General features: G+C 68.5%; 55 protein-coding genes. 17 read left to right on the top strand and 38 right to left on the bottom strand.

Annotated features, from left to right (window positions below):
* Positions 1-132 precede the first annotated feature (132 nt).
* From CS062_RS14965 to CS062_RS14900, 14 genes are all read right to left on the bottom strand, one after another.
* The gene (locus CS062_RS14965) at positions 133-585 is read right to left on the bottom strand and encodes a hypothetical protein (RefSeq protein WP_099862410.1); all 453 of its coding nucleotides are present in this window, start codon (positions 583-585) and stop codon (positions 133-135) included.
* Positions 586-595: 10 nt separating this feature from the next.
* Positions 596-2,872 carry a type VI secretion system Vgr family protein gene (locus tag CS062_RS14960; protein ID WP_099862409.1) on the bottom strand — a complete coding sequence of 759 codons (2,277 nt, stop codon included), beginning with the start codon at positions 2,870-2,872 and terminating at the stop codon, positions 596-598.
* A 195-nt stretch (positions 2,873-3,067) separates the two neighbouring features.
* Positions 3,068-4,393, bottom strand: coding sequence for a glycoside hydrolase family 5 protein (locus tag CS062_RS14955; protein WP_158238801.1), 1,326 nt, complete (start codon positions 4,391-4,393; stop codon positions 3,068-3,070).
* Positions 4,394-4,458: 65 nt separating this feature from the next.
* Positions 4,459-4,986, bottom strand: a complete 528-nt coding sequence (locus tag CS062_RS14950; protein WP_099862407.1) for a hypothetical protein — start codon at positions 4,984-4,986, stop codon at positions 4,459-4,461.
* Between the two features lie 28 nt (positions 4,987-5,014).
* Positions 5,015-5,461 (bottom strand): hypothetical protein, encoded by a 447-nt coding sequence (locus tag CS062_RS14945; RefSeq protein WP_099862406.1) that lies wholly within the window; start codon positions 5,459-5,461, stop codon positions 5,015-5,017.
* Positions 5,451-5,990, bottom strand: coding sequence for an SMI1/KNR4 family protein (locus tag CS062_RS14940; RefSeq protein WP_099862405.1), 540 nt, complete (start codon positions 5,988-5,990; stop codon positions 5,451-5,453). Before CS062_RS14940 ends, CS062_RS14945 begins: the two co-directional genes overlap by 11 nt.
* 82 nt (positions 5,991-6,072) lie before the next feature.
* Positions 6,073-6,840, bottom strand: a complete 768-nt coding sequence (locus CS062_RS14935; protein ID WP_099862404.1) for a cell division cycle protein 123 family protein — start codon at positions 6,838-6,840, stop codon at positions 6,073-6,075.
* A 152-nt stretch (positions 6,841-6,992) separates the two neighbouring features.
* On the bottom strand, positions 6,993-7,529 hold the full coding sequence (locus CS062_RS14930; RefSeq protein WP_099862403.1) for an SMI1/KNR4 family protein: 537 nt from the start codon (positions 7,527-7,529) through the stop codon (positions 6,993-6,995).
* A 19-nt stretch (positions 7,530-7,548) separates the two neighbouring features.
* The gene (locus tag CS062_RS14925; RefSeq protein WP_099862402.1) at positions 7,549-8,418 is read right to left on the bottom strand and encodes an HNH endonuclease; all 870 of its coding nucleotides are present in this window, start codon (positions 8,416-8,418) and stop codon (positions 7,549-7,551) included.
* Between the two features lie 25 nt (positions 8,419-8,443).
* The gene (locus CS062_RS14920) at positions 8,444-9,073 is read right to left on the bottom strand and encodes a hypothetical protein (protein ID WP_143742353.1); all 630 of its coding nucleotides are present in this window, start codon (positions 9,071-9,073) and stop codon (positions 8,444-8,446) included.
* Complete coding sequence (locus CS062_RS14915; protein WP_158238800.1) at positions 9,045-9,686, bottom strand: DUF4123 domain-containing protein; 642 nt, start codon at positions 9,684-9,686, stop codon at positions 9,045-9,047. The genes CS062_RS14920 and CS062_RS14915 overlap by 29 nt, the downstream gene beginning before the upstream one ends.
* A 7-nt stretch (positions 9,687-9,693) precedes the next feature.
* The gene (locus CS062_RS14910; protein ID WP_099862399.1) at positions 9,694-10,053 is read right to left on the bottom strand and encodes a PAAR domain-containing protein; all 360 of its coding nucleotides are present in this window, start codon (positions 10,051-10,053) and stop codon (positions 9,694-9,696) included.
* 11 nt (positions 10,054-10,064) lie between these two features.
* Positions 10,065-10,490, bottom strand: a complete 426-nt coding sequence (locus CS062_RS14905; protein WP_099862398.1) for a hypothetical protein — start codon at positions 10,488-10,490, stop codon at positions 10,065-10,067.
* A gap of 95 nt (positions 10,491-10,585) precedes the next feature.
* Positions 10,586-13,348 (bottom strand): type VI secretion system Vgr family protein, encoded by a 2,763-nt coding sequence (locus CS062_RS14900; RefSeq protein WP_099862397.1) that lies wholly within the window; start codon positions 13,346-13,348, stop codon positions 10,586-10,588.
* A gap of 174 nt (positions 13,349-13,522) precedes the next feature.
* On the opposite strand from CS062_RS14900, the gene CS062_RS14895 reads away from it, so the two are divergent.
* From CS062_RS14895 to CS062_RS14885, 3 genes are read left to right on the top strand one after another with little or no spacing between them, the layout of a single operon-like run.
* Complete coding sequence (locus tag CS062_RS14895) at positions 13,523-14,245, top strand: hypothetical protein (RefSeq protein WP_233218071.1); 723 nt, start codon at positions 13,523-13,525, stop codon at positions 14,243-14,245.
* Positions 14,245-14,997 carry a hypothetical protein gene (locus CS062_RS14890; RefSeq protein WP_099862396.1) on the top strand — a complete coding sequence of 251 codons (753 nt, stop codon included), beginning with the start codon at positions 14,245-14,247 and terminating at the stop codon, positions 14,995-14,997. The genes CS062_RS14895 and CS062_RS14890 overlap by 1 nt, the downstream gene beginning before the upstream one ends.
* A gap of 59 nt (positions 14,998-15,056) precedes the next feature.
* Positions 15,057-15,521, top strand: a complete 465-nt coding sequence (locus tag CS062_RS14885) for a hypothetical protein (RefSeq protein ID WP_099862395.1) — start codon at positions 15,057-15,059, stop codon at positions 15,519-15,521.
* A 6-nt stretch (positions 15,522-15,527) separates the two neighbouring features.
* Here CS062_RS14885 and CS062_RS14880 read toward each other — a convergent pair whose 3' ends face one another.
* The 14 genes from CS062_RS14880 to tssA all read right to left on the bottom strand — a co-directional run bounded on the left by CS062_RS14880 (position 15,528) and on the right by tssA (position 29,096).
* On the bottom strand, positions 15,528-15,863 hold the full coding sequence (locus CS062_RS14880; RefSeq protein WP_099862394.1) for a YnfA family protein: 336 nt from the start codon (positions 15,861-15,863) through the stop codon (positions 15,528-15,530).
* A 29-nt stretch (positions 15,864-15,892) separates the two neighbouring features.
* Positions 15,893-16,180: a hypothetical protein gene (locus CS062_RS14875; protein ID WP_233218070.1), complete on the bottom strand. Its 288-nt coding sequence runs from the start codon at positions 16,178-16,180 to the stop codon at positions 15,893-15,895.
* A gap of 41 nt (positions 16,181-16,221) precedes the next feature.
* Complete coding sequence (gene tssH / locus CS062_RS14870) at positions 16,222-18,873, bottom strand: type VI secretion system ATPase TssH (RefSeq protein WP_099862393.1); 2,652 nt, start codon at positions 18,871-18,873, stop codon at positions 16,222-16,224.
* Positions 18,870-20,099 carry a type VI secretion system baseplate subunit TssG gene (gene tssG / locus CS062_RS14865; protein WP_099862392.1) on the bottom strand — a complete coding sequence of 410 codons (1,230 nt, stop codon included), beginning with the start codon at positions 20,097-20,099 and terminating at the stop codon, positions 18,870-18,872. The genes tssH and tssG overlap by 4 nt, the downstream gene beginning before the upstream one ends.
* Positions 20,096-22,006, bottom strand: a complete 1,911-nt coding sequence (gene tssF, locus CS062_RS14860; RefSeq protein WP_099862391.1) for a type VI secretion system baseplate subunit TssF — start codon at positions 22,004-22,006, stop codon at positions 20,096-20,098. The genes tssG and tssF overlap by 4 nt, the downstream gene beginning before the upstream one ends.
* A 9-nt stretch (positions 22,007-22,015) precedes the next feature.
* Positions 22,016-22,510, bottom strand: coding sequence for a type VI secretion system baseplate subunit TssE (tssE, locus tag CS062_RS14855; protein ID WP_091724445.1), 495 nt, complete (start codon positions 22,508-22,510; stop codon positions 22,016-22,018).
* 22 nt (positions 22,511-22,532) lie between these two features.
* Positions 22,533-23,054: a hypothetical protein gene (locus CS062_RS14850; protein ID WP_099862390.1), complete on the bottom strand. Its 522-nt coding sequence runs from the start codon at positions 23,052-23,054 to the stop codon at positions 22,533-22,535.
* Complete coding sequence (locus CS062_RS14845; RefSeq protein WP_143742352.1) at positions 23,039-23,623, bottom strand: hypothetical protein; 585 nt, start codon at positions 23,621-23,623, stop codon at positions 23,039-23,041. The genes CS062_RS14850 and CS062_RS14845 overlap by 16 nt, the downstream gene beginning before the upstream one ends.
* A gap of 108 nt (positions 23,624-23,731) precedes the next feature.
* On the bottom strand, positions 23,732-24,532 hold the full coding sequence (locus CS062_RS14840; RefSeq protein WP_099862388.1) for a type VI secretion system accessory protein TagJ: 801 nt from the start codon (positions 24,530-24,532) through the stop codon (positions 23,732-23,734).
* Positions 24,533-24,593: 61 nt separating this feature from the next.
* Positions 24,594-25,094, bottom strand: a complete 501-nt coding sequence (locus CS062_RS14835) for an Hcp family type VI secretion system effector (RefSeq protein ID WP_158238799.1) — start codon at positions 25,092-25,094, stop codon at positions 24,594-24,596.
* Positions 25,095-25,243: 149 nt separating this feature from the next.
* Positions 25,244-25,723, bottom strand: coding sequence for an Hcp family type VI secretion system effector (locus tag CS062_RS14830; protein WP_091724440.1), 480 nt, complete (start codon positions 25,721-25,723; stop codon positions 25,244-25,246).
* Positions 25,724-25,938: 215 nt separating this feature from the next.
* A complete protein-coding gene (tssC, locus tag CS062_RS14825; RefSeq protein ID WP_099862386.1) occupies positions 25,939-27,438 on the bottom strand; it encodes a type VI secretion system contractile sheath large subunit in 1,500 nt (499 codons plus the stop codon).
* Between the two features lie 48 nt (positions 27,439-27,486).
* Positions 27,487-27,996, bottom strand: coding sequence for a type VI secretion system contractile sheath small subunit (gene tssB, locus CS062_RS14820; RefSeq protein WP_099862385.1), 510 nt, complete (start codon positions 27,994-27,996; stop codon positions 27,487-27,489).
* 68 nt (positions 27,997-28,064) lie between these two features.
* Complete coding sequence (tssA, locus tag CS062_RS14815) at positions 28,065-29,096, bottom strand: type VI secretion system protein TssA (RefSeq protein WP_158238798.1); 1,032 nt, start codon at positions 29,094-29,096, stop codon at positions 28,065-28,067.
* 415 nt (positions 29,097-29,511) lie between these two features.
* On the opposite strand from tssA, the gene CS062_RS14810 reads away from it, so the two are divergent.
* Both CS062_RS14810 and CS062_RS14805 read left to right on the top strand, forming a co-directional pair.
* Positions 29,512-30,507, top strand: a complete 996-nt coding sequence (locus CS062_RS14810) for a glycosyl hydrolase (RefSeq protein WP_233218069.1) — start codon at positions 29,512-29,514, stop codon at positions 30,505-30,507.
* Between the two features lie 89 nt (positions 30,508-30,596).
* Complete coding sequence (locus tag CS062_RS14805) at positions 30,597-31,187, top strand: DUF4142 domain-containing protein (RefSeq protein ID WP_099862383.1); 591 nt, start codon at positions 30,597-30,599, stop codon at positions 31,185-31,187.
* A gap of 10 nt (positions 31,188-31,197) precedes the next feature.
* On the opposite strand, the gene CS062_RS14800 is transcribed toward CS062_RS14805, so the two are convergent.
* Positions 31,198-31,641 (bottom strand): Rossmann-fold NAD(P)-binding domain-containing protein, encoded by a 444-nt coding sequence (locus CS062_RS14800; protein ID WP_158238797.1) that lies wholly within the window; start codon positions 31,639-31,641, stop codon positions 31,198-31,200.
* A 332-nt stretch (positions 31,642-31,973) separates the two neighbouring features.
* On the opposite strand from CS062_RS14800, the gene CS062_RS14790 reads away from it, so the two are divergent.
* A complete protein-coding gene (locus CS062_RS14790; protein WP_233218068.1) occupies positions 31,974-32,900 on the top strand; it encodes a Crp/Fnr family transcriptional regulator in 927 nt (308 codons plus the stop codon).
* 24 nt (positions 32,901-32,924) lie between these two features.
* Here the strand turns inward: CS062_RS14790 and CS062_RS14785 are convergent, their stop codons facing one another.
* The 4 genes from CS062_RS14785 to CS062_RS14770 are packed head-to-tail and all read right to left on the bottom strand — an operon-like array spanning position 32,925 to position 38,237.
* Entirely contained in the window at positions 32,925-35,021 is a 2,097-nt protein-coding gene (locus tag CS062_RS14785; protein WP_099862379.1) for a PAS domain S-box protein, read from the bottom strand.
* Positions 35,022-35,028: 7 nt separating this feature from the next.
* Complete coding sequence (locus CS062_RS14780) at positions 35,029-35,913, bottom strand: response regulator transcription factor (protein WP_099862378.1); 885 nt, start codon at positions 35,911-35,913, stop codon at positions 35,029-35,031.
* Positions 35,914-35,973: 60 nt separating this feature from the next.
* On the bottom strand, positions 35,974-37,587 hold the full coding sequence (locus CS062_RS14775; protein ID WP_099862377.1) for a hybrid sensor histidine kinase/response regulator: 1,614 nt from the start codon (positions 37,585-37,587) through the stop codon (positions 35,974-35,976).
* Positions 37,584-38,237 (bottom strand): MEDS domain-containing protein, encoded by a 654-nt coding sequence (locus CS062_RS14770; protein WP_099862376.1) that lies wholly within the window; start codon positions 38,235-38,237, stop codon positions 37,584-37,586. Before CS062_RS14770 ends, CS062_RS14775 begins: the two co-directional genes overlap by 4 nt.
* A 146-nt stretch (positions 38,238-38,383) precedes the next feature.
* On the opposite strand from CS062_RS14770, the gene CS062_RS14765 reads away from it, so the two are divergent.
* The gene (locus tag CS062_RS14765; protein WP_099862375.1) at positions 38,384-38,614 is read left to right on the top strand and encodes a DUF2789 domain-containing protein; all 231 of its coding nucleotides are present in this window, start codon (positions 38,384-38,386) and stop codon (positions 38,612-38,614) included.
* A 1-nt stretch (position 38,615) separates the two neighbouring features.
* The gene (locus CS062_RS14760; RefSeq protein WP_099862374.1) at positions 38,616-40,688 is read left to right on the top strand and encodes a sensor histidine kinase; all 2,073 of its coding nucleotides are present in this window, start codon (positions 38,616-38,618) and stop codon (positions 40,686-40,688) included.
* Positions 40,689-40,933: 245 nt separating this feature from the next.
* On the opposite strand, the gene CS062_RS14755 is transcribed toward CS062_RS14760, so the two are convergent.
* Positions 40,934-41,293 (bottom strand): four-helix bundle copper-binding protein, encoded by a 360-nt coding sequence (locus CS062_RS14755; RefSeq protein ID WP_233218067.1) that lies wholly within the window; start codon positions 41,291-41,293, stop codon positions 40,934-40,936.
* Positions 41,294-41,523: 230 nt separating this feature from the next.
* On the bottom strand, positions 41,524-41,709 hold the full coding sequence (locus tag CS062_RS14750; RefSeq protein WP_099862373.1) for a hypothetical protein: 186 nt from the start codon (positions 41,707-41,709) through the stop codon (positions 41,524-41,526).
* Positions 41,710-41,728: 19 nt separating this feature from the next.
* Between CS062_RS14750 and CS062_RS14745 the strand changes: the two genes are divergently transcribed.
* Genes CS062_RS14745 through CS062_RS14730 form a run of 4 tightly spaced genes read left to right on the top strand, consistent with a single transcriptional unit; the run spans position 41,729 to position 46,987 of the window.
* Positions 41,729-42,865, top strand: a complete 1,137-nt coding sequence (locus CS062_RS14745; RefSeq protein ID WP_099862372.1) for a TolC family protein — start codon at positions 41,729-41,731, stop codon at positions 42,863-42,865.
* 49 nt (positions 42,866-42,914) lie between these two features.
* Positions 42,915-45,089 (top strand): ATP-binding cassette domain-containing protein, encoded by a 2,175-nt coding sequence (locus CS062_RS14740; RefSeq protein ID WP_158238796.1) that lies wholly within the window; start codon positions 42,915-42,917, stop codon positions 45,087-45,089.
* 22 nt (positions 45,090-45,111) lie between these two features.
* Positions 45,112-46,266: an HlyD family type I secretion periplasmic adaptor subunit gene (locus CS062_RS14735; protein WP_158238795.1), complete on the top strand. Its 1,155-nt coding sequence runs from the start codon at positions 45,112-45,114 to the stop codon at positions 46,264-46,266.
* A 55-nt stretch (positions 46,267-46,321) separates the two neighbouring features.
* On the top strand, positions 46,322-46,987 hold the full coding sequence (locus tag CS062_RS14730; RefSeq protein ID WP_099862369.1) for a response regulator: 666 nt from the start codon (positions 46,322-46,324) through the stop codon (positions 46,985-46,987).
* An 85-nt stretch (positions 46,988-47,072) separates the two neighbouring features.
* Here the strand turns inward: CS062_RS14730 and CS062_RS14725 are convergent, their stop codons facing one another.
* Positions 47,073-48,245, bottom strand: coding sequence for an EAL and HDOD domain-containing protein (locus CS062_RS14725; protein ID WP_158238794.1), 1,173 nt, complete (start codon positions 48,243-48,245; stop codon positions 47,073-47,075).
* Between the two features lie 330 nt (positions 48,246-48,575).
* Between CS062_RS14725 and CS062_RS14720 the strand changes: the two genes are divergently transcribed.
* Complete coding sequence (locus CS062_RS14720) at positions 48,576-49,235, top strand: YiaD family glycine zipper/OmpA-like lipoprotein (protein ID WP_099862411.1); 660 nt, start codon at positions 48,576-48,578, stop codon at positions 49,233-49,235.
* 181 nt (positions 49,236-49,416) lie between these two features.
* On the opposite strand, the gene CS062_RS14715 is transcribed toward CS062_RS14720, so the two are convergent.
* The gene (locus tag CS062_RS14715) at positions 49,417-49,620 is read right to left on the bottom strand and encodes a hypothetical protein (RefSeq protein ID WP_099862367.1); all 204 of its coding nucleotides are present in this window, start codon (positions 49,618-49,620) and stop codon (positions 49,417-49,419) included.
* 21 nt (positions 49,621-49,641) lie between these two features.
* Positions 49,642-50,166: a hypothetical protein gene (locus CS062_RS14710; protein WP_099862366.1), complete on the bottom strand. Its 525-nt coding sequence runs from the start codon at positions 50,164-50,166 to the stop codon at positions 49,642-49,644.
* A 299-nt stretch (positions 50,167-50,465) separates the two neighbouring features.
* Here CS062_RS14710 and CS062_RS14705 point away from each other — a divergent pair, with 299 nt between their 5' ends.
* From CS062_RS14705 to CS062_RS14690, 4 genes are all read left to right on the top strand, one after another.
* Positions 50,466-50,642 (top strand): DUF1328 family protein, encoded by a 177-nt coding sequence (locus CS062_RS14705; protein ID WP_084452206.1) that lies wholly within the window; start codon positions 50,466-50,468, stop codon positions 50,640-50,642.
* A gap of 34 nt (positions 50,643-50,676) precedes the next feature.
* Positions 50,677-51,213, top strand: a complete 537-nt coding sequence (locus CS062_RS14700) for a ferritin-like domain-containing protein (protein ID WP_099862365.1) — start codon at positions 50,677-50,679, stop codon at positions 51,211-51,213.
* Between the two features lie 3 nt (positions 51,214-51,216).
* Positions 51,217-52,674, top strand: a complete 1,458-nt coding sequence (locus CS062_RS14695) for a phospholipase D-like domain-containing protein (RefSeq protein WP_099862364.1) — start codon at positions 51,217-51,219, stop codon at positions 52,672-52,674.
* The coding region (locus CS062_RS14690; protein ID WP_199174248.1) for an AsmA family protein at positions 52,665-53,375 on the top strand (711 nt) is incomplete at its 3' end. The genes CS062_RS14695 and CS062_RS14690, both read left to right, overlap by 10 nt.

The raw sequence follows: 53,375 nt of genomic DNA, 5'->3' as shown, positions 1-53,375 counted from the left end.
CGAGGTCCAGCAGCCCGGGCTGATCGAGCATCAGGCGTCGGGACGCCGCGCCGGTACCTGCGCGGGAGGCGCCGATCGGCGCGGCCGGTCCGGCCGCCGGCATCACGAGGGCGGAGTTCACGATCGACGCGCTCAGTTCATCTTGATCATCGGCGCCAGCAGCCGCAGCAGCCGGCGGCTGCGCGTGGCGAAGCTGGCACAGACGATCTCCACGTCGCCATCGGCGCCGAGACGCAGGCGGGATTGGCCGTTGCGCAGCACGATGTCGCCACGCGCCTCGAGGACGAGCGTCTCCGGTCGATCGGCGAAGGCCTTCGGGTCGGCCACCGGCTGCGCCTGGGCCAGTTGGCGCCCGATGCGGCCCAGCACGATGCCGCCGCCGGCGCCGTCCTGCCACACGAGCACCGCGTCGCCGCCGCTGCAGGCGGCGCCGGGTGCATCCGGCTGGAGCAGCTCGCAGCGCAGCAGGTCGCCACCGGGGAGCCGCACGCGCAGGCGGCCCTCGTCATCCACCTCGGTCACTTCGCCGCGGCACAGGGCCTGCGGTTGGCCGATGAGCGGCGCAAGATCGAAGGGGTTGGACATCGCGCCTCCTTCAGCTGTTCTGGTTGATGTTGGGCGAGCCCTTCAAGTCGAGGTTGCCCCCGGCCTTGATGCCGATCTTGCCGCTGCCCTGGATGGTGATGCTGGTGCCCTTGAGCGTGATGTCGCCGCTGCTCTTGAGGATCAGCTGGGCGGAGCCGCACTTGAGCACCAGCTCGGACGCCGCCTCGACGCCGGCCTTGGCCTTGCTGTTGACGCTGTAGTCGCCGCCCGACTGGAAGCTCATCGTCGAGCCCGACTGCGCCGCATAACTGGAGCCGGCCTTCTGGCTCATCTTGGCGCCGGCCTCGTGGTTCATGTTGGTGCCGGCGGACACGGCCTTGCTCAGGCCGACCTGCTCCGAGCTCAGGCCGCCGACGGCCACCACCTTCGCCGCGCCCACTTCCTGCATCAGCGCCGCGCCGATGGCCTGGTTCATCGCCGCGCCGACGGTGAGCGCATAGGCCGCGCCGATCGTCTCCGCCTTGAGCAGCGCGACGGTGACCGTCTGCGTGCTGCCGAAGCTCTGCGTGTCCGCCGCGCCCACCGTCAGCGTGCGGGTGGCGCCGATGCTCTCGACCTGGTTGGCGCCGACGGTCAGCGTCTCGTCCACGCCCACGGTCTTGCTGCGGTTGCTGCCCACCGTCATCGTCTGGTTGGACCCGATCGAGATCGTCTGGTCCACCCCGACCGTCTGAGTCTGGTTGTTGCCCACCGTCTCCGCGTCGTCGACATCGACGGTGTCGGTGCGGTTGTTGTGGATGGTCGAGGTCTGGTCGTGCTCGATCGTCGTGGCCATGTCGTACTGGCCGTGGATGGTGATCATCTCCTTGCCGGCGGTGTCGTCCATCGACAGCTCGTTGTAGCCGGCGCCCTTGTGGGTCTTGGACTTGATGCCGCTGATGACCGCGGCGGCCGGCAGGCCGTAGGGCGGCATCTGCTCGGCGTTGTAGACGCGGCCGGTGATGAGCGGCTGGTCCGGATCGCCCTCGACGAAATCGACCACCACCTCCTGCCCGATGCGCGGGATGGACACGCCGCCCCAGCCCTTGCCGGCCCAGGGCTGCGAGACGCGGATCCAGCAGGAGCTGGTCTCGTTGCGCTGGCCGCGGCGGTCCCAGTGGAATTGCACCTTCACCCGGCCGTACTTGTCGGTGAAGATCTCCTCGCCCGACGGGCCGGTGACGATCGCGGTCTGCGGGCCCGGCGCCATCGGCTTGGGCGTGCGGCGCTCGGGGCGGAACTGCTGGTCGGCGGGAATGGCGCTGAAGCGGCAGCGCAGGTCCGACTCGCCCGAGGCCGACTCGTTGGCGGCCTGCCGCAGCTGGATCGTCGTGCCGGTGACCAGGTACCTGGCGTTCTGGTCGTCGCGCGGATGCCGCTCCAGCGACAGCAGGTGGCCGGTGCGCACGCCCTGCGCATTGGTGTCGCCGTCGAAGCGAGCAAAGGCGGTCTGGATCTCGTCGAGGCGGTCCTCCGCATACTGCGCGCCGTCGCCGGCCTGCAGGTAGCCGCCGGGATAGTCGAACACCTCGCCGTCGGAGAGGTCGTAGTCGCGGGTGCGATCCTGGTGCGTCTCCAGCGAGCTGGACGGCCGCTCGAAGTCGAAGTCGGTGATGACGACCTTGCCGGGCTTCAGGCTCTCCTGCGTGACCCAGGTGTCGACGTATTCGAGTTCCGGCGGCACGTTGGCGGAGCTGCCGTAGAACGGCAGCGTCTCGCAGCCGGGCGCGCAGTCGTGCGCGGAGGCGGCGTCGGTCAGGACCAGCGTGTGGCCGGCCTCGTCATGGGTGAAGTACCAGTAGATGCCCTCGTTCTCGAGCAGGCGGGCGACGAAGTTGAAGTCGGTCTCGCGGTACTGGACGCAGTAGGTCCAGGGCCGGTAGGCCCGCATCAGCTTGAACTCGTGACGCGCCACCGGGTGGTCGTCGAAGACCGCCTTGACGATGTCCGGAACGGTCATCTCCTGGAAGATGCGGCAGTCCGCGGTGCGGGTGAGCAGCCACAGCCAGGGGCGCAGCGTCATCTGGTAGACGGTGTGCTTGCCCTCGAAGCCGGTCTGCGCGAAGCGGGTGACATAGCCGGCCAGCTGGCGCGGTGCGTCGTCGCGCAGCGCCATCGTCAAGGTGGCGGCCTTGCCCAGCAACTCGGACGCGCGGATGTCCTTGCGTTCGCTCAGCAGGGTCAGCGTGGTCTCGCCGAGGTCGCTCAGCGCCTCGCGCGACGCGCAAGCATGGACACGCAGGACATCGTCGCCGAGCGCGGTCTTGAGGCGGAATGGACTTGCCATGGGCGGACCGGAGGGGGACCCGGGGAGTGGTCCTTCACGGTAGGCCGGTGCGAGGAGCGCCGGAAGCGACCAAAGTCATTCGCGCGCCGCTCCCTTGTAAAGGGGTGAATCAGCCGGCGACCGCATGTCACCAGTGTGGGTGACGCCACAGAGACCACAGACGCCGCCGCGCCCTCCCCGCCCGGCGGCCCGGGTTCAGCGGCACACGCTGGCGTCGACGGCGGAGCCGTCCCACAGGCGCTTGAGGTTGTTGTACTTGTCGAGCGAGACGGACTGCCAGTCGTCCTGCAGGATGCCGCCGGTGTCACCGGAGTTCGGATTCCACGACCAGTAGAAGAAGTTGCGAACGCCCTTGCACTTCAACCAGTCGACGAACTTGACCTGCCACTGGCGGTCCTGGTCGGTGAAGCGTCCGCCGAACTCGCCCAGCACCACGGCGTTCCTGCCCATGAAGCGGCCGAGCTGGTTCTGCCAGATGGCCGGCATGTTGTCGGGGAAACCGGTGCCGTCGCGGAAATAGGGTTGGCCGCTCACCGACGGGCCGTAGAGGTGGGGCGACAGGACCAGGCGATGGCGCGAGATGCGGGTCTCGTCGATCGGATGACAGGCGGCGGGCTCGATGTTGCCGCCCCACCAATGGGCATCCGCGTGCTCGCAGCGCCCGTTGTTGTCGGACACGCCTTCGACGAACACCAGCAGGCGGGCATTGGTCGCGAGCACCGCGCTGCCGGCGCGCTCGGCGGCGAGTTTCCAGTCGCTGTCGATGTCGCCGGTGCCCCAGAAGGCGCCGCTGCCGCCGCTGCTGTGCGGCTCGTTCTTCAGGTCGATCGCGAAGACGTTGGGCACGTTGCGGTAGCGGTCGGCGACGAACTGCAGATCGGCCACCCACTGGTCCAGCGTGTAGCCGGGGATCTGCGGCGTCGTGGAGATCGCGTTGCAGTCCGGCCGGTGATGGTCGAGCAGGACATAGAAGCCGCGCGTCGCGAACTCCGCGACGATCCGGTCCAGCACCTGCAGCGGCGTCTTGTTGGCCAGGTCGGGATTGACGCTGGTGTTCAGCGCGCCGCTGGGCCGGCCGGTCGAATGCAGCGTCGCCGGGCAGAACGGCAGCCGAACCGCGTTGAAGCCCAGGTCCTTCATCTGGCCGATCATGTCCTTGTAGTTGCGCTGCCACAGGCCGTGGGCGACCAGGTCCGGCGTCTCGAAGCCAAACCAGTTGACGCCGCGGATCGACACCGCGGTGCCCTGGCTGTCGAGGATGCGGCCATCGGTGGCGACGCTGAATGGCGGTTTGAACTGGCCCGTCGCGGGCACGGACAGGTCTGTGGCGGACGCTGGCGCTGCCACAGGCGCTGCCTCGACCGGCGAATTCCAGCTGGTGCCAGCAACGGCGAAGGCCGCATTCGATTCGAGCTTGAACTGGCCGTTCCAGAAGCCGCTCGACCAGACATCCTGGGCCACATTCAAGCTGAGGGCCGCATACACGGGCGCGACGGTGCCGACGACCATGGCCACGGCCACGAGGCCGGCACGCTGAACGAAACGAGGGGAAACCGGGTGCATGGCGTTTGCCCGGCCCGCGCGCCTCAGAGCGACAGCGGGAGCGCGACGGTGAGCGTCAGCACAGCGCCGTCGTCGGCGTAGTCAGCGGTCAGCTCGCGGTCCTCGACCTGCCACTGCTCCCACTCGACGATGCCCTCGTCCTCTTCGCCATCGGACGGCTCGCCGTAGGCGGCGAGCGCCTGCTCGCGGGTCTCGACCGGTGTCGACGCGAAAGGCGCCTCGCCGGCGTAGGGCTCGACTTCCTCGCTGCCCTCGGGGTAGTAGAAGAGCGCGCTGAGCACATGGGTGCCAGGCCCCAACGGCTCGCCGAAGTCCACGGCATGGGTTTCACGCGGGGTGAACGACATCACGACGCCGAGTTCCTTGAGCAGGACGAATCCGGCGCGGATCTCCTTCTTGCGCTTCTGGGACAGCTCGGTCGGCGCCGGCGCGCCGGCAGGCGTGGTGTGCGCGAGGATCGAGGCGATCAGCGGCGCATCGACCTCGGTGAGGCCGAGGAGACGGTGGAGCTCGGGGAGCGACAGGGGGGCGGTGGCGTGGGTGTCGGTCATGGGGGCGAACGATAACGCGTCGCGGCGCTCACCAGGCGGGTCCGGCGATGAGGATGGTGCTCAGGCAGTCCTCGCGGCGCTCGGCGAAGCCGAAGGTCAGCTTGCCCCAGGGCGTGGGGCGGGACCAGACGGTTTCCTCGTTCAGGGAGCCGCCGCGGGGATGGCCGGTGATCGCGAGCCCCTCATGGCGACGGAGCACCTCCGCGCGCGGCACGCAGGAGCCACCGATCTTCAGCACGAGGCCCCAGGCGTTCGACGGATCGCGCCGGCTCATACGCAGAAAAGCTTCCTCGATCCGCACGCCCTCCGCGAGCGTCACCGGCCCGGCAAAGAAGCCGTCGGTCCAGGCGTTGTGAATGTCGCGCTGGACCACCGGGGATTGCAGCGCGGAGGCCAGTTTCGGCGCATCCAGGGGCGTCTGGCCAATCAGGAGCGAGAGCACGGCCCAGAGGTCCAGGGTGAGTTCAGTCGTCACGGTGCATCGGGCGCGCGGCCGCAAGGAAGGCGGTGAAGGAATCAGCGATGAAACCGATGTGGTCGTAAGACATGGGACACGGGATGTGGAAGGTTGACAGGAAGAAGACTCGCCCCGCCAACTCCCCCTCGACCCCTAACAGGAACAGCGATTTGCCAGCGTCCATGCCGATCGGCAGCAAGCCCGCCGGATGGAGATCCTTGTTCCAGACGATGTTGTCGTCCAGGTCGCATCCGCCCTTGTACGGCGATTCAATGTCCTTGCCTTCGAAGATGCTGAAAGTGCTCTCCAGACCGCATCGATCTCCATAGCTCTTGGCTGGCTTCCCTTCCCAATCCACATCGAACTCGACAGCCCGGAATCGTCCGTCCTCGTTCTGGAACATCGGCGAAGAGCCGCGGTGCGCCAGCAGATGCGCCGCATAGTCGGCGGACAGCTTCAGCTGATTGCGTCCCTCGAAAGCGAGGATGTCCTCGCGAGTGATGACGGGGTAGTCATGCACGAAGGGGAACACCAGTTTCCAGGTCATGTGAACTTGCTTCGCCGATTCAGAATCCGGGGGGCGGCAACTGCCCTTGACCACCGGCTGGGGAGTTCACCGTCCGAGGCTGTCAGTTGCACCGGAGCGACCCGTCGAAATCGTCGGGACGGCCCCAATCGAACCATCCCGCGTCAGTCATCGAATGCCAGGGATTGAGCTCGGAGAGAACGAGCCGCGGCGGCGCCATGTCGTCGAGCGCACGCCCATCCCACTCCGGCGCGACCACATCCGCCACCACGGCATCTCGTGGAAGGAGGCCGCTCCACGTCTGGACGTACTCGGAAATCAATCGGTGGAGAACGCCGGCCCGCGCGCGGACCGCTGGCGGCAGCGACGGTTGATTACGCAGATGAGAGATGCCAATCAAACGGCGACCGCGAATTAGGCAACGGAACTCCGCCCAAGGCTCGATGGGCACCCAGCGCCGCACGACGAGGATTGGAAGCACGCGGATGGCACCCAACATTGCCGCGTCTTCCTGGAAGCGCAGCGACTCTCGAAGGGAAGACATGGCCATCCATGGCGAAGCAAAGCGCCCTCGCATTCGCTGAAACAGCGACGAGTCCTTGCCACTGCGCCAATGAGTCCGAACGAACGCCTCACCGCCGAATGCCTCGAACGCAACCTCAAGCTTCTCGATCAACGCGCTGGCGGTCGGGTCGGCATAGCCCCACACCGGCCCGCGCCAAAGCGGGCCGCGACGCAGCAATTCAGACTGCGCTGCATCCAGGTGGACGAAGCGGGTATCAAAGGAGTGCGACAGCAGTTCTTCCGACCACTCCGTCAGTAGCGTCGGCTGGCAGTATTCGTAGAGCGAAGGCGGTATCGAGAACAACATCGCGTATGAATCGGGAGGCGTTCCAACGGAAGCGCCAGATTGTTACGAACCTCAAAGGCGCAATGTCATCCGCTTCGACCGAGGTGAATCCATTCATCCGCGGTACGTCACCGTCCCCTTAAGGCCGATCGGGTTATGCGCACTAGCCGATCTCAGTTCCTTTCGGCCGGGCGAGCCGATGCCATGAAGTCGGTGAACGTGGGAGCGATGAATCCGATGTGTTCGAAAGAGATGGGATCCGGCACATGGAAGGTGGAAAGAAAAAAGACTTTACCCGCATGCTCCTCATTCACCCCAAGCATGAACAGAGAGTTCCCCGCGTTCGATCCGACTGGGAGCAAGCCGGGGGGATAGAGGTGATCGTTCCAAAGAATGTTGTCGTCAAGGTCGTAACCGCTCTCGAATGCCGACTTTACGTTCTTGCCCTCGAAGAGGCTGAAGGTGGATTCCAAATGAACGATCGGACCACTCACCCGCGCCGGCTTGTCGCCCCATTCCACATTGAACTCAGCACGCGTGTACTCTCCGCGCTCGTTTTGGAACATGGGCAGCGATCCCCGATGGCGCACCAGGAAGTCCGCGTAGTCCTTGGGCAACGACAGCTGATTTCGCTCTTCGAATGCCCGCACGTCCTGCGCCGTTACTGTGGGATAGGCATCGAACTTCGGGAACACCATCTTCCAGGTCATTTGGACTTCCTTCTCAACATCAGAACTTAGGGTCGGTAACGATTGAGGCGCCACCGGTATGCGAGACGCCCGTGTGCGCTTCCTTCGGAATCAGTTGCATCGTCACACCGTCTTCCTTGTGGTGCCAGGTGTAGCCGTCGGGCACGGATTGCCCTGCCTGCGAATCGGTGGCGTTCTTCCCCGGCCAATGCTTATTCCCGGAGGATCTGCGCATCTCCTCCGCGGCAGCCTTGAAGTCGGCCCCATCCGGTCCTTGGCTCCCATTCATGTGGGGAATCTCGACATTGCTGGCAACCACCGGCTTTCCACCAAGTGTCGCTTTGTCGTAGTTCGGATAGCCATTCTCGTAAGGAACTTGCAGTTCGCCTTTCGGGGTCTGACGCACAAAGGTCCCGTCTCCGGGCGTACCGTTCCTCCATTCCTGCTTTGGAGGCTTGCTCTGTGGAAGACCGTGCACGCCGTACTTCTCATGCGGCCTGCAACCCGCGCACGCATCCTCGGCCTTCTTGCGCGCGTCCCTCACGCGCTTGGCCGCCAACTTCTTGTTGGCGAGTTTCACCGCGTCAAGCTTCTTGATGGTCGATGCGATGGCGTCCGTCAGTTCCTTGAGCTTCTTGATCGCCCGAGCCCCCTTGGCGGTCTTGGCCACCGCGTCACCCAGGTACGGAATCATCGACACCGCCGACAGTCCAGCACCGATCCAATCGCCCTTCGCTGCGCTCATCACGGCGCTGATGCCGTCACTGATCGGCGTCGGATCAACGATGCCCGCCGCGTCGACCGCGCCCTGCGCGATCTCCCATTCCTTGCTGCTGGTCAGCTTCTGGAGCTGTGACTCCAGCTTCGCGGCCTCGCCTGCGTTGTTGAGTTGTCCGAGTTCCTGTCCCACGCTCCCGCTCCTCTCAGTCGCGCGTTCAGGGACGCTTCTTCGGCAGGCTCTTGGCGACCTCCCGGGCTTTGGCGTCCCATTCCTCAGGCGTGGTCTCGCGACGCTTCTTGATGGCGTTCACCAGATCCTGCTTGGCCTGATCGAGTTCCTTCTGCGTCGCAGGCGGATACGGCCCCGGGCCCTGCGCCTGCTTCAGTCCGACGACCAGCTCCGCCCAATCGTCCGCAGTCGGCTGTTCGTCCGGCCCCAGGGGCTTCACCTTCGGCTGTGTCGGATCCTTCCAGTATTCGCCGTCGTAAAAGTCAGGCTCCGAGATCTCTCCCCAGAAGTCGTCGAAGTCCTCTTCGAAGATTCGCTCCCAGCGCACCTCGATCGGGAAACGGGCATCGCCGAGCACCCGCGCGATCATCGGGTGCTGATCGAAGTTCGGGGCCGACGCGAACATCACCAGCACGTACTCCATCAACTGCTCGTCGGTGGTCAACCCGTGCAGGAGCGCGCGCTTGAAGCCCGCGCGAATCGAGTCACGCAGCATGTCGTCGCTCTGTCGGTAACCGGGATGACTCTCGCGGACCACTGCCAGCGTCTTGTCGACGAAGGCTGGCATGTCCTGTTGCAGGAGCCGATCAAACTGCGATGCGGGAATCTGGGGCATGGGCCATCTCGTCTTGGGAGGCCGGGACTACCGGCAGCTGAATTGGGGTGAGCACAAGCCGATCCGAGACACCTTGCGCCTCGCGGCGCTCCGGTGTCGTGCGGACGAACACCCGGGCCCAGGCTCCCTCCTCGGCTTCGATCACGAACCATTCAAGGTGCTCGCGCAGCCAATCGTCGAGTTGCTCGTCGGAGCAGGTCGGCAGAAAGGCGCGCATCACGCGCGGGTCATAGAAGCGGAAGTACGCCCGACGCTCCTTGCCCGGCAAGTCCACGAACAGGAACTTGCGCAAATGGGTGAGCAGTTCGCCGGGCTCTGAGCGCGAGCCGATGAAGTAGCCGACGCTCTGCCCCCAGCCCTTCCTCAGGAGCGTGTCCAGCACGCGGCTGCCCTTGGCGACCTGGGCCAGATACGGCGCGTACGGCTTGTATATCTCCCCGGAGTGGCCGGCATACAGGCAGGTGTAGGGGCAGTCGCCCGTCTCGAGCAGCTTGACGACGCCCGGGTCGCGCGCCGCGTCCAGCAGCGCGAACACCGGAGTGCCGGACCTGAACAGCAGTTCGTGGAGGTATTCGGCCCGCGCCGCGCGGACCGATTGCGGCGTCTCGTCCACGTCCCGCTCAGTCGATGCTCTCGACGAACGGTGCGCCCGAGGCTGCAGCGTCGATCAGGCACTTCCCCTGCGCCTTCGCGCCGATCAAGACCGTCGGGAAGCCCGCGACGATCACGCCGCCATGCGCCGTTTTGTCGCCCAGCCGCGCCGCCGGCTTGCCACCGATCAGCACCGTCGACTCGCCTTGCACGATCGTGTCCGGAGGACCGACGCAGAAGGCCTTGTCGCCCTGGCGGGCCGCCGGCAGTCCGCCGATCAGCACCGTCACGCAACCGGGCGGCAAGATCGGCCCCCCTACGTGCGGCTTCGGGCCCGGGTCCACCATCGGGCAGGTGTGGGGATCGGTGACGCGTGCGGCAGGTTGCATAAATCGCCTCTTCAGTCAGTCTTGAAAACGACTGTGCGCAGGCAGTCTGGATTGCGCTCCGAGAAGCCAAAGCTGAGCTGCCCCCACGATTGCTTCACAGACCAACTGGTCTCTTCGTCGAGAGAACGACCACGGGGATGATCTGTCAACTCGAGCCCCTGGTTTCGACCGAAAACCTCCGCCTTCGTCACGCACTTGCCCGCGAACTTCAAGACCAGGAGACGCCGAGAGGCCCTTTCCCTGTTGACACGTAGATCGATAGACTCAATCTCGACATCATTCTTCAGCAGCACTGGACCACCTTCGAAAAAGGCCGTGAACTCGTTTGAGTCGGTCTCGCGAAGCACCGCACCCAGAATGGTTTGAATCGTGTCCCTTTCAAGAGGCATCCTGGTCGGCAAGTAGTCAACAAGTGTCCAGATGTCGAATGTCTTCATGGTTTTCTTCCGAGAGTCATCGCTTTCTCGCGCCGCCGCGCTGAGACCACCGATCAACAACGCCACAGTCGCGACACACAAGGTCCGGCGATAGATCAAGGCTTACCCCCATACGTCTTGTCATACCAACCACCATAGTAGTCGTTGTACGTCGGATGAGGTGGAATGGAAACCCGCTCTCCGTTGCCAAAGATGGACCCCATTGAGTCACGCGCCTTGGCGGCGTTTCCATCCTTGAGATACTGGTTGTACGCTGCCTCGTACTGCGGGTGATTCTTGGCATTGCCGGCAATACCAATGTCAGGACCACCATTGGCCAACACTTCGCGCCGCACTTGAATGTTCTTCATTGTCGCCGCGCCCTCGTCAGCCAAAGTGCCGCTCACATAAGCCTGCTTGCTCGATACATCCGCCTTGTAGGGATATTTCGCGTGGCCGACTTCGTGTGCCAAAACTTGGGCCGCTTGTTTGGGGTCGTTCTTCAGGGCGCCGTCGATCACAATTTCCTGACTCTGCCGATTCGCGTGCGACCCACCTCCGTTCGGACCGTACTTGACCTTCCAGTTGTCCTTCTTCAGTTCGGCCAGGTCCTTCTGCAACGTGGGCGACTTGCCGGCGATGTCATCAACGTCCTGCCCGAGATTCGTTTGGACCTGCCCCTTCGAATCCGGCGCAGCCACCGTCATCGCCGGACCGGCCGGGCAGTTGATCTTTACCAGCGGCGAGTTGATGTTGATCTCGCCAGCAGTCATCGTGATGGTGCTTGCGCCCACTGCGAGGACCAGCTTCGTGCTGCCTTCGATGAAGACTTCCTTGCCCTTCTCGGTGATCTTCTGCTCGCCGGTGATGGACAGGGTCTTGGACGCCGTGATCTTGATGTTGTCGCCGGCCGAAATGGATCGGCTCTTGGCGATCTGCTCGTTGTATGCCGCGCCGACCACCACGTTCATCAGGCCGCCAGTATTGAGGCTGTAGGCCGCCCCGACGTTGACCATGTAACCCAGGCCGACGTTGGTCATCTTGGCCAGGCCGACGTTCTGGATGTTGGTCATCCCGACCGTCTCGGTGAGGTGCTTGCCAACGTTGATCGACTGGTTCTTGCCGATGGTCGTCTTGTGGTTTTTGCCGATCGACTCCTGGTGGTTTTGGCCGATCGTATTGACGCGGTTCTGGTCGATCGTGATGGTCTCGCGACCGAAGACGTGCTCGGTCCGATCCTGCTTGATGTCGATCTGCTCATTGAGGTCGACGGTCTCGGTGCGATTGCCCTTGACCCGGACCGTCTCATGACGGTCGATCGTCTTCATCCGATCCTGGCCGACCCAATGCGTCTCGTCGTTCTCGACCTCGATGTCCTGGTTCTTCTCCGCATGAATCCAGAGCTGCTCGGCGCCCTGCTTGTCCTCGAAGCGGATCGCATTGGCATTGCCGTAGCTCCCGCCCTTGGTCGAGCGTGTCAGGAAGCCGCTCTGGGTGGCGTTGGCCGGCAGTTCCCATGGCGGCAGGTTCTCGCCGTTGTACGTCCGTCCGATGATGATGGGCGCGTCGGGGTCTCCTTCGATGAACCCGATGATCACTTCCTGCCCGATGCGCGGAATGTGAATACCGCCGAAGTTCGAGCCCGCCCAGGGATGCGCGACGCTTACCCAGCAAGAGCTGCGCTCGTCGCGCTTGCCGCGCCGGTCCCAATGGAACTGGACCTTCACCCGTCCGAATACGTCGGTATGGATCTCCTCACCGGCGGGGCCGGTGACGATCGCGGTCTGAGGACCGGCGACCAGCGGCTTGGGGGTACGCCGTGGCGGCCGGTACTGCTGGCTCGAAGGTATGCAGGAGAAGCTGCAACGCAATGATGTGTCGCCGGAGGCCGCTTCGTTTGCGGCCTGCTGCAACTGCAGCACCGTGGAGGTGACCAGGTACTCCGCGTTCTCGATGTCTCGGGGGTGCCTCGTCAACGTCAGCAGGTGGCCCGCATGCACACCTTGCGCATTGGTCGAGCCTTCATGACTCTGGTAGGCCGTCTGCAATTCATCGAGGCGATCCTCGGCGTACTGCGCGCCGTCGCCGCCGACGATGAAACCACCCGGGTAGTCAAAGATTTCGCCGTCCGACAGGTCGTAGTTCCGCGGCTGGCCACGGCTGGTCTCCAGGTCATTCGACGGGCGCTGGAAGTCGTAATCGGTGATGACGACCTTGCCGGGCTTGACGCACTCGGCGCTGTTCCAGCTCTGCACATACTCGAGCTGGGGCGCGGCCTGGGCGCCAGACCCATAGAACGGCAGCGACTCGCACCCCGGCTTCGCGTCGTGCCCGCTGGCCGAGTCGCACAGCACCACCTTGTGCCCGCTCTCGTCGTGCTCGACGTACCAGTAGATGCCCTCATGCTCCAGCAGCCGCGCCACGAAGTTGAAGTCGGTCTCGCGGTACTGCACGCAGTAGTTCCAGGTCCGGTACGGGCGCAGCAGCTTGAACTCGTAGCGCGCGACCGGATGGTCCTCGAACACCTGCTTGACGATGTCGGGCACCGACATCTCCTGGAAGATCCGGCAGTCCGAGGTGCGCGACAGCAGCCACAGCCAGGGCTTGAGCTGCATCTCGTAGACGCAGTGCTTGCCTTCGAAGCCCCGCTGCGCGAAGCGCGTCACATAGCCGCTCACGTGGCGCGGCGCATCCTCGCGCAGCGCGATCGTCAGCGTCGCCAGCTTGCCCAGCAGCTCGGAGGCCAGGATGTCCTTGCGCTCGCTCAGCAGCGTCAGCGTGGTGTCTCCAGCGTCGCTCAGGCCCTCGCGCGAGGTGCAGGAATGCACGCGCAGGACGTCGTCGGGCAAGGCGGTTTTGAGGCGGAACGGTGAGGCCATAGGTCTTCCAGGATCTCCCTGGCCGACACGGTAGGGGGCGCCTATCGCGCGCAAAAGAGGCGAAAGTCACTTTGGGCGCCGCCCTGCGCCCGCTACCGTCTGTCCTCACCGGTTCCGTACAAGGGGCAGGCCTTGCGCCGCCTGAAAACCCTGGGGCCGTTTCAGGAGATTCCCATGCCTGCCTGCCGCATTCCCGGGCCGCTCGGCGCCGGCGCCAATTGTTTCGAGATCGACGAGGGCACGATGGTGCGCGCGGCGTCGCCGCTGGCGGCTCCTGTCGGCACCGCGCCGCGCGACAAGCCGCCGGCCATCGATGACGACACCCGTGCGCTGGCCGCCGTCGCTTATGGCGAGGGCTCGACCGGCAACGTCTTCGAGGAGATGGCCGCCATCGCCAACGTGCTGGTCCGCCAGCAGAAGGCCCGCGGCTACAAGACGATCAGCGCCTTCATCAAGGCCGACAAGACCTTCGCTTTCGCGGCGCACGACGGCAACCAGCGGCACGGCAAGCTGATCAAGGCCAGCGCCGAGGAGATCGCCAAGGACCCCGGCATGAGCGACGCGGTGCGCGGCGCGCGCAATGCGCTCGACCCGAGCGGCACCGACTACTCCAACGGCGCCTACTTCTGGGACGGCGCGGACATCAAGTCGAACTACGACAAGCATCCCAAGGTCAAGGCCGGCATCCACATCACCGACCCGAAGCACAACATCTACGACATCAAGGACAAGGACGTCCCTGGCGAAGAGTGGTGGCGCAATGCGCAGGGGCAGAAGACCAAGCTGCGCGGCAAATGGGATTACAAATACGAGTCCACCGCCGCCTATGGCGGCACGATCTTCTGGAAGTACAACGCCGCCTTCGTGAAGGCGACCAACAACAAGGAATACGACTGATGCCCACCCTGCCGACCGCGCGCTCGATGGCTTCGTCGCCGAGGGCGGCCCTCGCCTCGTCGATGACCGCCTGGATGGGCGCGGCGCTGGCCGGCGCGCTGTTCACGGCCTGCGCCGCGCAGGCCGACACCGTGGCCCGCAATGCCACCGAACTGCGCGACGCGCTGCGCGGCAACGCGCCGGCGGCGGTGCTGGAGCCGCTCAAGACGGAAGGCTGGTGTGGTCCCCAGGGCTGCTTCGTCGATGCCGGCGAACTGCGCATCGACCGCGACAAGGGCGGCTTCGCGCGTGCCGAGGGCGGTCGGCGGCTGCAGGTCGTGGAGCACAAGGCGCAGGGCGGCGACGCCCTGCCCGACCTGGACTGGACCCCGACCGACGCGTACCGCGTGATGGCGGGCGGTCAGCGCTGGGGCACCTGCCTGGAGTTCTCGCACGCGGGCGTGGGCAAGAGCGGCACCTTCCAGCGCTGGACCAGCGTGGTGCTGGTGCCTTTCGATGGCGCGGCGCCGGGGAGGACGGCGCATCGCTTCGTCGGGTACTGGACGGGCTGCGATTCGCTGGTCTCGGGGCCGACAGCGGGAACCCTGTCGCTGCGCGTCGTCGAGCGCTCGGAGCCCAAGGCCCACCAGCCGCTGCGGCTGGTGGCCTATCAATGCAGCGCGCGCGGCTGCGAGGGCCAGGTCGATCGCCGCGCGGTCAGCGGCGAGCCGGGCAATGCGCAGGATGGGACATTGACGATCGTTGGGAAGTGAATGATGTCGAGCCGCCTCTCAGCGAGGGCGCGGTCTATCCACGATTCAGGGAGACCCAGATGTCGAAGCATCTTCTGACTTACCGACGTGTGAATGAACTCATCGGGGCCTGGGAGGGCGAAGTCCTCGGACTGCCCGAGAAGGACCGCTACACCGAGCTGCGCAAGCGGCTGTACAAGGTCCGCAACGCCGGCTTCAATGGCTATCCGAAGCTGGACAGCTATGCGCCGCGGCTGATCGACGACGACGACGCGACGATGGCCGCGGTAGAGCATTACTTTCTGTGCCGGGCCTGGGTGGGCACAGGCAAATACCCCGCGTGGCAGATGCGCGCCATGAACTACATCTACGACGCGGGCAAGTCGCTCGGGCTGACGCCGCAGCACAACCCGCACAAGGCGGTGTCGCCGCTGACGCCGGCGCAGCGTGCGGCCAAGGAGGCCGGAATCCTCGATGGCGAGGACGATCTTCGCCGTTTCGGCAACAAGGCCCCGCTGGTAGGCGCGCCGCCGAAGTACTGGTGACCGCGCTCAGGGCGCCGGCCGGCGCCCCAGGATGATGATCGCCATCCCCACCAGGCTGACGGCCACGCCGATCCAGTCGGTGAGCGTGGGCTTGACCTTGTCCACCAGCATCAACCACACCATCGCCACGCCGATGTAGACACCGCCATAGGCCGCATAGACGCGGCCGGCGGCGGTCGGATGCAGCGTAAGCAGCCACGCGAAGAGCGCCAGGCTCCCGGCCGCGGGCACGAGCAGCCACGTGGACTTGTCCTGCTTGAGCCAGAGGTACGGCAGGTAGCAGCCGACGATCTCGGCAAGCGCGGTGACGACGAACAGCAGGAAGGTCTTGGCGAAGTCCATGGCTCAGCGCTCGGCCCTGGCACCGGTTTTCAAACGAGCAAGATGCCCTTGCCAACCGTCCGAACCAGGCGCTCAATCAGCTCGCGCTCCTGAGGCTGCAGCTGTGATTGATCAACGTGTCGCCAATTGCGCTCGTAGATCTCCAGTGCTTCCTTCGGCGACACCGTCCCACCCGACCTGTACCAGGTGATCCAGCGCAGCTGTTCAAAGGCTTCAATGGGGATGCATTCGCACTCGGGAGAGTCGCAGTGCGGAGCATCCGGCGTGCCCGCCTCAATCCGTGATGGCAGCGCTGGTTCTGGACTGGGATTGGGCATGGCGCGCGTTGTAGCCCAAGGAGCTGGCGCGCGCCACGCATTCAATCAAACCCGTACTCGAAGTCCCCATCCTTCACATTCAGCGCGACCTTCGTGATCGTCTGCCCGTTGGTCAGGCGCGTGAGGTACTCGCGGCTGATGCGCGGCAGCACCGTGTTCGTGAGGATCGCGTCCACCACGCGGCCGCCGCTCTCGACCTCGTTGCAGCGGCTGATGATCAGCTTCACCACGTCGTCGCCGAAAGTCAGCGGCACGCCCAGGTTCTCGCCCACCCGCTTCTGGATCCGGCCCAGCTGCAGACGGACGATCTGGCCCAGCATCTCCTCGCTCAGCGGGTAGTACGGGATCGTCACCAGCCGGCCCAGCAGCGCCGCCGGGAACACCTTCAGCAGCGGCTCGCGCAGCGCCTTGGCGATGCCCTCGGGCTCCGGCATCAGCTCCGGATCGGCGCACAGCTTCATGATCAGGTCGCTGCCCGCGTTGCTGGTCAGCAGGATGATCGTGTTTTTGAAGTCGATGTAGCGGCCCTCGCCGTCCTCCATCCAGCCCTTGTCGAAGACCTGGAAGAACAGCTCATGCACATCCGGGTGGGCCTTCTCCACCTCGTCCAGCAGCACCACGCTGTAGGGACGACGACGCACCGCCTCGGTCAGCACCCCGCCCTCGCCGTAACCGACATACCCCGGCGGCGAGCCCTTGAGCGTGGAGACCGTGTGCGCCTCCTGGAACTCGCTCATGTTGATGGTGATGACGTTCTGCTCGCCCCCGTAGAGCGCCTCGGCCAGCGCCAGCGCCGTCTCGGTCTTGCCCACGCCCGAGGTCCCCGCCAGCAGGAACACGCCGATCGGCTTGCTCGGATTGTCCAGGCCGGCACGCGACACCTCGATGCGCTTGGCGATCATCTCCAGCGCATGCCGCTGGCCGACCACCCGCTGGTTCAGCGTGTCCGCCAGCTGCAGCACCGCCTGCAGCTCATTGCGCACCATGCGGCCGACCGGGATGCCGGTCCAGTCCTGCACCACCGCGGCCACCGCCTGCTCGTCCACCTGCGGCAGGATCAGCGGCGCATCGCCCTGCAAGGTGACCAGCTCGGCCCGCAGGCCGTGCAACTCGTTCAGCAGCGTGCCGCGATCCTCCTCCGACGGCGCGCCCTCGCCGTCCTTGCGCAGCAGCGCATGCAGCTCCAGCACGCGGTCGACCAGGCCCTTCTCCTTCAGATGGCGCTCCTCGAGCTGCGCCTTGCGCGTCTGCGATTCGTCCAGCGCCGCCAGCACCCGTTGCTTGCGCTCGGCCACGTCCATGCCGATCGCGCCTTCGCGGGCGATGATCTCCTGCTCGATCTCGAGCGCCTGGATGCGGCGCAGGCAGTCCTCGAGCTCGGCCGGCGTCGCATGCTGGCTCACAGCCACGCGCGCGCAGGCGGTGTCCAGCAGGCTCACCGCCTTGTCCGGCAGCTGCCGCGCCGGGATGTAGCGATGGCTCAGCCTCACCGCGGCCTCGATGCCCTCGTCCAGCAGCGCCACGCGGTGATGCTTTTCCAGGATCGAGGCCACGCCGCGCAGCATCAGCACCGCCTTGTGCTCGTCCGGCTCGGGCACCTGCACGACCTGGAAGCGCCGCGTCAGCGCCGGGTCCTTCTCGATGTGCTTCTTGTACTCGGCCCAGGTCGTCGCCGCGATCGTGCGCAGCTTGCCGCGCGCCAGCGCCGGCTTGAGCAGGTTGGCCGCATCGCCGGTCCCGGCCGCGCCGCCCGCGCCGATCAGCGTGTGCGCCTCGTCGATGAACAGGATGATCGGCTTGGGCGAGGCCTGGACCTCGTCGATGACCTGGCGCAGGCGGTTCTCGAACTCGCCCTTCATGCTCGCGCCCGCCTGCAGCAGGCCGATGTCCAGCATGTACAGCGAGACGTCCTTGAGCTGCGGCGGCACGTCGCCCTGCGCCAGGCGCAGCGCGAAGCCCTCCACCACCGCCGTCTTGCCCACGCCCGCCTCGCCGGTGAGGATGGGGTTGTTCTGGCGGCGCCGCATCAGGATGTCGACGATCTGGCGGATCTCTTCGTCACGACCGGCGATCGGATCGATCTCGCCATTGCGCGCGCGCTCGGTCAGGTCGACCGCGAAACGCTTGAGCGCCTCCTGCTTGCCCATCGCCGCCGGCGCGATCGCACCGCTGGCATCGCCCGGCGCCGCGCCCGGCTCGGCCGCGCGCATCGCCCGCTCGGGCGAGCCCTCCAGGATCTGGTTGAAGTGCTCGCTGAGGTCGTCGACCGGGATCTTCTCGAACTGCCTGGACACCGACAGCAGCACGTTGCGCATCGAGGCCGTCTTCAGCAGGCCCAGCACCAGGTGGCCGGTGCGCACCTGCTGGTCGCCGAACATCAGCGAGCCGTAGACCCAGCCGCGCTCGACCGCGTTCTCGACCCAGCTCGACAGGTCGGTGACCGAGGTCGCGCCGCGCGGCAGCCGGTCCAGCGAGGCCATCAGGTCGGCCGACAGCTGCGCGGCATCCAGCCCGTAATGCTTGACGATGCGATGCAGGTCGGAATCGGGCGTGTTGAGGATCTGGTAGATCCAGTGCTGCAGCTCGACGTACGGATTGCCCCGCAGCTTGCAGAACACGGTGGCGCCTTCGATCGCCTTGTAGGCCAGCGGATTGAGCTTGCCGAAGAGGCTGGTGCGGGCGATTTCAGTCATGACGATGCTCCCTGTGATGCCGGTGGCGTGGCCCGCCCCTTCACCCGCTGTCGCGGATGCAGGTGCAGGTCGCCCCGGTCGTGGCGATGCGGACGGCCGCCCGAGCGGCCCGTCCAGGAAGTGAAGCCCAGGCGCGCGCGGCCGCTCAGTGCCGCGGCGGGCACCTCGTCGCGGCGCAGCACCGGCTGCAGCTCCCATTGCAGGTTGTGGCCGACGTACTGCCGGATCCAGTCGTTGAGCGGCCGCCACGCGTCGCCGTCGGGCAGGAAGCCCTCGTACTGGCGCAGCGTCAGCGGGCCCAGCACGACGCGGAAGCGGTACTGCCGGTCCCAGGCCTTGTTGCCGCAGGCGGTGTTGAGGCCCAGCCGCGGCAGTTCGCGGCCGATGCGCTCGGGCCGCTGGCGCGCGAAGCCCAGCCGGGTGCGCTCGCCGTCCTCGACGGGCAGCCAGTGCGGCACATGCTGCTCGATGCGCACCGGCACCTTGAAGTGCAGCGACAGGATCTTGGCCAGGCCCTCGGCATGCTGCGCCCGCCCGCCATGCAGGCCCGCCTGGAACAGGCGCGCGGTCTGCGGCAGCGAGTCCGCCGGCCGCTGCGCGCCGTCCAGGCCGCTGGCGGCGCCGAGCCAGGCGGCATAGCGGTCCGTGGCCGGCCGGTCATGCTGGACCGCCGGCTGCGACTGCGCCCAGGCGCGGTAGAAGTGCAGCAGCAGGCGGTGGTGGAAGACGTCGAGGAAGCGGCTCAGCGTCGGGTCGCCGCGCTGGTGCAGCCGCTCGCGGGTGTACTCGGTGAGGTGCAGCGGCATCGGCCCCTGCGGTCCGAGCAGCCCGAAGAAGCGCACGCCCAGTCGCGGCGCCGGGTTCTGGCCGCGGGTGAGGCTGGCCAGCGCCGCCGGCGCGAAGTCCAGCTCGGGCTCCTGCCCCAGCCGGATCGCCTCCTGCGACGGCCGCAGGCCACGGCCCAGTCGCGGCACGTCGGGCGTCAGGCCTTCGATGCGGCGCAGCAGCGCGAAGAAGTCATGGGCCCAGGGCGTCGCCTCGACATCCTCGAAGAGCGCGCGCAGCGCCTCGTCGCGTTCGCCGCGCTCGCCGCGGTTGGGACGGCGCGCCAGCAGCGACTCGGGTGATTCGTTGGCTTCCGGCGTGACCGGCCGGCTCGCCTGCACGACGGCATCGCCGCCGGCACCGTCGTCGTCCGGGGCACTGCCGGGCTCGGGCACCGTCATGCGCGGTCTCCGCCGCCGGCGCGGTCGAGACGTCCCTCGGCATCACCGCCGATGCGCGGCGCCCAGCGCTTGACCTGGCCGCGCTGCGGCGTGCGCAGGCTCAGCTGGGTGAAGCTGTTGATCGCCGCATGGCGGGTGAAGTAGCGCTCCAGCACGCTGGCGAAGAGATAGGCGCTGTGGCCCTGGAAGGCCAGCTCATCGAGCTCCAGCGTGATCTCCGTGCCCGCACCGAAGCTCAGCGGGCCGGTGAAGGGCAGTCGCCGCACCACCGGCTGGGCCTCGACGCCACGCACGCCCTCCACCTGGCGCAGCCAGGCCGGGTCGCTGGGGGGACCGTACAGCGCCAGCAGCCGGCGCAGCGTCGCCGCGGCCTGCGCCGGCGGCTCGTCGGCCCAGGGCAGTTGCTGCTGCGTCAGCAGGCCGACCAGGCTCCAACCCGCCTCGCCCACCGGCTGGCGGTTGACCGGCCGCGTCGGGCCATGGACCGATTCGACCTTGAGCACCGGCCCCGCCGCGTCCAGCCGCCAGGCGCCGGCGCCGTTGTGCGGCAGCAGCATCGGCAGGTCGCGGTTGGTCACCAGCGCCGAGACCGACAGCTGGCGGATGTCCTCGCGGTAGGGCGCGTGGCGCGGATCGACCAGCGACAGGAAGACCTCGTCGCCGATGTAGCCGGTGCGCGGTCCCTGCTCCTTCTGACGCGTGGACAGCAGGCGCGGCTCGCGTCGCACCGTGTAGAAGCCGGGCGCATCGGGCGGCGCCTCGTGGTAGGTCGCGTACAGCGGCTCGAAACCCTGCTGGCCCAGCGCCCCGGCGCCGTAGCCGGTCACCGACTGCAGGCTGTGGATCTCGTAATCCATCGGCCGGGTGCGGTCCGGCACCACGTGGTACTCCCAGTTCCCGGTGCCGAGCTGGATGCGGTCCAGCCGCTTCGGGAACAGGTTGATCGCCGGCGTGCAGTGCAGCGAAACGCTGTCCACGTCGACCATCGCCTCCAGCGCACCATCGCCGCGACCGAAGAACAGCACGATCTCGAAGGAAGTGCCATCCACCCGGGCCAGGCGCTCGGCGAGCTGGTCGATCTCGATGAACAGGAAGCGCCGCGGCATCGCGGCCAGCTCCTGCATCAGCCGGCAGCCGGAGAAGTTGCGATGCGTCTCCGGCAGCAGCGCCTCGTCCGGCGCGAAGCCCAGCGGGCGGATGCTGGTCGCCGGCCGCCATTGCGCCGGCACGGCCGGCGCGTCGATGCCCTCGCCGGTGACGAAGCTGCCCAGCGGCGCCCCGAGCGCCAGTTCATGCAGGCGATAGGCGACCTCGTCGGGCGCGCTCAGGTAGAGCGCGAGCCGGTCCAGCCCCAGTTGGCGCACCGGAATGCCGCCGCCGGTCTTGAGCCGCAGTCGCAGCCCGCCCCGGCTGCCGGCGGCATCGGGCAGCCGCGACATCGGCAGGTCGGGCGCATGGCTGAAGTACTGGACGTCGTCCAGCGTCAGCGGCCACAGCGTCACGTCATGGGCGGTGCGGAACTCGCAACGCGTGTCCTGGCCGCGCGGCACGCCGGACTGCAGCACGCTGCCGCGGGGCACCGGATGGCCCTTGGAGAGGTTGGGATCGGTCGGATCGACGCCGAAGCGCGCGATCATCATCGACGGCACCGGCGCCAGGAAGTTGGGGTAGATCGACTCCAGCAGGTGGGCGATCAGGCGCGGATGCTCGGCGTCGAGCTTGAGCTGCACCCGCGCCGACAGGAAGGCGAAACCCTCGAGCAGCCGCTCGACATAGGGGTCGGCGACCTCCGCATCCTCCAGGCCCAGGCGCGCGGCGATCTTGGGGAAGTCGCGCGCGAACTCGGCGCCGACCTCGCGCAGGTGGGCGAGCTCGTCGTTGTACAGGCGCAGCAGCCGGGGATCCATCGCGCGTCCTCAGCCCTCGCGGACCTCGACCTGCCCCGCCTCGAGGTCCATCTGCGTGCGCAGCAGGATCTCCAGCGGCACCGGCTGCGACCAGAGGTGGCCGCGGATGTCGAACTCGATCACGTTGTGGGTGTCCATGACGCTCTGCGTCTCGATCGCGCGGACCTCCAGCGTGTCCGGCAGGATGCGCGGCTCGAAGCGCAGGATGGCCTGGCGGATCTGCTTCTCCAGCAGATGCACGTCGATGCGCGAGGCCAGTTGCCCCGACAGCGCCGGCAGGCCGAAGTTCAGCACGCTGTCGCCGACGCGCGCATACGGATCGCAGGCCTTGCCCAGCGGCTGGATGGCGTTGAACAGCCAGCCCAGGTCGCGCAGCACCGCCTGGCGCAGTTGCGACTTGGTCATGACGCGGCGCTCCTCCGCCTCGACGCGATGGAAGGGATCGTCGTCGGTGAGGCGGTCCAGCAGGGCCGGCTGCAGGCGATCGCGGGTGATCTGGGTCATGGCTCGCGCGGCGCGGGTGGGCTCACCTCGAGGCGCCGGTGTCCAGGCGCCAGAACACGACCTGAGCGAACTTGCCGTCGTTGGCCCAGGAGTCCCAGATCGTCTTGTCGCCCTTGCTCTTGGCGCCGGCCCAGCCGCCCAGCGAGGTCGACATCGCCAGCGGATACATGCCGCGGGCGCGCATCATCTGGGACTTGCCGCCCGAGGTGTACGCATAGCCGCCAGCCGGCTTGGCCGCGCCGGGATACACGACGATCACATGGCCGTTGGGCTGCGTGACCAGGCCGCCGACGATCAACTCGCCGCGGCTGGCCCGCTCGGCCAGTTCCGACACCGGCGTCTCCTTCCAGCGCTTGTCGGCCTTGAGGAAGGCGATGAGCGCATTGGCGGTGCGGTACTCCTGGTCGGGGAGGTAGCGCTTGATGACGTGCCAGACGGCGTGGCTGCACGAGCCGGGGTACTTCTCGTACGCCTCGTCGGCGACCTGCTTGAGTTGCGCGGCCGTGACCGGCTCGGTGGTGGTGGGATTCAGGATGTCGGGCATGGAGAGTCGGCGGACGCCTTGGCGCCCGCTGCGCGGTAACGGTGTTCGGCCGCGTCCCAACGCAGCGCCGGCAGCGCGTAATCGCCGCCGACCGCCGGATTGCTGACCTGGACGCGGATTTCCTGCGGCACGCCCTCACGCCACAGACCGTGGCGCAGCGTCAATGTCCGCGGTTGATCGAAGGGGAACAGCTCGGGCAGCCCGCCGACGCAACGGAAGTCGCGGTCGACCAGCAGGGGTTTGGGGAAGTCCTCCCACGGCGCATCGGCGGCGCGGGTCTCGTAATACGTTTCGGCGAAGACCGAGACCAGCGCCACGCGCGCAGTGCCGCCGGGGGCCGTCAGTTCGCAGCGCCGCGTCGCGTCGAGGTACTTGGCCCATGCGGCCGGCAACCGGGCGCGGTCGGCCTCGCCCAGCGGCGCGCAGGTCTCAGGCGACAGCGTGCGCCAGGCCGCCTTCGCGGTCGGCGCCGGCTTGGCCGCCGCGGTCTTCGCCGCCGGCGGCATTGAACCCGCGTCGGCGCGCGCCAGCGATGCGGCCATCGTCCCGGCCATGGCCAGGACCGCCATCAGGGCGAGCGAACGGATCGGAGGGAACGCCGGCGACGCGGCGCGCGGCGCGGCAGACAGGACGGATGGCGCCGGCATGGCGCTCGACAGGGACGGACGGCGGCGCATTCACTTCCTCAATTCGATGAGACGGACATCCAGCAATCCGGCCTCGCCTTGGTCGCTCATCAGCACCCGCTGGCCGACGCCGGCGTACTGGTCGTCCTGCGAGCCCGGCAGCGGCTGCCATTCGGTCCGGCGCGACAGCCAGACGCGTTCGTCGTCGAAGGCCACGCTGCGCGGATATCGCGTCGGGATCAGGGCGACCGAGGCACCGCCGTTGGGAAACTCCAGGTGCGCCGCGGCCCAGACCAGGTCGCGCAGGTCGGTCGGCGGCTCGATGTGGATCTCCTTGAGCGCGGAGAACGGCACCCAGCAGTAGCGGCCGTTGATCACCGCCTCGAGCACCGGGCCCAGGCGCGAGTCGCCGTCGCACAGCCACTCGAAGGCCTGGCCGTCGATCGTGCCGGCGGTGGCGGGCGCGGCCTCCAGCGCCTGCGCGCGCAGCTGCCGCGCGCCGGCCGCGTCACCGTCGTGGTCGAGCTTGAGCGCATGCACCAGGTTGGCGACCCACTCGGCGGGTTCGCCCATCACCATCGGCGTGGTGCGGCCCTCGAAGACGGCCTCGCGCACCAACTCGCACTTGAGCGCCTCGCGGTAGGTGTTGACCATCGCCAGCGTGCCGGCGTCGAGCTCGCCGCACACCTCCAGCTGCGCCGCCGCCCGCGCCCACTGGCCGGTCACCGCCAGCAGCTGGAACAGCATCGTGCGCAGCTTCGCGTCCTGCGGGCGCTGGCGGACCTCCGCCTGCGCCGCGGCCAGCGCCTCGGTCGGGCGGCCCGCCGCCAGCAGTTCCTGCACTGCGCTCATCGCATGCTCCGTGATCTCTCGTCGTTGTTCGTCGCGACCCGCTGCCGTCAGCGGCGCGGGTTCAGGTCAGGTCGTCGTCGAAGGTGTGGGTGCCGCCCATCGCGCCCTTGGCGTTCTGGGTGCGGTACTCGATGGACACCTTCTGGAAGCTCATCGCGATGCGCTCGACCGGCGCGCCGTCGGCATCGGCCTCGATGTCGTAGGACGCGATGCGCGCCTTCTCCAGCGTCAGGCAGAAGTAGTCTTCCTGCGCGCCGCCCGCCTTGCGCAGGTAGAGCTTGGCCGACTTGACCTCGTCGTTGGTCGCCACCGCGCTCATCAGCGCGGTGCTGGCGCTGTCGAGGTCCTTGGTGATCGTCAGCTGGCGATAGCTGCGGCGGCCGGTCTGCTGGCCCGCCACCGCATCGCCGGCCGCGCCCACGCCCCAGCTGAAGCCGCGCACGACGACGTCGCCGGCATGGCCGGCCGACATGGATTCACCCTTCACCTTGCCGGCCCGCTTCAGGGACAGGTCCAGGTACATGTCGGCGCTGGTCGCGCCGCCGCTGCTCAACGGATTCATCTTTCGCTCCGGCATGGACAACGGATGACGGCGCTCGCGCCCAGGGGCGCACCGTCATGCGTTGTCCGAGCGCGGCGCGGCCGGCCGGGGGCCGTCGCGCCGCGGGGTCCGCGAACGGAAGGCGCCGGCTCGCACCGGCGCCCCGCCGATCAACGGGTTTCGGTCGTGGCCACGTTCCAGCCGAACTTGACCGCGCCGCCCAGGCCGCCCTTGGCGTCTTGGGCCTTGTACTCGAACTCGATGTCCGCGTACGACAGGGCCACGCTCTCGCTGATCTCGCCACCGGCGGAGGCCGACGGGGCGACATTGGTCACCAGCACCTGCTTCAGCGTGACCTTCAGGAAGTCCTGCTGGCCTTCGCCGGCCTTGCGGCAGGTCAGGACGGCCTGGTCGAAGTGCTTGCCCGAGGCGCAGGCCTTGGCCAGCACCGGGGACGCCTTGTCGTAGTAGTGCGCGAACACGAACTGGCCGGGAATGCCCTTGCCCTTGCCGGAGCCGGTACCGGCGGCGGCGGTGCTTTCCTGACGCACATCCCACGACCAGGCGAGCAGATCAATCTCGCCCTTGTGGTCCTTGTGGGTGGATTCGCCTTCGACTCCGGCGAACTTCAGATTGGCGTCGATCGTCATGGTCGGTTTCTCCTAGATGGACTCTTTGAAAACAGTCTCCGCATCAACGCTCACCGCATGCGGAAACCGGGATTTCGGGCCCGGGGGCCCGGTTGGCTCATCGCCTCGAAAATTTCAGAACGGCGCCTTCGACAGCGCTCCCTTGGACGCGTCGCGCGTCGTTGCGCGCGATTTCTTTGTTTCCTTCGCACGGGCCGCCGCGGCGACCCGCCGCCTCACTTGCCCTTCTGCGACGGCAGCGTCGAGACCAGCCGCAGCGAGACCGTCAGGCCCTCGAGCTGGTAATGCGGACGCAGGAAGAATTTCGACGAGTAGTAGCCGGGATTGCCCGGGATCTCCTCGACCACCACCTCGGCCGAGGCCAGCGGCTTCTGCGACTTCGTCGTCTCCGAGGAGTTGGCGGGATCGCCGTCGACGTAGTTCATGATCCACTTGTTCAGCCACTTCTCCATGTCGGCACGTTCCTTGAACGAGCCCACCTTGTCGCGCACGATGCACTTCAGGTAATGGGCGAAGCGGTTGCAGGCGAACAGATACGGCAGGCGCGCGGCCAGGTTGGCATTGGCGGTGGCGTCCGGATCGTCGTACTCGGCCGGCTTCTGCAGCGACTGCGCACCGATGAAGGCGGCGAAGTCCGAGTTCTTGCGGTGCACCAGCGGCATGAAACCGTTCTTGGCCAGCTCCGCCTCGCGGCGGTCGCTGATGGCGATCTCGGTCGGGCACTTCATCGCCACGCCGCCCTCGTCGGTCGGGAAGGTGTGGGCCGGCAGGCCCTCGACCGCGCCACCCGCCTCGACGCCGCGGATGCGGGTGCACCAGCCGTAGGTCTTGAACGAACGGTTGATGTTGGTGGCCATCGCATAGGCGGAGTTGGCCCAGGTGTACTTGGCATGCTCGCCGCCGCCGGTCTCTTCCTCGAAGTTGAACTCCTCGACCGGATTCGTCTTGGCGCCGTAAGGCAGGCGCGCCAGGAAACGCGGCATGGCCAGGCCGATGTAGCGCGCGTCGTCGGACTCGCGCAGCGACTTCCAGGCGGCGTACTCCGGCGTGCTGAAGATCTTGGTCAGGTCGCGCGGGTTCGCGAGCTCCTGCCACGAGCCCATCTGCATCAGCGAGGGATTCGCCGCGGCGATGAAGGGCGAGTGGGCGGCGGCCGAGACCTTGGCGATCTCGCCCAGCAGCTCGACGTCCGGCGGGCTGTGGTCGAAGTAGTAGTCGCCGACGATGCAGCCGAAGGGCTCGCCGCCGAACTGGCCGAATTCCTCTTCATAGACACGCTTGAAGATCGGGCTCTGATCCCAGGCCGTGCCCTTGTAGCGCTTGAGCGTCTTGCCGAGGTCGTTCTTCGAGATGCTCATCACGCGGATCTTGAGCTGCTCGTCGGTCTCGGTGTTGTTGACCAGGTAGTGCAGGCCGCGCCAGGCCGATTCCAGCTGCTGGAACTCGGCATGGTGCAGGATCGCGTTGACCTGCTCGGACAGCTTCTTGTCGATCTCCGCGATCATCGACTCGATCGAGACGATGACGTCGCTGCCGATCAGCTGGGTCTGCGACAGCGCCTGCTGCGCCAGCGTCAGCACCGCCTGCTCGACGGCGGACTTGGCCTCGTCGGTCTTGGGCTTGAATTCCTTGTTCAGCAGCGAGGCGAACTCGCCGCCTTCGTACTCGATGCCCTGCAGCGAGGGCGAGGCTTGCGAGAGAGTCTCTTCGGCCATGGTGCGTGCTCCGTGGGGTCCGTCGATGGGTCTGAGGGCGCGCGGCGCTTATTGCGCGGCGTCGTCGGCGGGTTTCTGGGCCGAGGCCAGCGACTTCAGCAGCGCCTCGTCCTTGACCACCTTGGCGATCAGCTGCTCGGCGCCGGCCTTGCCGTCCATGTAGGTGATCAGGTTGGCCAGTTGCTGGCGCGCCTCCAGCAACTGCTTGAGGCCGTCCACCTTGCGCGCGACCGCGGCCGGCGAGAAGTCGTCCATCGACTCGAAGGTCAGGTCGACCATCAGGTTGCCTTCGCCGGTCAGCGTGTTGGGCACGGCGAACGAGACGCGCGGCTTCATCGCCTTCATGCGGGCATCGAAGTTGTCGACGTCGAAGTCCAGGAACTTGCGGTCCGACACCGGCGGCAGCGGCTCGGTGGGCTTGCCCGACAGGTCCGACAGCACGCCCATCACGAAGGGCAGCTGCACCTTCTTCTCGGCGCCGTAGAGCTCGACGTCGTACTCGATCTGCACGCGCGGGGCGCGATTCCTGGCGATGAACTTCTGGCTGCTGGTGGCCATGGGGTGCTCCTTGAAGCGTGGATCGGGTGAAAGGTACGAAAGTGGAAGGACGTCGGGGAACCGGTGGATCACTCGCTGGGGGTGCCGGCGAGCTTCTCGATCTCGTGCACGCCCTCGGGATTGAGGTCGCGCATGATTTCCATGAAGTTCTTGCTCATGAGCCGCTGCGCGCGGCGGATCAGCAGCGGCGCGGGATTGCTGGGCTCATGGCGCTCGATCCATTCGCAGGCGCGCTGCAGCGCGCGCACCGCGTCGTCGCGGCTGGCGATCGTGCCGGGCGCGGCGACCGCGCCGGCGATCATTCCGCCGACCACGGGGCCGGCCGGCGCGCCAGCGGCTTCCGCGGGCAGCTCGACGGCCCCGCCGCCCTGCCCTTGCAGTTGTCCGGCGGCCGCGGCCAGCGGCTTGAACAGGCGCAGCAGCGGCGCGAAATCGGGGCCGTGGCCGGCGCCCAGCGGGGTCTCGATCGCCGCGACGATGCCCTGCACGGTCGGCAGCGATTCATGCAGCCGGGCGGCCAGCGCCGGATCGTTCGCGGCCTGCGCCGCCAGCCCGGCCATCAGGCCTTCGGGCGACGGCACGGATTCGTCGGCCATCGGATCGGCATTGCCGAGCGCCAGCTCCACGTCCCGCACCCGCGGGCCGCCGCGCTGGCCGGTCAGGCTGGCCGCGCGGAAATCCGCGATCGCCGCGGTACCGCTGACCAGCGGCTGCAGCGCGTTCAGGCGCATCGTGGGATCGTCGTTGTCCGAGGCGTCCAGTTGCGGATGGACATGCGCCCAATGGCGCTCCAGCAGGCCGCGGATCAGCGACAGGCCGTCGAGCGCCGCGCCGAAGCCATGCAGGCGGGCGCCGGCGCGGGCCAGCCACACGGCCACGCGCAGGTCGCGGGTGCGCCGGGCCAGGGCCAGGGCCTGCTCGTGCACCGCCGGCCAGTCCGGCTCCTCGGCCGGGATGACGGTGTCGCCGTACTGCTGTTCCGGCTTGCCGGCGCCTGCGGCTTCCAGCGCGAGGAAGGCAGGGTCGTACTCCAGGTCGGCGCCACATGGGGCGTCGTCCTGCAGCGGGGCAAGCAGCGCGTCGAGGTCGAGATCAGCCATCGCGTCGGAGGCAGCGGAACAGTTGCATGCCATGGACTCTATTGACAGCTGTAACCGCGCACAGTGGTCGAAAGTCACTTTGCCCCTCAGGCGGCCGCTCAGCCTAGGGATTGCACCGCCGCCCGCCACCACCGCCGTCCCCGCCGAACGGGCGGCCCGCGGCCGCTCCCTCTTTGGAGGTAGCGGCGTTAATGCGGACGCACAGAAACATTAACGATGTGTTTCGGTGCGGGACAAGAACAAGGCCGTGCCGCCATACTCCGCCCCCGCAAGACCTGTCCCTTCTGTCAGGGACAGATCCACTCCGGCGAGTCCGCCGGTCCCTGGGCGCACGAGGCCCATGCGACGCGTTCTCCTCGGGAGGGAGAGCGGCGGACCGCCTCCAGCCAAGTCCAGCCAACAAGAGGCCCGCACCATGAAGCCGACCCCGATGCCTGCCGCCGCGAACGCGGTCGATGCCGCGAACCCGCTCATCGCCCCGCCCCCGCCCGATGGCGAACGTCGCCGCCTGCTCCTGATCGCCGGCGCAGGCGCCCTGGCGGCCACGATGTCCGCCTGCGGCGGCGGCGGCGGTGGCGGCGAAGCGCAGGCGTCGCCCACCGCCCCGACGCCTCCCGCGCCACCGCCGGCGACCTCGGCGGTCAAGCGTGGCCTGGCCTACGACCTGAAGGACGCCGCCGATTTCAGCGCGCTCTCTGGCGGCAGCGTCGGCTGGTGGGTGAACTGGGCCCTCAAGCCGAACGCGGCAGTGCTCGCGCAACCGACCATCGCCGGAGCGATGGAACATGTGCCGATGCTCTGGAACTTCGACTTCGACACGGCCGACGTCGTCGCCTACCTGAAGTCGCGGCCGGAGCTGAAGTCGCTGCTGGTGCTCAACGAGCCCAACCTCACCGACCAGGCCAACAAGACACCGACGGAAGCCGCCGCCCAGTGGCCGCGTTACGAGGAGGTGGCGCGGCAGACCGGGGTCAAGCTGGTCGGTCCAGCGATTACCTGGGGCACGATGGCCGGTTACACCGACCCGGTGGTCTGGATGGACGCCTTCATCGCCGCCTACCGCACCGCCCATGGTGGCCGCGATCCGCAGATCGACGCGCTCGCCTTCCACTGGTACGACTACGGGCTCGACGATCAGCTCACGCGGCTGGAAAAGTACGGCAAGCCGTTCTGGATCACCGAGATGGCCAACTGGCATGTCGGCGACGGGGCCGCGCAGATCGACTCCGCGGCGAAGCAGAAGGCGCAGATGGCGGACATGGTCAGGATCTGCGAAACCCGCTCGGATGTGGTCCGCTATGCCTGGTTCACCGGCCGCTGGTCGCCGGATCCGCATTTCACCAGCCTCTTCGGCACCGCCGGCACGCTGACGGAGGTCGGCCAACAGTACAAGTCGCTGCCGAGATCCTGACGCCTTATTGGGGCCGCGCGGCGCGCGGTGGTGGCGCGGGAACCGGGATTGCTGTCTCCCCGGCATCAACACTTCATGGAGTGATCCCCATGACCGTCATCGCCTCCTCCCGCCCGCGGGCCCTGCCCGCGATCGCAGCGATCGCCCTGGCCCTGGGCGGCACCCTGGCCGCCGGCACCGTCGCCGCCCAGACCGCCACGACGGCGGCCACGCCCGCCTCGGCGGCGCGCTCGCATGCGGACAGCAGCTTCATGAAGAACGCCGCCGAGTCCAACTTCGCCGAGATCGCGGCCGCTGACCTCGCCCTCAAGAAGGGCACCAGCGCGGACGTCAAGGCTTTCGCCCAGAAGATGATGGACGACCACAAGAAGGCCGACTCGGAGCTGCAGACGCTGGCCGCGTCCAAGGGCGTGAAGCTCCCGACCGATGCCAGCATGGTCCAGAAGGGCAAGGCCAAGATCCTGGAGCAGCGCGACGGGACCAGCTTCGACCACCATTACGCCGAGAACCAGGTCGGCGCGCACAAGGACGCCGTCAAGCTGTTCGAGAAGGCGTCCAAGGACGCGAAGGACGCCGAGGTGAAGGCCTGGGCCGCCAAGATGCTGCCGGCCTTGCAGCATCATTTGCAGGAGGCGCAAGCCCTCGAGCAGGCCACCAAGGCGGCCGACAAGAAGAAGTAAGCGACAGGGCTCAGCGCAGCGCGGCCAGCAGCGCCGCCTGCGCGAGCCAGGGGCGCCGCTCGGCGCTCATGCCGTGGCCGGACACGGGCGCCAGCACCGCGCGCGCGTCGAGCACCGGCACCACCGCGGCCGTCGCCAGACCCTGCATGACGGCGGCAGGCACGCCCTCGCACGCCACCGCCGCGTAGAGATGCCCCAGCAGCCGGGCGACCTCGTCGAGCGCGGCGCCCTCCTCCAGCGCTCGCGCCGGGTCGAGCATCGTGACCTGCGCGCCCAGCGACTGGGCCGCCTCGCGCAGCGACCCGACCGACTCCGAGCGTTCATCGCCACAGAACAGCCCCAGGCGCATGCCGACGAGCGGCCGATGCGGTGCGCCGCGCTGCGCGGCCTGCGCGAGTTCGTCCGCGGACCGTTCCAGCGCGGCCGAGGACAGGGGCTGGACGGAGGTCGGCATCGCAGGCAGCGGCGGGGCGTGATGCGGCATGGTCGACAGGCGCGGAACGCAGGCTTGGGAAGGAGGACGGGTGAGGCGCTGGAAGGTGCTCGAGCGACACGCGTCGGCAGCGAGGTGGGGAGCGTAGTCAGCCCACGCCGGGAGGCGTTGATCGATGTCAAACGACCGCGGTTGGCGCGCCTCGACCCGCAGGAATGCTGCGGCGTCTTGAGGGGCCGTTACTGAACCGTCACAGAGGGTTCACCAACTGTTGCCGAGCGATGTCAAGGATTGGCGCGGCCGTTGCGCGCGCTTCCTAGCATCTCCTCAACGCCACCAACCACGAGACCATCATGCACAGCGCCATCGCCATCGCCTCCCCCTCGAGCGACCTTTCCCGCGACCGTCTGCGCGATGCCCCGGCAGGTCGCCCGCGCATTGCGCCCCTCGCGCCCCTCTCGTCCCCATCGTCCCGACTGGCTTCGCTGGCGCTTCCCCCGGCCGCGACCGCCGTCTCCGAACTCCGTCCCCTGACCCGCCTGCCTTTCGCGGTCAGCACCAGCGAATCCCGGCCCGCCCTGCGCGATCCCCACCAGCGCATGCTCGAGGCGATGCGCATCATCCGAGACCTCATCCAGCCCAGCGCCAAGGTCGTGCGTGCCGGCGACATGATCTTCCGCGCCGCGCAGCCCTTCAACACCGTCTACCTGATCAACGCCGGCGCCTTCAAGCTGGTGAGCCGCAGCCTGGATGGGCGCGAGCAGATCGTCAGCCTGAAGTTCCGCGGCGACTGGCTGGGCTTCAGCGGCATCGCGCAAGGCCGCCATCCCTGCGACGCCGTCGCGATGGACACGGGCAACATCTCGATCATTCCGTACGACACGCTGACCGAGGCCTGCGCGCGCCACCCCGAGATGATGGCCATCGTCCACGAAGGCATGAGCACCGAGATCACCCATGAGCGGCAGTCGCTGATGTCGGTCTGCACGCTGGCTTCGCTGGCGCGGGTGGCGGAGTTCCTCTGCGCCTGGGCCCGCAGCATGCACCAGCGCGGCCTGCGCGCCGATGAACTGACCCTGCGCATGACGCGCGCCGACCTCGGCAACTACCTGGGCATGACGCTGGAGACCGTCAGCCGCTGCCTGTCCCGACTCAGTCGTGAAGGTCTCATCCGCTTCGGCGAACGCGGCCGCCGGCAGATCTCGATTCCCGACCTGGAACGGCTGGAGCAGTTCGTCATCGGCGGCCTGCCGGCCGACGGCCAGACCGCGGTCCAGTGACGATGGCGGCGGACACGCCGCCGGTCAGCGACTGAGCACCTTGGCGATCGCCCGCGCCAGCGCGTTGCGGTCATAGGGCTTGGGCAGCAGCTCCCAGCCGAACGCGGCCTCCGGGCCGGAACCCAGCAACTCCGCCGAGAAGCCGGACACCAGCAGCACCGCGATGTCCGGCCAAGCCTGCTGGACCGTCGCTGCCAGTTCCGTGCCGCGCATGCCGGCGCCAAGCGCGATGTCGCTCAGCAGCAGTTGTGGCTGCTCCTCGCCCTCGCCACGTTCCGCAAGATCGCGCAGGTGCCGCAGGGCCTCCTCCCCGCTCGCGCAGGCCGCGACCCGGCAGCCCAGGTCGCCCAGGAAGCGCCGCGCGACCGCTCGCACCTCCGCGTCATCCTCCACCAGCAGCACCCGCAGGCCCGCCGGCACCGTCTCCACGACGGCGTCGCCGTCCACCGTGCCATCCGGCGCGTCCGGCGGTCGGGGCAGGATCAGGGTGAGGGTCGTGCCGCGACCCGGCGTGCTGTCGATGCTGAGCGCCCCGCGCGACTGCCGCGCGAAGCCATAGACCGTGCTCAGGCCGAGGCCCGTGCCCCGCCCTGCCTGCTTGGTGGTGAAGAAGGGCTCGAAGGCCCGCTCCTTGACGTCCTCTGGCATGCCGACGCCGTTGTCGGTCACCGCGATGCGGACGTAGCGCGCCGGCGTCTCCGGCCCGGGCGGCGGCCCGTCTTCCTCCAGCTCTCGGCGGAGCTCCGGCGGCACGCTGCACAGCGGCGCGGCCGCGAAGACCAGTTCGCCGCCTTCGGGCATGGCATCGCGCGCGTTGATCGCGATGTTGAGCAGCGCCGACTCCAGCTGCGCCGGATCGGCCTGCACGTCGGGACAGTCGGGCGCCACCTCGATGCGGATGCGGATGCGCTGGTCCAGCGTGCGTCGCAGCATGTCGGCCAGCGAGCGCATCATCGCCGCCACGTCGACGCTGGCCGGCTGCAACATCTGCCGGCGCGAGAACGCCAGCAGCTTGCCGGTCAGCTCCGCGCCGCGACGCGACGCCCGCGTCGCGGCCGCCACCAGCTGCGGCGCGAAGCCGTCGTCAGTCACCGCCGGGAGGTCGGCCAGCACTTGCAGGTTGCCCTGGATCACCGTCAGCAGGTTGTTGAAGTCGTGCGCGATGCCGCCGGTCAGTTGTCCGACCGCCTCGAGCCGCTGCGAATGGTGCAGCGCCTCCTCGGTCTGCGCGCGCTGCAGGCAGGTGCCCAGCAGGTTGGCGACCGACTCGAGGAAGCGGAGTTCCGCATCGCCGAAGCGCTTGGCCTGGCGCGAGCGCACCGCCAGGGTGCCCACCGGCCGGCCGCGGTCCGACAGCGGCACCGACAGCGCCGACACCAGGCCCGCGCGCCGATAGGCCTGCGGCACCACGAAGCGGGTGTCGCGCCCGTAGTCCTCGACGATCACCGGCCGCCCCTGGGCCAGCACGAAGCCGGGCGGCGTGTCGGGCCGGTTCGGCACCACGGTGCCCAGTCCCTCCTCGGCCAGCAGACCGATGCCGCCGGCCACGCGCAGGGTCGAGCGGCCCGGATCGAGCAGGAACACGATCGCGAGCTCGACCTCGAGCGCCTGGGCAGCGATCACCGGCGCCTGCTGCAGCACCTCCTGCGGGTCCAGCGCGTCGACCGCGATCCGGCCGAGCTGGGCCAGATGCTCGCTGTAGCGGGCCCGCTGCAGCGCCTGGCGCACTCGCGGATACTCGGCGACGCTTCGGATCGACGCCATCGTGTAGGGCAGTCCCAGCGGCTGCAGCGGACTGAGCGCGATCTCCACCATCACCTCGGACCCGTCGCGCCGCCGCGCGACCAGCTCGGTCGCCGTGCCGCCCATCGGCCGCGCGCGCGGCGCGCTCTCATAAGCCTGGCGATAGGCCGCGTGTCGTGGGCGGATGGCATCGGGCACCAGCATCTCGACCGGTGCGCCGACAAGCTCCTCGTTCGAGTAGCCGAGCAACTGGGACGCCGTCGGATTGGCGAGCCGGATCCGTCCCGAGTCGTCGACCAGCATCAGCCCATCCGGCGACGCGGCGAACAGGGCACGGAAAACGGCGTGGGCCTCGCCGTCGGTCGGCCAGGTGTCCATCGCCGCCTCAGCCCGACAGCGTCGAGGTCACCCTCGGCGCGAACAGGTAGCCGGCGCCCCGCACCGACTTGATCCACTGGCCTTCGCCGGATTCGGCGCCGAGCTTGCGGCGCAGCCGCCCCACCTGCACGTCGATCGTGCGGTCGAAGGGACCGGACTCCCGGCCTCGCGTCTGCTCCAGCAGGAAGTCCCGCGACAGCACCCGCCCCGGATGCAGCAGAAAGGTGTGCAGCAGGTCGAATTCCCCGGTCGTCAGCGCCACCTCCTTGCCATCGGGTCCGGTGACCAGACGCGCCGCGAGGTCGACGGTCCATCCCTCGAAATGCAGGCGTTCCCGGCCGGCGGACAGGTCATGGACGAGGTCGCCCCCCGGTAAGCGCGCGGATCCCGGGACGGGCATGCCCACGGTGCCGTGAGCCGCCTGAACCGCGCCCTGTCCGGCCGAGGGCGCGGAACCGTGCGCCGCATCGGGACCGGGCGCCAGGCGTCTCAGCACCGCCTTCACCCGCGCGACCAGCTCGCGCAGGTCGAAGGGCTTGGTCACGTAATCGTCCGCGCCGACCTCCAGCCCGACGACCTTGTCCACCGCGTCGCCGCGCCCGGTCACGATGACCAGGCCGCAGCGCCAGTGCTCCCGCAGTTGCCGCGCGATGACGAAACCGTCCTCGCCGGGCAGCCCCAGGTCGAGCAGCACCAGGTCCGGCGGGTCGTCGGCCATCAGCGCCATCAGCGCGCGCCCGGTCTGCAGCTGCGTCGTGCGGAAACCGTGGGTGGCGAGGTAGCCGGCCAGCAACTGGGTGATGTCCACCTCGTCATCGAGGATCGCCACATGCGCGGGCGTCGGCGCCGCGGCGCTCGGCGAGGAAGACGGAAAGGTTCCGGGCGTGCTCATTTGGGCAGGCATTCTAGGAGGCCGTCCCGCGCGCGGGCCGCCTGGCGGGGGGCCGGGCCCTCAGCGCGCATCGGCGCGGATCAGGCGCTCGAGCGTGCGCGTCAGCCGGTCCAGGTCGATCGGCTTGACCATGTGCTCGTCGAACCCGCTGCTCAGGGCCTTGTCGCGGTCGGAGGCCTGGCCGTAGCCGGTCAACGCGATCAGCCGCGGCGCGGTCGTGCCGAGCTCGCCGTGGATCAGCGTCGCGAGCTGGTAGCCGTCGATGACCGGCATGCCGATGTCGAGCACCGCGGCGTCGAAACGCGAGCCGCGCAGTCGATCGAGCGCCTCCTGCGGCAGCGTCGTGGTGACCACGTCGTAGCCGGCGTAACGCAGCGCCAGCCCGAGCGTCTCGGCGGCATCCCGGTTGTCGTCGACGACCAGCACCCGTCCCTGCACCGGCGGCAGCGTGTCCAGCGCCTCGGCGGCCGGACCGGGTTCCGGTGGCACCGCATGGATCTCGGCCGGGAGCGTGACCCGGAAGGTCGCGCCCTGCCCCGGGCCCTCGCTGTGCACCGCCACCTGGCCGTGGTGCATCTCGACGAGCTGCTTCACGATCGCCAGGCCGATGCCAAGCCCGCCCTTGGAGCGGTCCAGAGTCGTCGAGCCCTGCTCGAACAGTTCGAACACCCGCGGCAGCATCTCGGCATCGATGCCCGCGCCGTTGTCCTGGACCTCGATCACCAGCGCCTGGCCTTCGGCACGCGCGGCGACGCGGATCTGGCCGTTGGTCGGCGTGTACTTGGCGGCGTTGCTCAGCAGGTTGACCACCACCTGCCGCAGCCGCGCCCGGTCGCCGACCAGCCGCAGCTCCGGACCGACGTCGCAGGCGACGCGCAACTGGTGGTTGCGTTCCTCGAGCAGCGGGCTGACGCCCTCGATCGCATCGCTCAGCAGGAAAGGCACATCCACTGGCTCGCGCGACAGCTCGATCTTGCCGCGCGTGATGCGGGTGATGTCGAGCAGGTCGTCGACCAGCTTGGACAGATGGCCGACCTGGCGCTCGATGATCTCGTGCTCGCGCGAGAGCTGGCCGGTCTGCAGCCGGATCAGGTGCAGCGCCGTGGAGATCGGCGCCAGCGGATTGCGCAGTTCATGACCGAGCATCGCCAGGAACTCGTCCTTGGCGCTGGCGGCGCGTTCACGCTCATGGTCCAGTCGGGCGGCGTGCAGGCCGGTGGATGCCAGCGTCGCGGCCGCGCGCATGAAGGCGCTCTGGTGCGCGGAGGGGAAGTCCGGCCGCGACGAGCCGAACCACAGGCTGCCCGCGCGACCGGCTGGCCCGAGGTACAGGCGCACGACGCGCAAGGTGCCCAGCGGCGATTCGAGCGCGGTGGCGGTGTCGGCGGCGTCGGGCATCTGCCGGCAGGCGGTGATGAAGTCGGTCCACGCGTCATGCGCGACGCGCACCCCGCCCAGTTGCAGCAGCGTCGTGGGCGCGGCGTCGGGCACCAGCGGCGCATGCACCAGGCAGACGGCGGTGCCGACGATGCGGTTGACCGCCTCGGTCGTCAGCTGCAGCACGGTGGCGGCGTCGCGGCCCACCCACAGCGCGGGCAACGCCAGCAAACCCATCAGGTCTCGCAGCGCCCGATCGGCGGCGGACGGTTCTCTTTCTCGGGACATCGTGGTCATTCGGCCCGCCGGCCCGGTGCCGGCACTGGAAGGGCCGCCGGTGCCGACCGTCCGCGGCGCCGGCCGGTGGCGCGACGCGCGAACAGCTCGCGCAGCATCTCGGCCGGCGGCGTGAAAAAGGGATTCTCGCGCAGCACGCCGCCGATCATCGTGAGCGGATGCGTCCGCAGCAGGTCCATCATGGTGGCGCCATCCAGCGGCGCCAGGTCGTAGACGCAGATCGCGAGCTGCTGGTTCGTGTCCAGCACGCGGTTGAGTCGCGCCTCGTATTCCAGCAGGTCCAGCCGGTCGATGCCGGGACGGACCGCCCAGCCCATCTGCGCCATGACCCGCAAGCCATCGAAGGGGCTGGACGCCGCGCCGCGCTCCGCCGTGGCGCGGTCCATCGCCTCGAGCAGTCCCTCGACGTCGAAGCCGCCGGCGCTGTCAGGCCACGGTCGCAGCACCAGCTGTCCGCAACGCTCGCAGGCCGGCACGTCGATGCCGGCGGCGCCCAGTCGCGTGCGATGCTCGTCGAGCCGGTCCGCCTCGACCAGGTGCAGGTTGCATTCGTTGCGCGCCTGCGCCTCGCGATAGAACGGCGCCAGCACCTGGCCGGCCTCCTCGCGACTGTCGAAGAACGCGCAGATGTGGAAATGGGTGGTGATCACTGCTCTCTCATTCCATCCGGGGCACGCGCCACGGACGTCCTCCGACCCGAGGTGTTGCGGCCATTGGACTGGCTCTTGTGAGTTAGGCTGGTGATGTTAGCCTTGATGAGTATGTGCGGAGCGCGAGCGCGCAAGGAGTACACCCCATGGAACCCGTCGTCCATCCGTTCTCGGCGCTGTTCGAGCAACTGGGACTGCCCGCCGGTGAGGCCGACATCCGCGCCTTCATCACGCGCCATCGCCCACTGCCGGGCGGCGTCAAGGTCCAGGACGCGCCATTCTGGACGCCGGCCCAGGCGAAGGCGCTGCGCGACATGCTGCTGGACGATGCCGACTGGGCCGAGGTGGTCGACCAGCTGAACCTGGCGCTCCACTGACTTGGCGCTCGACGCCACGCAGCCGGCCCCCGCCGGCCGGGACGACGTACTGGCGCGGCGGGTCCGGTTCGTTGTCGCGATCTCGGTCCTCCTGCTGGTCGCATTGATCGCCGGCTGGGCGGCCAGCCTGCCCACCGGCTTGCTGGCCGCCGTGCCCGAGGTCAGGCGTTTCGAACTCCGCGAGCTTTCCCTGACCGACCCGGAGGGCCGCGGCGATGGGGGCCGACTCGTCGACGCCCAGGACCGTCTCGCGCTCCCCGCTTTCGTCCGGTCCGACGGCGACCGGGCCCTGCACCGCGCCGTCTTCGAGATCGACCTGGGGCCGTTCATCGGTCCGGACGACGGCTTCGATCCCGCGCGCGACGGCGAGGCGGCCACGACGCGGCGACCGCCCGCCAAGAGCCTGGTGCTTTCGCAGGCGATCAATGGCGCCGACGTCTACCTGAACGGCGTCTGGCTCAACGGCCTGGCGCAATCACGGCCGCATGCCCGCTTCATGTGGTTCCGACCGCTGGTCATTGAACTGCCGCGCAAGCTGCTGCGCAGCGACGGGCCGAACCTCGTCACCATCGAGGTCAACAGCTGGGAGCCCTACTTCACCATCGCGCCAATGCTGGTCGGTCCCACGGATCACGCCTTCTACGTCGCCGAATCGATCGACTTCCTGTGCCGCACCCTGGCGAATGCTTCGCGCGGCTTCTGCCTGCTGGCCGGCCTGTTCATGGTGGGCGTGTGGTTGGCGAACCGGAGCGACCCGGCCTTCGGGCTGCTCGGCGCGGCCTCGCTGATCTGGGCCGCGGTCTACACGCTCTCCCTGTGGATCTACATGCCGGCGCCCTGGCGCCCGTTCTGGCTCTGGGCCTTCTACCTGTGCGCCGGTGCGCTGAACGTGCTGCTGATCCAGTTCATCCTGCGCTACATCGACCAGCCGCTGAGTCGCCGCGCGCTGGGCACGCTGGTGGCCATCTCGGCGGGTGCGGCGACGGTGTGGCCCTTCCTCGGACAGCTGGTCGAGTGGGACCTGGACATGTTCTGGATCTGGGTGCTGATGCCTTTCCAGGGCTGGGCCGTCTTCCGCCTGGCGCGGCATGCCTGGCGGACCCGCAGCAGCGACGCGATGCTGTTGCTGGTGGCGGTGCTGGTGGCCGGCGCGCTCATCCTGCATGACTACAACGTGCTGATGCAGTTGGTCCGGCGGCCGCCCCGCGATGACGACTGGACCCTGGTGCGCCTGCTCACCGCGCCGATCTACCTGACCCACCTGGCCCTGCCGCCGCTGCTGATCGTGATGGCGCGGGTGCACCTGACGAAGTTCCGCGCCAGCGTCGAGCATGTGCGCGAAGCCAACCGCATCCTCGCCGAGGCGCTGCGCCGCCGCGAGATGGAACTCGCCGTCAGCCACGCCCGGCAGCGCGACCTGGAGCGCGGCGAAGCGGCGCAGGAGGAGCGCGAACGGATCTACAGCGAGTTGCACGACGGCATCGGATCCAAGCTGGTGCGGACGATCTTCAGCGTCCGGGACGGCCGCCTGGACCGCGACCAGGTCGAGCGCGGACTGCTGGATGTGCTCCAGGGCGTGCGCGAGGTCATCAGCGAGACCGACACCACCGAGCACCGGCCGATCCAGGACATCCTGTTCGACTACAGCGTGGACCTGGATGCGCTGTTGAGCGCGCCCGATTTCCAGGTCAGCTACGACATCGAGAACGACCGGGAGTGCGTGCTGCTCGGGGGCCTGTCCAAGGAGGTGATGCGCATCGTCGAGGAGAGCGTGGCCAATACGCTGAAGTACGCGCGGGCCTCGCACCTGGGCCTGTCGCTGCGGCTGGAAGGAGACGCCCTGGTCCTGGTGGTCGAGGACGATGGCCAATCGGCCACCGGCTCGCCGTCACCGGTGCGGCCGGCCTTCGGCACCTCCACCGGCCAGGGCCTCGTCAACATGCGGGAGCGCGCTCGCCGCATGGGCGGGGAATACCGCTTCGAGCGCGGGCCGGACGGTGCGCGCTCGACCCTGACCTTGCCGCTCGTGTCGGCCCTCGCGACTCCTCGGGTCGAGCCGCTCCCCTCCGGCTGATGGGCGGGTCCGACCGTCGGTTGGGCGGCGGATTTGCGAAGCATCAAATCGCCCTCAATATCCGGCCGTGAATCCAAGCGTTCGTCCTTGACACGAATATATCCATCCGATCCAGGAAGCTCTCGCTTTCGCGGTATCACGCCGCCAATCTGATCGGACATATTCCAGCGACAAGTGAATATTCAGCACCGACGTGCTGAATATCAGAATCCAGGCACGAAAACCCTGGACGCATGGCGCGCCGCTCAGCCGGCCGGCTGCAGCCGATGCCGTTCGCCGGCATGGTCATCGCAGGCGGCTGCGCAAGCGCGGCAGGCTTGAGCGCAACGCTTGCAATGGGCATGGGAATGCCGCTCGCACTCCTCGGCGCATGCCCGGCACAGGTGGGCACACAACGCGCAGAAGTCACCGTGGTGCTCGGACTGACGCGAAAGCGCGCCCAGCGTCGCCTCGCAGATGTCGGCGCAATCCAGGTCGAGCAGGGCACAGGCCTCCAGGGTGCGGTCGCCGGAACGGATACAGGCGTTCGCGCACTGGCGGGTGGCGAGCAGCGCCTCGGCGCAGGCCCGCATGCACGGATCCAGGTCTTCAGAAGGGGCGGTCATGGCGCTTCCTTGGGGAGGAGTGGTGGAGACCGGATGTCGGCAACCGACATTCCCCGCCCGGCCTCGGCCGACGACCACTACTCAAATTTGCTAGTGCTCATTCGCCATTCAGGGGAGGCAGGTCGACGGGTGACAAAAGGCTAGCAAATAGATGCTATTGTTGACCGGCAAGACGGGAAACGAAACTGAGCACCGAAGCAAAACCACTCCACGGAGTTTCCGGTGCTGACTCAGAATTCATCCCGCGCGCCGAAGCGGGCGATTATTTCCACCTCGAAATGGCGGTATATCGCGGTCGCCGCGACGCTGTCGGCGAGCGCCGCCCGGGCCGCGGCCGACGAGACGCCGACCACGCCCGTCCCCGCGCACGACACCGCCGTCTCGGCCGCAGGCGTTGCCAGCGCATCGCCGTCCACTACCCGCTGGGGCGCGGAGATGGATGATTTCCTGGTGACCGCCCTGGCCGAGGATCCCTCGATCGAGCGCGCCCGCGCGTCGATCGCCGCGGCCGAGGACGGCATCACCGCGGCGAAATGGCAGTTCGGCCCCTCGCCCAGCATCAGCCGGGAGCTCGCCAGCGGCAGCCACCGCTATGTGAACGTGGTGCGCCTGCAGCAGCCGCTGTACAGCGGCGGCCTGCTGACCGCCAACCTGGGCGCCGCCCGGACGGCCCTGCGCAGCAGTCAGCAGGAGTTGCTCGCGGCCCAACTGCAGCTCAAGCTCAGGATCGTCCAGACCTGGGCGGACTGGGCGAAGGCCCGGGGGCGCGTCGACGCGCTGGAGACGCTGCAGGACAGCCATCGCCAACTGCTCGACATGATCCGGCGTCGCTACGCGGCCGGCGTCGCGACCAACGCCGATGCGGCGCTCGCGGCTTCCCGGGCAAGCGCCGTCCAGGCCGAACTCGCCCAGGCGCGGCTCGAAGAGGGCCTTCAGCGGGACCGCCTGGCGCGCCTGGCTCGTCGCCCGGTCGAGCCGTCCCTGCGGGCGGCGCTCGACGGCGAGCAGCCGGCCGCACCCGCGCTGAACCAGGTGCTGGACCGCATCCAGCTCGCCCCTGAGATCGCGCTGGCGCGCGCCAACGTCGATCTGGCGCGCGACGAACTGGCCAAGGCCAAGGCGGCGCTGATGCCTACCGTCAGCCTGCGCCTGGAGCACCAGAGCGGCGCCTACCGGGATCAGCGCGTCGGTCTCGTGTTCCAGGCCGGCCTGCAGGGCGGGCTGGCCGGGCTCGCCGGCGTCAACGCGGCACGCGCCCGCATCGCCGCCGCGGAGGCGGCGGTCGCCGCGACCGAGCAGGACCTCCTGGGCAACTACCAGCTGGAGTACACGCGCTTCGCCGCGGCCGGCGCTTCGCTGCGCAACGCCGAACTCACCGCCGCCACCGGCGAAGAGGTCCTGGCGTCCTACCGCCGGCAGTTCGAGGCGGGCAAACGTGCCTGGCTGGACCTGCTGAACATGGTCCGCGAAGCCCACGCCACCCGCCAGACCCAGCGCGATGCCGCGATCGACGAACGCGCTGGCCGGTACCGCCTGGCGCTGCTGCTGGGCGACGCCGCCGCCCGCGAATGAGCACCGCCGGCCCGCCGACTCCTCGCCGCCCCTTTTCAGGATCTCCGCCATGACCGCCCTTCTCTCCTCCGCGTCCGGTTCAACGACCGCGCCACCGCCCGCATCCGACGCACTCGCCACCGTCCTCGCGCAATGGATGCGCATCACGGGCCGGCCCATTCCGCTTGAACGGATCCGCCAGCATGGCGCGGCGTCCGCGCTGGCCGGCGACGGCCTGGACGCGGCGCGCGACCTTGCCGGACGTGTGGATGAGCAGACCCGGTTCGTCGTGCTGCCCGAGCCCCAGCGCGCCGCGCTGCCCTTGTTGTGCCATCACCCCGAACGCGGATGGCAGGTGGTGACGGCCCGGACAGCGCAAGGGCTCTGGACCTGCGCCGGCGCCGACGGTCTGCACCGCGACCTGGTCCTCGATGCCATTCCCTGCCTCCACGCGATCGCCGACGCCGACCTCGCGCCGTCAGGCGTTTCCAGCGCGCGCGGCATGATGCTTTCGCAGATCCGCGGGCAATGGCCGGTCTTCATGGAGGCCGCGGGACTTTCCGGGGTGCTGGCGACGATCGGCATCGCGATCTCGTTCTTCTCCATGCAGGTCTACGACCGGGTCATCCCCAACCAGGGCGTCCAGACCCTGTGGGTGCTGACCGCCGGCGTCGGCTTGGCCGTGCTGATCGAATTCCTGCTGAAGCTGGCCCGGGCTTCGCTGCTGGAGCCGCGACTGAAGCGGCTGGACATCGGCATCTCCAAGGCGCTGATGGCACGCCTGAACGCGGTGCGCCTGGACCAGCGCCCCGGCTCGGTCGGCACGCTCGCCTCGCAAGTCCAGAGCTTCGAATCGATCCGCGGGATCCTGTCGACCAGCACGCTGTTCCTGCTCTTCGACATGCCGATGGCGCTGATCTTCGCCTTGGTCATCGCGGCGATCGGCGGCTTCTGGATGGCGCTGCCGGCGCTCGTGCTGTTCGGCGTCACCGTGCTCACCGGCCTGCTGCGCGCCCGGCGCATCGTCCGCCTGACCGCGAGCAACCAGTCCGGCGCGAATGCCAAGACCGGCCTGCTGGTGGAAACCATCGAAGGCACCGAAGCCATCAAGGGCCTGGGCGCGGCATGGCGCTTCGAGGCCCGCTGGGCCGGGCTGTGCGAAGTGAATGCCGCGCAGAGCCAGGCGCTCAAGCATGAAAGCGACACCACCTCCTACATCGCCGCTGCGCTGCAGCAGGTCAGCTACATCTCGCTGATCTGCGTCGGCGCCGTCCTCGCGATCGAAGGACAGCTGACGCAGGGCGCGATCGTCGCGTGCTCGATCCTCTCCGGCCGTGTGCTGTCGCCGCTGGCCTCCATCCCGCCGCTGCTGGTGCAACTGGGCAGCGCGCGCGCCTCGATGAAGGCGCTCGACGCGATCTTCAAGCTGCAGGTCGACAACGAGGCCATCGAACGCCCCATCGTCCCCGAGACCGTCCGCGGCGAGCTGCGCTTCGACGATGTCGAATTCGCCTACCCCGGCCAGAAGGAGCCGCTGCGCATCGGTCATCTGCACATCCGTCCTGGCGACAAGGTCGCGATCCTGGGCACCGTCGGCGCCGGCAAGACGACGCTGCTGTCGCTGGCTTGCGGCCTGTCGAAGCCGACGCGCGGCACGGTCTACCTCGACGGCGTGGACCAGCAGCAGATCCACGCCGGCTGGCGTGCATCGCATCTGGCCTATGGCCCGCAGCACGCCTGGCTGTTCGCCGGAACGCTGCGCGAGAACCTGCTCTTCGGTCTGCCCGATGTCAGCGACGAAGTGCTGATGGCGGCCTGCCGCAGGACCGGCCTGTGGCCCATGGTCACGCAGCACCCGCTGGGCCTGGACCGGAAGTTGTCCGAGGGCGGGCGCGGCCTGTCGGGCGGCCAACGCCAACTGGTCGCGCTGACCCGGCTGGTCCTGGCCGACCGCCCGGTGTGGCTGCTCGATGAGCCGACCTCGGGCATGGATGACGCGCTGGAGCAGTCGACGGTCCGCCTGATGAAGCAGCTGCTGAAGCCCGAGGCGACCTTGCTGCTCGTGACGCACCGCCTCTCGATGCTGGCGCTGGTCGATCGGGTGATCGTGCTGTCGCCCCAGGGCGTCGTGCTGGACGGACCGCGCGATGAGGTCGTCGCCCGGCTGCAGGGCCGCGTCGCGCCGCCCGCCCCGTCCACCACCCCGGCCCCGCCCACCGTTCGCGCCGTCGCGACGGCGCCATGACCCCTGCCTTCCGGAGATTCCTATGAAACACGCGAATGCGCCGCACGACGACCAGACTCGGATCCGCTGGACCGTCATCGCCACGCTGGCGGCCCTGGGGGCCGGGCTGTGGTGGGCCTCTCAGGCCGAGATCGAACAAGTGACTCGCGCCAGTGGCAAGGTCATGGCATCCTCCCGCACACAAGTCATCCAGGCGCCCGATGGTGGCGTGGTGGAGCAACTGTTCGTGCATGAGGGAGAGGCCGTGCGCAAGGGCGACCTGCTGGTCCAGCTGGACAACACCAAGGCCAGCGCCGCGCTGGCGGATTCGAGCGAGAAATCCGCAGCGCTGAACGCCTCGCTGGCGCGACTGCGCGCGGAGACCCTCGGCACACCATATCGCCCGGCCGGCACCGGCGCCTTCAATGAACTGCAGCGACGCTTGTACGAGCGCCGCCACACCGCGCTCGAGGAGGAACTGGCGGTGCTGTCCAAGTCCGCCGAGCTCGCCCGGCGCGAAGTGGAACTGAACGAACCACTGTTCAAGGTAGGTGACATCAGCGCCGCCGAGTTCCTGCGCCTGCAGCGCGCCGCGAACGAGGCGGCGGGTCAGGTCACGACGCGTCGCAACCGCTTCCTGCAGGACGCGCAGGCCGAACTGGCCAAGACGGAAGAGGAACTCGCCAGCGTCCAGCAGATGCTGAACGATCGCCGCGGCAATCTCGAGCACACGGCGCTGCGCGCGCCGGTGGACGGCGTCGTCAACCTGATCACGCTGACCACGGTCGGCGCGGTGCTGCGCGCCGGCGACGAGATCATGCAACTGCTGCCGACCGGGGACGACCTGATCATCGAAGCACGGCTCCGCGCGGCTGACATCGGCTTTGTCCGCCCCGGCATGCCGGCCACGATCAAGCTCGATGCCTTCGACTACAGCATCTACGGTGCGCTGGATGGCGTCGTGACCTACGTCAGTCCCGATGCGCTGACGGAGCGCACCCCGCAAGGCGAGCAGCCCTATTACCGGACCCACATCCGCGTCGGCGGCAAGCGCTTCAAGGGCGAGAAGGCCGATCGCATCGTGATGCAGCCGGGCATGACCGCCACGGTGGAGGTCATCACCGGCCGCCACACGGTGCTGGACTACCTGCTCAAGCCCGTCAAGAAGACGATGTCGGAGTCCCTCGGCGAGCGCTGAGGGCACGACCCCTTTCCCACTTCACAACAATCCAGACCTTCAGGGGATTCCACACATGATCACTGTCACCATCATCGAAGACGACGCGGCAGTTCTCCAACGCCTGATCGACGTCGTGTCCGCCAGCAGCGCCTGCCAGATCGTGGGCATCGGCCGCAACCGCGGCGAATCGGTCTCCGCGATCCTGGCCAACCGCGCCGACATCTATCTGGTGGACCTGGGCCTGCCGGACGTGGACGGCATCGACCTGATCAAGCTGATCAGCGAAAAGTGCCCGGACGCGCGCAGTCTGGTGATCAGCACCTTCGGCGACAGCAAGCACGTGATGCGCAGCCTGCGCTCGGGCGCTTCCGGCTATCTGCTCAAGGAGGAGATCCAACCCAGCCTGATCGACAAGATCATTGCCACCCACAACGGCCACGCGCCGCTGAGCCCGGCGGTGTCGCGCCTGGTGCTGGACAAGCTGGAAAGCCTGGAGACCGGCGTGAAGCCCAAGGTCGACCGTGCCCAGAAGCTCAAGGAGCTCGGCCTGGGACAACGTGAATGGAGCGTGCTGAACCTGCTGATCGAAGGCCTGCCGATCGTCGACATCGGCAACCGGCTGTCGATCTCGCGCTTCACGGTGAACCAGCACCTGCGCTCGATCTATCGCAAGCTGAATGTGAACTCGCGCGCGATGGCGACCAGCGTCGCCCGCATGCACGGGCTGATCGACGACTGATGGCTGCGTCGACCCAGTCGCCGTACTGAAATGAAGAAGCCGCCCGAGGGCGGCTTCTTGCATGCGGCGTCGAACTTGGCATCGATCACAGGCGCGGCGTTTCCGGCAGCGCGGACCTCCGCACAACGGGCTTCGTCACCGCTGGCGGCCAGTTGCGTCCACCTTGCCGCAGCCGCATGCGCAGCAGCTGTCTGCACATGTAGAACGACGCCCGATCGGCATCGGTGGGCGTTCTCACCCGCCCCTGCTCCTTCAAGCGCCGCTGCCCCTGCGCCAGTTCTTCACGCAGCCGGGCGCTCAGCGGATGCTCCCGGCCGTGGATCGCGGCAATGCCGAACACCGAGAGCCAGGCCATCAGGACCGGGCGAGGCACCGAGGCCAGCACCTCCGCCAGCGATTCGGAGGTGGACACGCTCTGCGCTGCATGGATCTCCTGCACGCGCAGCAGCCGCGCGACGAGCGACGGATGCAAGCCCGCCACCATGGCCAGCGTGTCGGCGCAGGCACCGGCACCCGCGAGTTGCAGCAGCTGGGCCACCACGCGACCGTCGGCTGCGGGCAGTGCCGGCACGGCGATCGTGGCCGGGCGCGCGATGCCATAACCCTGGAAGAAGTCCGCGCCAGCACGCAGCGCACGCTGGTGGGCCTCGTTGTGGTCGACCTTCTCCGCGATCACGGCCAGGCCGAGCTGATGTGCCTGCCGGATCAGCGATCGCAATGCCAACGGAGCGAGCCCCAGCATGTCGATCTTGGCGAACTGGGCCCAGGGCGCCAGGGCCCACCGCGGGTCGTCCAGGGACACGATGTCGTCCAGCGCGAACCGGTAGCCCCGACCATGCAGAGCCTGGATCCGCCGCACGAGGGCGGTGTCCACCTCGACCGTCTCCAGCAACTCGATGACGCCGACGTCGGGGGTCATCGCCTCGGCGACCGGGCTCATCAGCGTGCGGCCGTCCATGTTGACCAGCAGATCGCCCAGCGGATGCTCCGCGGCGGTCGCGCCGGTCAGGAGCGCGCCGTCGATCAGCGCGTTGGACAGCACGGCGGCGGTCGCCTGCGCGCCGAGTTCCGGGCCGACCGGTCCGTCATCGCCATTCCAACGGAACAGCAACTCGGTCGCGACGACGCGGCCCGTGCGATCGATGATCGGCTGGCTGGCGTAACGGACATGGGGGCTGAGGGGTTCGCGCGACGGGCGGGGCGGCGAAGTCGTCGCATCGCTGACGGGGATGCGGCCGGGGTCGGAGGGGCGGGACATGACTTTCCGCGGAGTGGAAGAACAAGGCTTCATGCTAGGAATCGCCCACTCGAGACCAAATAGCAAACCCCTGTCATCCCTGACCATCGACTAGCAGTTATAGGTGGGTTGCGCTGACTGAGATCAATGGGATCGCGCGGGCGCCGCGCTTGCCCCTGGCGATCACCGTCAGCCGTGCGTGCGCCGGAACCCCGGCGCAACGCACGGGCAACTCATCCGCCGGCCTCGGGTCAGGCCGCCGCCGCACGGAAGCACTCCGCGCGGACGGCGGGACTGCCATCCGGGCCGTTGGGTTTTCTTATCCGGAGCACAAGGAGAATCGACATGCAGATGCGACACCCCCGTCTGGCCGTGGCTGCCCTCGCGGCGGCCGTCCTGGCAGGCTGCGCCAACATGGATGAACGCCAGCGCGGCACCGCGGGCGGCGCGGCGATCGGCGCGGTCACCGGCGCGGTGATCAGCTCGGCCACCGGCGGCAAGGCCGGCACCGGCGCCCTGATCGGTGGCGCCGTGGGCGCGGTGGCCGGCAATGTCTGGTCGCGCCACATGGAGGACAAGCGCCGCGCGATGGAACAAGCCACGCAAGGCACCGGCGTCGAAGTGACGCGCACCGCCGACAACCAGCTCAAGCTCGATGTCCCGAGCGACATCTCGTTCGCGACCAACAGCGCGACGCTCGAGCCGCGCCTGCGCCCGGTGCTGGACGCCTTCGCCAACGGGCTGAACAGCAATCCGTCGCCGACGGTGGTGCGGGTCGTCGGTCACACCGACAACACCGGCAGCGACGCGATCAACGATCCGCTGTCGCTGCGCCGGGCGGAGAGCGTGCGCGGTTACCTGGCCGACCGCGGCGTGCGCGCCGACCGGATCGAGGTCGCCGGCCGCGGATCCCGCGAGCCGATGGTGTCGAACGACAGCGCCGAGAACCGCGCGAAGAACCGCCGGGTCGAGATCTTCCTGCGCGAGCCGCAGCAGGGCTCCGGCGGCTGACCGAAGGAGCGCCCGGCATCCCGCCGGGCGCGCTTCCTGACGGTCCCATGCAGGCGCCGGCGCGGCGCCTCCCTTCACAGGACCATCCACGACGAATGGCCTGCCACCCCGGCACAGGGGTGGCAGGCCTTTTCGCTTCGGGCCCGTTGGAACACTCCGCGGCCCTGAGCGAAAAACCGGATCAGTGCGACGGCTTGGACGGCTGCGGCCCCATGTGCGGCCCGGTGCGATGCAATGCGCCGCCCTCTCCTTCCCAGGTGGTCATTTCCTCCGGTTTCCCGTGGGAGGTCTTCAGGCGCTGCTCGGTGCGCCGCGCCTGCCATTGCCACAGCGCGTAGCCCGCCAGGCTGGACAGGGCGATGGGGACGAGTCGTTTCATCAGCATGGTGTCGCTCCTCGCGATCGATCAGCGCGTCGGCGCGCTGGCCTTGGGCTGGCGCGGCGGCGGCACGTCGGGACCCGGACGCATGGTGGCGCTCGGCGGCGATGCCGGCGCACCGGCGGCGGTCGGGTTCTCCTGCACCAGCCGCTCGATGCGAGTCAGGATGCCGCCGCTCTGCACGCTGCCGTCGCGCGTGCCCTGGCCCATCACCATCATCCGGCAGTCCTCACGATCGGCCTCGGCGACGCGCTGGCAGCGCAGCATCGCGTTGTTGGCGAGTTCCTGCGTGCTGGCGGTGCGCAGGTTGCCGCGCAACGCCTCCTGACGGGCGGCACCGGCTTCCTTGAGACAGGTCGCCTGGCTCTGGCCGGTCTTGCCGGACAGGCAGTCTGCCCGCTCCTTCTCGTAGGTGCGCTGGATCTCCGACTTGGAGGCGCTGCCAGCGGCAAACGCCGGCGCGGCCACCATCATCACGGCCGACAGCACGGCGCCGGCCGTGACCAGGGCGGCGGTGGACGGCGACGAGAGGGTCTTGTTGAACTTGATCATCTTGAATCCTTTCCGGCGCGGGGCGCCACGGAGTCGGACGTCGGGAAGGGAGGATGAAGCAAGGCTAGGCCGACGCGAGGGTCGCGTCTGTCGTACCGCGCCGGTGCCGTGTGTAGGACGAGTCCGGCAGTGCCACGCGATCGCCGCCGAGGGCTTTGGAGGCGGGTCCGGCCCTGCCTCGCCCTGCGGCGTGCTGTCCTACAGCCGGACGTGGACCCTGCTGATCCCCGCCCGCGCCGCCTCGCGCCAACATGCCCTGCAAGCGCCGCGCCGCGGCCGATCACCTGAAAGGAATCGTCATGTTGAAGTGGGCCTTGATCTTCGCCGTGATCTCGCTGGTGGCGGGCGTGCTCGGCTTCACCGGCATCGCCGCCGGCGCTGCCGGCATCGCCAAGATCCTGTTCGGGATCTTCCTGGTCATCTTCCTGGTGCTGCTGGTGCTTGGCATCACCGGCGTGAACGCCCTGCGAAAGTGACCTCACCGTTTGCCGCCTCCAGAGGAGCCCGCCCATGAACGCCCCTGAACACAAGCACCTGCAGCTGGACGAGCAGGCCTTGCAACGCGCTCGCCAGCACCTGGACGAAGGCCCGGTCACGCCCAGCTACGGCCCGTGGCGCGATGACGTGATCCGCCTGCTCAACGACGCGCTGGCCACCGAGCTGGTCTGCGTGCTGCGCTATAAGCGCCACTACTTCACCGCGCACGGCCTGAACTCGCCGCGCATCGCCGAGGAGTTCCTCGAGCACGCCACGCAGGAGGCGGTGCATGCTGACCGCCTCGCCGAGCGCATCGTCCAGCTGGGCGGCGATCCCGACTTCAAGCCGGACTCGTTGACGCGTCGCAGCCATGCCGAGTACGACGAGAGCAAGGACTTGAAGGCCATGCTGCGGTCGAACCTGGTGGCCGAGCGCATCGCGGTCGAGGCCTACCGGCAGATGATCCAGCTGATCGGCGACAAGGATCCGACGACGCGTCGCATCCTCGAGGAAGTCCTCGCCGAGGAAGAGGAACACGCCGACGACCTGGCCGACCTGCTGAGGGATTGAGCGATGCGCCGGCGCGTCGCGGCCCTGCTCCTGATGCTCGGCGCGAGCTTCGGACTCGTCGCCTGCGGCACGCCGCGTCCGCCGGTCAATGGCCGGCTCCCCGACCCGCCGGCGTCGGCCCCGGCGCTGACGCGGGTCGCCGCGCAGGTGGACGTCGTCGGACCGCGCGGGCCGATGAACCAGGCGAACCGGGAGCAGGCGCTGCGCGCGGCCGCCGCGCAGGGCAAGGCCGATCTGCTCAAGCGCCAGATCGCCGCGATGTCCTCGTTCGGCGATGTCGATCTCTATGCCGGCAATGAAGCGTCGCTGCTGGTCGACGGCCCGGCCACCTTCGCCGCGATGTTCTCGGCCATCGGCAAGGCGCGCCGGCAGATCGTGCTCGAGAGCTACATCATCGAGGACGCCGATGTCTCGCAGCGCCTGGCCGACCTGCTGCTGCAGCGCCGGGCGGAGGGCGTCGAGGTCGCGCTGATGTACGACGCGGTCGGCTCGATGGGCACGCAGGACGCCTACTTCGATCGGATGCGCCAGGGCGGCATCGCCGTCTGCGCCTTCAACCCGGTCAACCCGCTCAAGCGCGCCCGGTATCACAAGATCACCCACCGCGATCACCGCAAGATCCTCGTCGTCGACGGCGAGACCGGCTTCACCGGCGGCATCAACATCAGCGCGGTCTATTCCTCCGGCTCGGGCGGCCTGGGCAGTCGCGGCGCCTCGCGGCCGCCGAAGCCCGCGGCAGCCGCCAGCGGCGCCGATGGCCAGGGCGGCGACAACGGCTGGCGCGACACCATGATCCAGGTGCGCGGCCCGGCCACGCGGGCACTGCACACGATGTTCCGGGAGGTCTGGGCGCAGCAGCAATGCGAGGGCACCGTCGCCGCGATCGAGCCGCCGGCCGGCCCGCCGCCGGGACGGCAGCTGATGCGGGTGATCCCGTCGACCCCGCAGGATGCCGAGAACCGCATCTACACCCTGCTGCTGGGCAGCATCCGCGCGGCGCAGCGCAGCGTGTACCTGACGATGGCCTATTTCGCGCCCGGCCAGGACATGGTCGACGCGCTCTGCGACGCTGCCGGTCGCGGTGTCGACGTCCAGCTGATCCTGCCCTCGCGCAGTGACTTCTCGCCGGTCATGCATGCCGGCCGCAGCCACTACGAGCGGCTGCTGAAGGCGGGCGTCCGGATCCATGAGCTGCAGGACGCGGTGCTGCACGCCAAGACCGCGGTCATCGACGGCGTCGTCTCGACCGTCGGCTCCAGCAACATGGACTGGCGCAGCTTTGTCTACAACAACGAAGTCAATGCCGTCGTGCTGGGCGAGGACTTCGGCGACGCGATGACCCGCATGTTCGAGCGTGACCGCGCCGCATCGCAGGCCATCGACCTGCGGCGCTGGCAGGACCGCGGCGTCTGGCAACGCGGCAAGGAATTCTTCTCGAGGATGTTTGAACAATGGTGGTGAAGGACTCGCCCACGGCAGGACCGGACGGCATGCCGCCGGGACCGGCCCCTCGACGACATCGGCACCGGCACGGCTGGGCGATGGGACTGCTCGCGCTGCTGGCGATGCTGCTGGTCACCATCGGCATCTGCGAATGGCTGGGCTGGCCTTTCCTGCGCCGTCCGGCGGAGCAATGGCTGAGCCAGAAGCTGGACCGCCAGGTGCGGTTCGACGGCACCGAGGGCCAGGACTGGCAGCTGCGGCTGATCGGTCACCTGCGGCTGCGCGCGCACAGCGTCACGGTCGCCGGTCCGAGCTGGAGCACCCTCGGCGGTCCGACCCTGCAGGCGCAGGACGCCTCCCTCACGCTGCGCTACAGCGACCTGCTGGCCCTGCGCCACCAGGGCCAGGCCTTGCGGGTGAAGGCGCTGCGGGCCGGCGAACTGGCGCTGCGGCTGGAACGCGACGTCGAGGGCCGCGCCAGCTGGCAGTTCGGCGATCAGCCGCCGAGCGACACCCAGGTCCGTCGCCGTCCGCGCATCGACGGCATCGTCTTCGACCTGCTGGAGGTCCGCCAAGGCACGGCGTTGGTGGACGACAAGATCCAGCGGCTCTCGCTGCTCGCGCGTTTCGCGCTGCGCGAGACCTGGACGACGGCCGGGCAGGCCGCCAGCGCGGTGGGCGCCGGCGACGGGCCTGCGCCGGGGGCTTCGGGCGCGACC

It is taken from the genome of Roseateles chitinivorans, assembly GCF_002761755.1.
In the GTDB taxonomy this organism is placed as follows: domain Bacteria; phylum Pseudomonadota; class Gammaproteobacteria; order Burkholderiales; family Burkholderiaceae_C; genus Roseateles; species Roseateles chitinivorans.
The sequence above is the reverse complement of the archived record's forward strand: the minus strand, read 5'-3'. Positions and strand labels throughout refer to the sequence as shown.

Excerpts from the sequence above, each read along its gene's own strand:
- CS062_RS14965 (WP_099862410.1), bottom strand. The coding sequence starts at position 585 with ATGTCCAACCCCTTCGATCTTGCGCCGCTCATCGGCCAACCGCAGGCC.
- CS062_RS14960 (WP_099862409.1), bottom strand. The coding sequence starts at position 2,872 with ATGGCAAGTCCATTCCGCCTCAAGACCGCGCTCGGCGACGATGTCCTG.
- CS062_RS14950 (WP_099862407.1), bottom strand. The coding sequence starts at position 4,986 with ATGACCGACACCCACGCCACCGCCCCCCTGTCGCTCCCCGAGCTCCAC.
- CS062_RS14940 (WP_099862405.1), bottom strand. The coding sequence starts at position 5,990 with ATGACCTGGAAACTGGTGTTCCCCTTCGTGCATGACTACCCCGTCATC.
- CS062_RS14935 (WP_099862404.1), bottom strand. The coding sequence starts at position 6,840 with ATGTTGTTCTCGATACCGCCTTCGCTCTACGAATACTGCCAGCCGACG.
- CS062_RS14930 (WP_099862403.1), bottom strand. The coding sequence starts at position 7,529 with ATGACCTGGAAGATGGTGTTCCCGAAGTTCGATGCCTATCCCACAGTA.
- CS062_RS14920 (WP_143742353.1), bottom strand. The coding sequence starts at position 9,073 with ATGCCCCAGATTCCCGCATCGCAGTTTGATCGGCTCCTGCAACAGGAC.
- CS062_RS14910 (WP_099862399.1), bottom strand. The coding sequence starts at position 10,053 with ATGCAACCTGCCGCACGCGTCACCGATCCCCACACCTGCCCGATGGTG.
- CS062_RS14905 (WP_099862398.1), bottom strand. The coding sequence starts at position 10,490 with ATGAAGACATTCGACATCTGGACACTTGTTGACTACTTGCCGACCAGG.
- CS062_RS14900 (WP_099862397.1), bottom strand. The coding sequence starts at position 13,348 with ATGGCCTCACCGTTCCGCCTCAAAACCGCCTTGCCCGACGACGTCCTG.
- CS062_RS14895 (WP_233218071.1), top strand. The coding sequence starts at position 13,523 with ATGCCTGCCTGCCGCATTCCCGGGCCGCTCGGCGCCGGCGCCAATTGT.
- CS062_RS14890 (WP_099862396.1), top strand. The coding sequence starts at position 14,245 with ATGCCCACCCTGCCGACCGCGCGCTCGATGGCTTCGTCGCCGAGGGCG.
- CS062_RS14885 (WP_099862395.1), top strand. The coding sequence starts at position 15,057 with ATGTCGAAGCATCTTCTGACTTACCGACGTGTGAATGAACTCATCGGG.
- CS062_RS14880 (WP_099862394.1), bottom strand. The coding sequence starts at position 15,863 with ATGGACTTCGCCAAGACCTTCCTGCTGTTCGTCGTCACCGCGCTTGCC.
- CS062_RS14875 (WP_233218070.1), bottom strand. The coding sequence starts at position 16,180 with ATGCCCAATCCCAGTCCAGAACCAGCGCTGCCATCACGGATTGAGGCG.
- tssH (WP_099862393.1), bottom strand. The coding sequence starts at position 18,873 with ATGACTGAAATCGCCCGCACCAGCCTCTTCGGCAAGCTCAATCCGCTG.
- tssG (WP_099862392.1), bottom strand. The coding sequence starts at position 20,099 with ATGACGGTGCCCGAGCCCGGCAGTGCCCCGGACGACGACGGTGCCGGC.
- tssF (WP_099862391.1), bottom strand. The coding sequence starts at position 22,006 with ATGGATCCCCGGCTGCTGCGCCTGTACAACGACGAGCTCGCCCACCTG.
- tssE (WP_091724445.1), bottom strand. The coding sequence starts at position 22,510 with ATGACCCAGATCACCCGCGATCGCCTGCAGCCGGCCCTGCTGGACCGC.
- CS062_RS14850 (WP_099862390.1), bottom strand. The coding sequence starts at position 23,054 with ATGCCCGACATCCTGAATCCCACCACCACCGAGCCGGTCACGGCCGCG.
- CS062_RS14845 (WP_143742352.1), bottom strand. The coding sequence starts at position 23,623 with ATGGCGGTCCTGGCCATGGCCGGGACGATGGCCGCATCGCTGGCGCGC.
- CS062_RS14840 (WP_099862388.1), bottom strand. The coding sequence starts at position 24,532 with ATGAGCGCAGTGCAGGAACTGCTGGCGGCGGGCCGCCCGACCGAGGCG.
- CS062_RS14835 (WP_158238799.1), bottom strand. The coding sequence starts at position 25,094 with ATGAATCCGTTGAGCAGCGGCGGCGCGACCAGCGCCGACATGTACCTG.
- CS062_RS14830 (WP_091724440.1), bottom strand. The coding sequence starts at position 25,723 with ATGACGATCGACGCCAATCTGAAGTTCGCCGGAGTCGAAGGCGAATCC.
- tssC (WP_099862386.1), bottom strand. The coding sequence starts at position 27,438 with ATGGCCGAAGAGACTCTCTCGCAAGCCTCGCCCTCGCTGCAGGGCATC.
- tssB (WP_099862385.1), bottom strand. The coding sequence starts at position 27,996 with ATGGCCACCAGCAGCCAGAAGTTCATCGCCAGGAATCGCGCCCCGCGC.
- tssA (WP_158238798.1), bottom strand. The coding sequence starts at position 29,096 with ATGGCTGATCTCGACCTCGACGCGCTGCTTGCCCCGCTGCAGGACGAC.
- CS062_RS14810 (WP_233218069.1), top strand. The coding sequence starts at position 29,512 with ATGAAGCCGACCCCGATGCCTGCCGCCGCGAACGCGGTCGATGCCGCG.
- CS062_RS14805 (WP_099862383.1), top strand. The coding sequence starts at position 30,597 with ATGACCGTCATCGCCTCCTCCCGCCCGCGGGCCCTGCCCGCGATCGCA.
- CS062_RS14800 (WP_158238797.1), bottom strand. The coding sequence starts at position 31,641 with ATGCCGACCTCCGTCCAGCCCCTGTCCTCGGCCGCGCTGGAACGGTCC.
- CS062_RS14790 (WP_233218068.1), top strand. The coding sequence starts at position 31,974 with ATGCACAGCGCCATCGCCATCGCCTCCCCCTCGAGCGACCTTTCCCGC.
- CS062_RS14785 (WP_099862379.1), bottom strand. The coding sequence starts at position 35,021 with ATGGACACCTGGCCGACCGACGGCGAGGCCCACGCCGTTTTCCGTGCC.
- CS062_RS14780 (WP_099862378.1), bottom strand. The coding sequence starts at position 35,913 with ATGAGCACGCCCGGAACCTTTCCGTCTTCCTCGCCGAGCGCCGCGGCG.
- CS062_RS14775 (WP_099862377.1), bottom strand. The coding sequence starts at position 37,587 with ATGACCACGATGTCCCGAGAAAGAGAACCGTCCGCCGCCGATCGGGCG.
- CS062_RS14765 (WP_099862375.1), top strand. The coding sequence starts at position 38,384 with ATGGAACCCGTCGTCCATCCGTTCTCGGCGCTGTTCGAGCAACTGGGA.
- CS062_RS14755 (WP_233218067.1), bottom strand. The coding sequence starts at position 41,293 with ATGACCGCCCCTTCTGAAGACCTGGATCCGTGCATGCGGGCCTGCGCC.
- CS062_RS14745 (WP_099862372.1), top strand. The coding sequence starts at position 41,729 with ATGGATGATTTCCTGGTGACCGCCCTGGCCGAGGATCCCTCGATCGAG.
- CS062_RS14740 (WP_158238796.1), top strand. The coding sequence starts at position 42,915 with ATGACCGCCCTTCTCTCCTCCGCGTCCGGTTCAACGACCGCGCCACCG.
- CS062_RS14735 (WP_158238795.1), top strand. The coding sequence starts at position 45,112 with ATGAAACACGCGAATGCGCCGCACGACGACCAGACTCGGATCCGCTGG.
- CS062_RS14730 (WP_099862369.1), top strand. The coding sequence starts at position 46,322 with ATGATCACTGTCACCATCATCGAAGACGACGCGGCAGTTCTCCAACGC.
- CS062_RS14725 (WP_158238794.1), bottom strand. The coding sequence starts at position 48,245 with ATGTCCCGCCCCTCCGACCCCGGCCGCATCCCCGTCAGCGATGCGACG.
- CS062_RS14720 (WP_099862411.1), top strand. The coding sequence starts at position 48,576 with ATGCGACACCCCCGTCTGGCCGTGGCTGCCCTCGCGGCGGCCGTCCTG.
- CS062_RS14715 (WP_099862367.1), bottom strand. The coding sequence starts at position 49,620 with ATGCTGATGAAACGACTCGTCCCCATCGCCCTGTCCAGCCTGGCGGGC.
- CS062_RS14710 (WP_099862366.1), bottom strand. The coding sequence starts at position 50,166 with ATGATCAAGTTCAACAAGACCCTCTCGTCGCCGTCCACCGCCGCCCTG.
- CS062_RS14705 (WP_084452206.1), top strand. The coding sequence starts at position 50,466 with ATGTTGAAGTGGGCCTTGATCTTCGCCGTGATCTCGCTGGTGGCGGGC.
- CS062_RS14700 (WP_099862365.1), top strand. The coding sequence starts at position 50,677 with ATGAACGCCCCTGAACACAAGCACCTGCAGCTGGACGAGCAGGCCTTG.
- CS062_RS14695 (WP_099862364.1), top strand. The coding sequence starts at position 51,217 with ATGCGCCGGCGCGTCGCGGCCCTGCTCCTGATGCTCGGCGCGAGCTTC.